The organism is Spongiactinospora rosea (genome assembly GCF_003315795.1).
GTDB classification, from domain to species: Bacteria; Actinomycetota; Actinomycetes; order Streptosporangiales; family Streptosporangiaceae; genus Spongiactinospora; species Spongiactinospora rosea.
On sequence record NZ_QMEY01000028.1, the window covers coordinates 57,254 to 111,104 of the forward strand.

The 53,851-nt window shown below is 72.1% G+C and carries 58 protein-coding genes, 1 tRNA gene and 2 riboswitches (1 of these 61 only partly in view); of the genes, 35 read left to right on the forward strand and 24 right to left on the reverse strand.

The genetic code is table 11. The annotated features are described in order from the left end of the window. The 3 genes from DP939_RS38455 to DP939_RS38465 all read left to right on the forward strand — a co-directional run. On the forward strand, positions 1-240 hold the 3' portion of the coding sequence (locus DP939_RS38455; RefSeq protein WP_113985769.1) for an acyl-CoA mutase large subunit family protein. The gene continues 1,434 nt to the left of window position 1, outside the view; the window shows 240 of its 1,674 coding nt (coding positions 1,435-1,674); its start codon lies off the left edge, out of view; the stop codon is at positions 238-240. Positions 241-425: 185 nt separating this feature from the next. Beyond that, on the forward strand, positions 426-1,331 hold the full coding sequence (locus DP939_RS38460) for a helix-turn-helix domain-containing protein (protein ID WP_113985770.1): 906 nt from the start codon (positions 426-428) through the stop codon (positions 1,329-1,331). Between the two features lie 55 nt (positions 1,332-1,386). Further along, the gene (locus tag DP939_RS38465; RefSeq protein WP_199565689.1) at positions 1,387-2,349 is read left to right on the forward strand and encodes a tetratricopeptide repeat protein; all 963 of its coding nucleotides are present in this window, start codon (positions 1,387-1,389) and stop codon (positions 2,347-2,349) included. 45 nt (positions 2,350-2,394) lie between these two features. Here DP939_RS38465 and DP939_RS38470 read toward each other — a convergent pair whose 3' ends face one another. After that, positions 2,395-2,877: a hypothetical protein gene (locus DP939_RS38470; RefSeq protein WP_113985771.1), complete on the reverse strand. Its 483-nt coding sequence runs from the start codon at positions 2,875-2,877 to the stop codon at positions 2,395-2,397. Between the two features lie 170 nt (positions 2,878-3,047). On the opposite strand from DP939_RS38470, the gene DP939_RS38475 reads away from it, so the two are divergent. From DP939_RS38475 to DP939_RS38495, 5 genes are all read left to right on the forward strand, one after another. Further along, a complete protein-coding gene (locus DP939_RS38475) occupies positions 3,048-3,920 on the forward strand; it encodes an LLM class flavin-dependent oxidoreductase (RefSeq protein ID WP_113985772.1) in 873 nt (290 codons plus the stop codon). Positions 3,921-4,013: 93 nt separating this feature from the next. Beyond that, entirely contained in the window at positions 4,014-4,643 is a 630-nt protein-coding gene (locus DP939_RS38480; RefSeq protein WP_113985773.1) for a cytidylate kinase-like family protein, read from the forward strand. A 114-nt stretch (positions 4,644-4,757) separates the two neighbouring features. Then, positions 4,758-6,167: an NAD-dependent malic enzyme gene (locus DP939_RS38485; protein ID WP_113985774.1), complete on the forward strand. Its 1,410-nt coding sequence runs from the start codon at positions 4,758-4,760 to the stop codon at positions 6,165-6,167. 79 nt (positions 6,168-6,246) lie between these two features. Then, positions 6,247-6,768: a hypothetical protein gene (locus tag DP939_RS46500; protein WP_158578930.1), complete on the forward strand. Its 522-nt coding sequence runs from the start codon at positions 6,247-6,249 to the stop codon at positions 6,766-6,768. 461 nt (positions 6,769-7,229) lie between these two features. Beyond that, the gene (locus tag DP939_RS38495; protein WP_111166349.1) at positions 7,230-7,808 is read left to right on the forward strand and encodes a YqgE/AlgH family protein; all 579 of its coding nucleotides are present in this window, start codon (positions 7,230-7,232) and stop codon (positions 7,806-7,808) included. A 7-nt stretch (positions 7,809-7,815) separates the two neighbouring features. Here DP939_RS38495 and DP939_RS38500 read toward each other — a convergent pair whose 3' ends face one another. Then, positions 7,816-8,454, reverse strand: coding sequence for a TetR/AcrR family transcriptional regulator (locus DP939_RS38500; RefSeq protein WP_113985776.1), 639 nt, complete (start codon positions 8,452-8,454; stop codon positions 7,816-7,818). A gap of 159 nt (positions 8,455-8,613) precedes the next feature. Between DP939_RS38500 and DP939_RS38505 the strand changes: the two genes are divergently transcribed. The 6 genes from DP939_RS38505 (at position 8,614) to DP939_RS38530 (ending at position 15,838) form a co-directional block, all read left to right on the forward strand. Further along, positions 8,614-10,200 (forward strand): DHA2 family efflux MFS transporter permease subunit, encoded by a 1,587-nt coding sequence (locus DP939_RS38505; RefSeq protein WP_113985777.1) that lies wholly within the window; start codon positions 8,614-8,616, stop codon positions 10,198-10,200. 34 nt (positions 10,201-10,234) lie between these two features. Next, positions 10,235-10,483, forward strand: a complete 249-nt coding sequence (locus DP939_RS38510) for a DUF3039 domain-containing protein (protein WP_225878742.1) — start codon at positions 10,235-10,237, stop codon at positions 10,481-10,483. A 229-nt stretch (positions 10,484-10,712) separates the two neighbouring features. Beyond that, entirely contained in the window at positions 10,713-11,651 is a 939-nt protein-coding gene (locus DP939_RS38515; RefSeq protein WP_225878743.1) for a zinc metalloprotease, read from the forward strand. Beyond that, positions 11,648-13,063 (forward strand): MFS transporter, encoded by a 1,416-nt coding sequence (locus DP939_RS38520; RefSeq protein ID WP_113985779.1) that lies wholly within the window; start codon positions 11,648-11,650, stop codon positions 13,061-13,063. The genes DP939_RS38515 and DP939_RS38520 overlap by 4 nt, the downstream gene beginning before the upstream one ends. Positions 13,064-13,164: 101 nt before the next feature. Continuing rightward, entirely contained in the window at positions 13,165-13,911 is a 747-nt protein-coding gene (locus tag DP939_RS38525; protein ID WP_147268305.1) for a hypothetical protein, read from the forward strand. A gap of 169 nt (positions 13,912-14,080) precedes the next feature. Then, positions 14,081-15,838 (forward strand): DEAD/DEAH box helicase, encoded by a 1,758-nt coding sequence (locus DP939_RS38530; RefSeq protein ID WP_113985781.1) that lies wholly within the window; start codon positions 14,081-14,083, stop codon positions 15,836-15,838. Between the two features lie 270 nt (positions 15,839-16,108). On the opposite strand, the gene DP939_RS38535 is transcribed toward DP939_RS38530, so the two are convergent. After that, entirely contained in the window at positions 16,109-16,681 is a 573-nt protein-coding gene (locus DP939_RS38535) for a nicotinamidase (RefSeq protein ID WP_113985782.1), read from the reverse strand. Between the two features lie 9 nt (positions 16,682-16,690). Continuing rightward, positions 16,691-18,037 carry a nicotinate phosphoribosyltransferase gene (locus DP939_RS38540; RefSeq protein ID WP_404828624.1) on the reverse strand — a complete coding sequence of 449 codons (1,347 nt, stop codon included), beginning with the start codon at positions 18,035-18,037 and terminating at the stop codon, positions 16,691-16,693. A 52-nt stretch (positions 18,038-18,089) separates the two neighbouring features. Between DP939_RS38540 and clpS the strand changes: the two genes are divergently transcribed. The 6 genes from clpS (at position 18,090) to DP939_RS38570 (ending at position 20,857) form a co-directional block, all read left to right on the forward strand. Then, positions 18,090-18,377 carry an ATP-dependent Clp protease adapter ClpS gene (gene clpS / locus DP939_RS38545; RefSeq protein WP_113985825.1) on the forward strand — a complete coding sequence of 96 codons (288 nt, stop codon included), beginning with the start codon at positions 18,090-18,092 and terminating at the stop codon, positions 18,375-18,377. Positions 18,378-18,387: 10 nt separating this feature from the next. After that, positions 18,388-18,912, forward strand: coding sequence for a DUF2017 domain-containing protein (locus tag DP939_RS38550; RefSeq protein WP_113985784.1), 525 nt, complete (start codon positions 18,388-18,390; stop codon positions 18,910-18,912). Between the two features lie 9 nt (positions 18,913-18,921). Continuing rightward, a complete protein-coding gene (locus tag DP939_RS38555; protein WP_113985785.1) occupies positions 18,922-19,329 on the forward strand; it encodes a Mov34/MPN/PAD-1 family protein in 408 nt (135 codons plus the stop codon). A gap of 10 nt (positions 19,330-19,339) precedes the next feature. After that, positions 19,340-19,513, forward strand: a complete 174-nt coding sequence (locus tag DP939_RS38560) for a hypothetical protein (protein ID WP_158578931.1) — start codon at positions 19,340-19,342, stop codon at positions 19,511-19,513. 117 nt (positions 19,514-19,630) lie between these two features. Beyond that, positions 19,631-19,903 (forward strand): MoaD/ThiS family protein, encoded by a 273-nt coding sequence (locus DP939_RS38565; protein ID WP_113985787.1) that lies wholly within the window; start codon positions 19,631-19,633, stop codon positions 19,901-19,903. A gap of 6 nt (positions 19,904-19,909) precedes the next feature. Continuing rightward, positions 19,910-20,857 (forward strand): PLP-dependent cysteine synthase family protein, encoded by a 948-nt coding sequence (locus DP939_RS38570; protein ID WP_113985788.1) that lies wholly within the window; start codon positions 19,910-19,912, stop codon positions 20,855-20,857. A gap of 130 nt (positions 20,858-20,987) precedes the next feature. Here DP939_RS38570 and DP939_RS38575 read toward each other — a convergent pair whose 3' ends face one another. From DP939_RS38575 to DP939_RS38585, 3 genes are all read right to left on the reverse strand, one after another. Then, positions 20,988-21,182: a ferredoxin gene (locus DP939_RS38575; RefSeq protein WP_113985789.1), complete on the reverse strand. Its 195-nt coding sequence runs from the start codon at positions 21,180-21,182 to the stop codon at positions 20,988-20,990. Between the two features lie 11 nt (positions 21,183-21,193). Then, positions 21,194-22,399, reverse strand: coding sequence for a cytochrome P450 (locus tag DP939_RS38580; RefSeq protein ID WP_113985790.1), 1,206 nt, complete (start codon positions 22,397-22,399; stop codon positions 21,194-21,196). A gap of 61 nt (positions 22,400-22,460) precedes the next feature. After that, positions 22,461-23,426 (reverse strand): ketopantoate reductase family protein, encoded by a 966-nt coding sequence (locus DP939_RS38585; protein WP_113985791.1) that lies wholly within the window; start codon positions 23,424-23,426, stop codon positions 22,461-22,463. A gap of 90 nt (positions 23,427-23,516) precedes the next feature. Here DP939_RS38585 and DP939_RS38590 point away from each other — a divergent pair, with 90 nt between their 5' ends. Then, positions 23,517-24,086, forward strand: coding sequence for a TetR/AcrR family transcriptional regulator (locus DP939_RS38590; protein WP_113985792.1), 570 nt, complete (start codon positions 23,517-23,519; stop codon positions 24,084-24,086). A gap of 107 nt (positions 24,087-24,193) precedes the next feature. Here DP939_RS38590 and DP939_RS38595 read toward each other — a convergent pair whose 3' ends face one another. After that, the gene (locus DP939_RS38595; RefSeq protein WP_225878744.1) at positions 24,194-25,651 is read right to left on the reverse strand and encodes a DUF3352 domain-containing protein; all 1,458 of its coding nucleotides are present in this window, start codon (positions 25,649-25,651) and stop codon (positions 24,194-24,196) included. A gap of 42 nt (positions 25,652-25,693) precedes the next feature. Here DP939_RS38595 and DP939_RS48270 point away from each other — a divergent pair, with 42 nt between their 5' ends. From DP939_RS48270 to DP939_RS38635, 9 genes are all read left to right on the forward strand, one after another. Beyond that, on the forward strand, positions 25,694-25,966 hold the full coding sequence (locus tag DP939_RS48270) for a hypothetical protein (protein ID WP_225878745.1): 273 nt from the start codon (positions 25,694-25,696) through the stop codon (positions 25,964-25,966). A 240-nt stretch (positions 25,967-26,206) separates the two neighbouring features. Then, positions 26,207-27,055, forward strand: a complete 849-nt coding sequence (murI, locus tag DP939_RS38600) for a glutamate racemase (RefSeq protein ID WP_113985794.1) — start codon at positions 26,207-26,209, stop codon at positions 27,053-27,055. A 12-nt stretch (positions 27,056-27,067) separates the two neighbouring features. Further along, the gene (locus tag DP939_RS38605; protein ID WP_113985795.1) at positions 27,068-27,820 is read left to right on the forward strand and encodes an MBL fold metallo-hydrolase; all 753 of its coding nucleotides are present in this window, start codon (positions 27,068-27,070) and stop codon (positions 27,818-27,820) included. A gap of 5 nt (positions 27,821-27,825) precedes the next feature. After that, positions 27,826-28,545: a ribonuclease PH gene (gene rph / locus DP939_RS38610; RefSeq protein WP_113985796.1), complete on the forward strand. Its 720-nt coding sequence runs from the start codon at positions 27,826-27,828 to the stop codon at positions 28,543-28,545. Continuing rightward, a complete protein-coding gene (gene rdgB, locus DP939_RS38615; RefSeq protein ID WP_113985797.1) occupies positions 28,542-29,150 on the forward strand; it encodes an RdgB/HAM1 family non-canonical purine NTP pyrophosphatase in 609 nt (202 codons plus the stop codon). Before rph ends, rdgB begins: the two co-directional genes overlap by 4 nt. 36 nt (positions 29,151-29,186) lie before the next feature. Then, the gene (locus DP939_RS38620) at positions 29,187-30,758 is read left to right on the forward strand and encodes a molybdopterin-dependent oxidoreductase (protein ID WP_225878746.1); all 1,572 of its coding nucleotides are present in this window, start codon (positions 29,187-29,189) and stop codon (positions 30,756-30,758) included. 83 nt (positions 30,759-30,841) lie between these two features. Beyond that, on the forward strand, positions 30,842-31,183 hold the full coding sequence (locus tag DP939_RS38625; RefSeq protein ID WP_158578932.1) for a YbaB/EbfC family nucleoid-associated protein: 342 nt from the start codon (positions 30,842-30,844) through the stop codon (positions 31,181-31,183). 115 nt (positions 31,184-31,298) lie between these two features. After that, on the forward strand, positions 31,299-32,147 hold the full coding sequence (locus DP939_RS38630; RefSeq protein ID WP_225878747.1) for a toxin glutamine deamidase domain-containing protein: 849 nt from the start codon (positions 31,299-31,301) through the stop codon (positions 32,145-32,147). Next, positions 32,144-32,413, forward strand: a complete 270-nt coding sequence (locus DP939_RS38635; RefSeq protein WP_113985800.1) for a hypothetical protein — start codon at positions 32,144-32,146, stop codon at positions 32,411-32,413. Before DP939_RS38630 ends, DP939_RS38635 begins: the two co-directional genes overlap by 4 nt. A gap of 10 nt (positions 32,414-32,423) precedes the next feature. Here the strand turns inward: DP939_RS38635 and DP939_RS38640 are convergent, their stop codons facing one another. The 6 genes from DP939_RS38640 to bcp all read right to left on the reverse strand — a co-directional run bounded on the left by DP939_RS38640 (position 32,424) and on the right by bcp (position 38,873). Beyond that, positions 32,424-34,928, reverse strand: a complete 2,505-nt coding sequence (locus tag DP939_RS38640) for an ABC transporter permease (protein ID WP_113985801.1) — start codon at positions 34,926-34,928, stop codon at positions 32,424-32,426. Continuing rightward, a complete protein-coding gene (locus DP939_RS38645; protein WP_199565690.1) occupies positions 34,922-35,683 on the reverse strand; it encodes an ABC transporter ATP-binding protein in 762 nt (253 codons plus the stop codon). Before DP939_RS38645 ends, DP939_RS38640 begins: the two co-directional genes overlap by 7 nt. A 142-nt stretch (positions 35,684-35,825) precedes the next feature. Further along, complete coding sequence (locus DP939_RS38650) at positions 35,826-36,503, reverse strand: response regulator (RefSeq protein WP_113985803.1); 678 nt, start codon at positions 36,501-36,503, stop codon at positions 35,826-35,828. After that, the gene (locus DP939_RS38655; protein WP_225878748.1) at positions 36,500-37,702 is read right to left on the reverse strand and encodes a sensor histidine kinase; all 1,203 of its coding nucleotides are present in this window, start codon (positions 37,700-37,702) and stop codon (positions 36,500-36,502) included. Before DP939_RS38655 ends, DP939_RS38650 begins: the two co-directional genes overlap by 4 nt. 387 nt (positions 37,703-38,089) lie before the next feature. Further along, positions 38,090-38,163, reverse strand: a tRNA-Leu gene (locus DP939_RS38660). Between the two features lie 233 nt (positions 38,164-38,396). Further along, a complete protein-coding gene (bcp, locus tag DP939_RS38665; protein WP_113985804.1) occupies positions 38,397-38,873 on the reverse strand; it encodes a thioredoxin-dependent thiol peroxidase in 477 nt (158 codons plus the stop codon). Positions 38,874-39,024: 151 nt separating this feature from the next. Between bcp and DP939_RS38670 the strand changes: the two genes are divergently transcribed. Together DP939_RS38670 and DP939_RS46505 are read left to right on the forward strand one after the other, a co-directional pair. Further along, on the forward strand, positions 39,025-39,384 hold the full coding sequence (locus tag DP939_RS38670; protein ID WP_113985805.1) for a DUF3618 domain-containing protein: 360 nt from the start codon (positions 39,025-39,027) through the stop codon (positions 39,382-39,384). A gap of 610 nt (positions 39,385-39,994) precedes the next feature. After that, complete coding sequence (locus DP939_RS46505; protein WP_158578933.1) at positions 39,995-40,612, forward strand: DUF6286 domain-containing protein; 618 nt, start codon at positions 39,995-39,997, stop codon at positions 40,610-40,612. Positions 40,613-40,624: 12 nt separating this feature from the next. Here DP939_RS46505 and DP939_RS46510 read toward each other — a convergent pair whose 3' ends face one another. From DP939_RS46510 to DP939_RS38720, 10 genes are all read right to left on the reverse strand, one after another. Further along, positions 40,625-40,825 (reverse strand): hypothetical protein, encoded by a 201-nt coding sequence (locus DP939_RS46510; RefSeq protein ID WP_158578934.1) that lies wholly within the window; start codon positions 40,823-40,825, stop codon positions 40,625-40,627. A 28-nt stretch (positions 40,826-40,853) separates the two neighbouring features. Then, a complete protein-coding gene (locus tag DP939_RS38680) occupies positions 40,854-42,692 on the reverse strand; it encodes a hypothetical protein (protein WP_113985806.1) in 1,839 nt (612 codons plus the stop codon). Positions 42,693-42,966: 274 nt separating this feature from the next. Beyond that, a complete protein-coding gene (locus DP939_RS38685) occupies positions 42,967-44,343 on the reverse strand; it encodes an L-serine ammonia-lyase (RefSeq protein ID WP_113985807.1) in 1,377 nt (458 codons plus the stop codon). Positions 44,344-44,376: 33 nt separating this feature from the next. Then, the gene (gene gcvH, locus DP939_RS38690) at positions 44,377-44,766 is read right to left on the reverse strand and encodes a glycine cleavage system protein GcvH (RefSeq protein WP_113985808.1); all 390 of its coding nucleotides are present in this window, start codon (positions 44,764-44,766) and stop codon (positions 44,377-44,379) included. Next, complete coding sequence (gene gcvT / locus DP939_RS38695; RefSeq protein ID WP_113985809.1) at positions 44,763-45,854, reverse strand: glycine cleavage system aminomethyltransferase GcvT; 1,092 nt, start codon at positions 45,852-45,854, stop codon at positions 44,763-44,765. The genes gcvH and gcvT overlap by 4 nt, the downstream gene beginning before the upstream one ends. 34 nt (positions 45,855-45,888) lie before the next feature. Beyond that, positions 45,889-45,991: riboswitch (glycine riboswitch) on the reverse strand. A gap of 1 nt (position 45,992) precedes the next feature. Then, positions 45,993-46,090, reverse strand: a riboswitch (glycine riboswitch). Between the two features lie 37 nt (positions 46,091-46,127). Further along, positions 46,128-47,945, reverse strand: coding sequence for an endonuclease/exonuclease/phosphatase family protein (locus tag DP939_RS38700; RefSeq protein WP_147268306.1), 1,818 nt, complete (start codon positions 47,943-47,945; stop codon positions 46,128-46,130). Positions 47,946-48,079: 134 nt separating this feature from the next. Continuing rightward, positions 48,080-48,496 carry a YybH family protein gene (locus tag DP939_RS38705; RefSeq protein ID WP_113985811.1) on the reverse strand — a complete coding sequence of 139 codons (417 nt, stop codon included), beginning with the start codon at positions 48,494-48,496 and terminating at the stop codon, positions 48,080-48,082. Positions 48,497-48,554: 58 nt separating this feature from the next. After that, positions 48,555-48,947: a hydroxyphenylacetyl-CoA thioesterase PaaI gene (gene paaI, locus DP939_RS38710; protein WP_113985812.1), complete on the reverse strand. Its 393-nt coding sequence runs from the start codon at positions 48,945-48,947 to the stop codon at positions 48,555-48,557. Between the two features lie 52 nt (positions 48,948-48,999). Beyond that, entirely contained in the window at positions 49,000-49,659 is a 660-nt protein-coding gene (locus tag DP939_RS38715; RefSeq protein ID WP_113985813.1) for a response regulator, read from the reverse strand. Positions 49,660-49,663: 4 nt separating this feature from the next. Next, complete coding sequence (locus DP939_RS38720) at positions 49,664-50,659, reverse strand: HAMP domain-containing sensor histidine kinase (protein ID WP_199565692.1); 996 nt, start codon at positions 50,657-50,659, stop codon at positions 49,664-49,666. Between the two features lie 717 nt (positions 50,660-51,376). Between DP939_RS38720 and DP939_RS38725 the strand changes: the two genes are divergently transcribed. The 3 genes from DP939_RS38725 (at position 51,377) to DP939_RS38735 (ending at position 53,603) form a co-directional block, all read left to right on the forward strand. After that, a complete protein-coding gene (locus DP939_RS38725; RefSeq protein ID WP_113985814.1) occupies positions 51,377-51,649 on the forward strand; it encodes a hypothetical protein in 273 nt (90 codons plus the stop codon). Positions 51,650-51,693: 44 nt separating this feature from the next. Beyond that, complete coding sequence (locus tag DP939_RS38730; protein WP_113985815.1) at positions 51,694-52,149, forward strand: CBS domain-containing protein; 456 nt, start codon at positions 51,694-51,696, stop codon at positions 52,147-52,149. Between the two features lie 164 nt (positions 52,150-52,313). Continuing rightward, positions 52,314-53,603 carry an ArsB/NhaD family transporter gene (locus DP939_RS38735; protein ID WP_113985816.1) on the forward strand — a complete coding sequence of 430 codons (1,290 nt, stop codon included), beginning with the start codon at positions 52,314-52,316 and terminating at the stop codon, positions 53,601-53,603. The last annotated feature ends 248 nt before the right edge of the window (positions 53,604-53,851 follow it).

Genomic DNA, 53,851 nt, shown 5'->3' on the forward strand with positions numbered 1-53,851 from the left:
ATCCTGCGGGTCAGCCACGAGGTCGAGCGGGAACAGAACCGCGTGCTCGCCGAACGCCGCGCCGGGCGCGACCAGGCCGCGCTCGACACCGCCATGGCCGGCCTGGTCGCCGCGGCCCGCGGCGGCGGCAACATGATCCCCCCGATGCTCGACGCGGTCCGCGCGGAGGCCACCCTCGGCGAGATCTGCGACGCCCTCCGGGCGGAGTGGGGCACCTACACCGAACCTGCAAGGTTCTAGGTACTTCCAGACTTCAAGAAATGTTCGAGAGGTAATACGGTGAGCCCTTAACGTCATCAAAGGGGATTCAGGGCGGTAAGAACACCGGGGGAAGTGTGCCGCGAACACAGAACGGGGTGTGGAGCGAGCTACGCATCGATTCCACACCCCATGTGACTGTCGCCGTATCACCGCAGGTCACGGCGTTGGCGATTCTGGCCGACGCCATTTCGGGCCGGCGCAGGGGCCTGCCTGACCGCTGGCGCAAAATGGTTCAGGAGGCGGTCAGTCCGGAAGGCTGGGAGGCGGCGCTGCCGATCGGCGCGCCCGGCCACTCGGTCGCCCCGGACAGCATCGTCCCGCTCACGCCGCTCGGGGAGGTCCCCGTGGCGCGGCACGTCGCCTGGCTGCGCGACGCCACGCCCGGCGACCTTCAGGAGGACCTGGGGCGGACCTTCGGCGCGGAGCCCGTGCCCAGGCACTGGCGGCGCGCGGCCGATCAGCCGCGGCGCTGGCTGCACGGATACGCCAAGGCCGTGGACGAGGTGTGGTCGGTCGTCGAGCCGCTGTGGCGGCGGGCCAGGCCCGCCATCGATCGCGAGGTGGAACGGGTCGGCGCGGCGGTCGTGCGGGGCGCGCACGACGTACTGCTCGGTTCGCTCAGTGAGCGGATCGTCTACAGCGACGGCACACTGCGGGTCAGCGACCTCGAACCCGGCAGGTACGAGCTGGGCGGCCGGCGGCTGGTCCTCGTGCCGACCCTGGCGGGCCGCGACTCGGTCGTGGTCAACTACGAGCACCCCGAGCTGGTGTGGATCGGCTATCCGCTGCCCGGCGCCGAGACGGTGTGGCGGCAGGCCGGCAACGAGCGGTCGGCGGACGAGCTGTCCGCGGTGCTCGGCGAGATGCGGGCCGGGCTGCTGGCCGTACTGCACACGCCGACGACCATGAGCAGGCTCGCCGAGCAGGCCGGCACGGTGCCCAGCGCCATCACCTACCACTGCGAACGGCTCGCCTCCGCCGGGCTCATCGACCGCGAGCGCAAGGGGCGCGAGGTGTGGGTCTCGCGCACCCGCAGAGGCGATGATCTCCTGGAGCTGTTCGAGATCTGACCAGCCCCGCCCCGCCTCGTACGGGCATGCGCGGGCATGGGGCAGGATTGGATGTATGAGCCCAGCGGACTTCAATCGACCCGGATCGCTGTACGGCGCGGTGGATCTCGGTGCGCGCAAGCAGGCATTGGAAGCGCAGGCCCGTCGTCAGGCCGCGGCGCAGGACAACGCGGGCGGCGGCGCGCCGGGAGCGGGCGGCGCCGCCACTGTCATCGACATCACCGACGAGACCTTCTCCGCCGAGGTGATCGAGCGCTCAATGCGCGTTCCGGTCATCCTCGACCTTTGGGCGACCTGGTGCCAGCCCTGCAAGCAGCTCAGCCCCATCCTGGAGAAGCTGGCCGCCGAGGCGGCCGGCAAGTGGGTGCTGGCCAAGGTCGACGTCGACGCCAATCCCCAGATCAGTCAGGCCCTGCGGGTCCAGAGCATCCCCACGGTGCTCGCGATCTTCCAGGGGCAGGCGGTCACCGGCTTCCAGGGGGCCCTGCCCGAGCCGCAGGTGCGCCAGTTTCTCGACCAGCTCATGGAGGCCCTGGCCCCGCACCTGCCCCAGGGCGGCGAGCAGCCGCCACAGGAGGGCCAGGAGCAGCCGGGCCGCGGCCCGCAGGTCGCCCCCGAGCTGATCGCCGCCGAGGAGGCCATCGAGAAGGGCGACCTCGACGCGGCCAAGGCCGCCTACCAGCGGCTGCTGGCCCACTCGCCGAGCAACGAGGACGCCTCGATGGGCCTGGCCGGGGTCACCCTGATCCAGCGCTCTGAGGGCCTTGACCCGGCCGACGTGCAGCGGCGCGCCGCCGACCCCAAGGACATCGAGGCCCAGTGCCAGGCAGCCGACCTGGAGATGCTGTCGGGCGCGGTGGACGCCGCCTTCGACCGGCTCGTCCGCACGATCCGGCAGACCGCGGGCGACGAGCGCGACCAGGTCCGGCGGCATCTGCTGGGCCTGTTCGAGACCCTGCCCAACGGCGACCCGGCCCTGACCAAGGCCCGCCGGTCGCTCGCCAGCGCGCTGTTCTGACGCGGTGGGGGCCGGGCCCGTTCTGGTCCGGCCCGCCGGCACGGCTCAGCCGTGCCGGGCGCGGAAGTAGGCGTTCGCGGTCGGGGTGAACATCAGCGGCAGGGCCGTCAGCACGGCCATCAGGTGCAGGAACCTGATGGCCGCCAGGACGACCGAGAGCACGCTCGCGCCCGCCACCGCCTCGGCGACCGACCCTCCGGAAAGCAGCCAGCCGATCGGCTCGATGACCAGCGAGACGGTGCCGAACACCCCGAGTCCCACGGCCAGCGCCACGCGGGCCCACGGCTTGCCCCGGTACAACCGCAGCGCCACGAAGGTGGCCGCGCCGTAGACGAGGAGCCGCAGGCCGATCTGGGGGGCCAGGCCCGCGAGCGTGGCCGAGCCGTCGGCGAGCAGGGCGGCCATCGTGATGGCCGACTCCAGGACACCCGCGCCGACCGCCGCCAGCCACAGCGCGGCGGCGGTCGCGATGTTCCTGGGGAGGGCGGGGGCGGCCTGGGGCGAGGGGGTCGCGAGCATCGTGCGCATCGGGGGCACCTTCCGAGGTGTTGCCGGTTCCTACCGCGCCGAGTCTTCTCCTCCGGGCGGCCGGGCACATCGTGGCGCGCACCCCGGTCGCAGGTACGGCCAGCCGTACCCCCGGCGCGCCGTTCCGGGGAGTTTGTCCATGCCGCGACGGGCGCGATAGGAATGACCCCATGACTGCGCTCGGTGTCGTGTTCCGTCCCCAGCTCCCTCCCGAAAGGCTCCGCGACGTGGCTCGCGCGGCCGACGCGGCCGGGCTGGAGGAGCTGTGGCTGTGGGAGGACTGCTTCCTGGAGAGCGGGATCGCGGCCATGGCGGCGGCGCTGGCCTGGACGGAGCGGTTGCGGGTCGGCGTCGGCCTGCTGCCGGTGCCCTTCCGCAACGCCGCGCTGACCTCGATGGAGACCGCGACCCTGCACCGGCTGTTCCCCGGCCGGGCGAAGCTGGCGGTCGGTCACGGCGTACAGGACTGGATGGCGCAGGTCGGCGCGCGGGCCGAGTCGCCCATGACGCTGCTGACCGAGCACCTGTCGGCGATGCGGGCCCTGCTGCGCGGCGAACGGGTCACCACGCAGGGCCGCTACGTGCGGCTCGACGGCGTCGCCCTGGACTGGCCGCCGAAGGAGGGAGCCGCGGTCTACGTCGGCGCGACCGGCCCGCGCACGCTGCGCCTGGCGGGCGCTGCCGCGGACGGCACGATCCTCACCGCCGGCCGGACGCCCGACGAGGTACGGCGGGCCCGCGAGCTGATCGAGGAGGGCAGGACCGAGGCGGGCCGTACCGGCCCCCACGAGGTCGTGGCCTACTTCAACGCCGCGACCGGACCCGGCGCCGACGCGCGGATCGAGGCCGAGCTGGCGGCCTCCGGCGACGCGGGCAAGACCGAAGCGGGGGTGGCGGGCGACGCGGGGGCGGTCGCCGAGGCCGTACGACGGATCGCCGACGCCGGGGCCGACACCGTGATCCTCCAGCCCACCGCCGACGAGCCCGATGTGGAGGGCTTCGTGCGCTTCGTGGCCGGGGAGGTACGCCCCCTGGTCGCGTGATCGGGTGACGTGCGGCCCAACGGATGACCGCCTACCTGGAAACTTTTCTGGTTACACCCTATAACCGTGACCTGGAACGGGTAAGCAACGGGTGTGCGGGTCGTGACCATCTCCGCCACGTACGGCACCGCGGGCAACGTGATCGGTCCCGCCGTGGCCGAGATGCTCGGCGTGCCGTTCGTGGACCGCGCGATCCCCGGCACGGTCGCCGAGGAGCTGGGCTGCACGCTTGAGGAGGCGCTGGTCCACGACGACCGGGCCGAGCACGGCATCGGCAGGCTGTTGTCCGGCGCGATGCGGCTGCCGACGGTGACCTTCGGCGGCGTGGACACCTACCTGCCGGGCGCGATGCCCACCCCGCCCGAGGAGTTCGTCGCGCACACCGAGAAGGTGATCAGGACGACCGCCAGGGCGCGCGGCGGGGTGATCCTCGGCCGGGCGGGCGCCATCGTGCTCGCCGACCACCCGGGAGCGCTCCACGTACGGCTGGACGCCCCGCTGGAACGCCGGATCCGCCAGACGGCGGCCTTCTTCGACCTCGGCGACCGCGAGGCCCGCAGGATCGTCGAGGACAACGACCGTGCCCGCGCCGCCTACGTCCGCCACTTCTATCGCGCCGATCCCGGTCAGCCGACCCTGTACCACCTGGTCGTGGACAGCACCAGCATCCCGGTGCCGGCCTGCGTGGAGCTGATCGCCTCGGCCGCCGAGGCGATCGGCTGACCTTCGCGGCCCGCTCGTGGCCGGGTCTGCTCAGCGGCGAACCGGACGCGCGGCGCTCAGGGAAGGTGGCACCATGGAATCCTCAAATGAGGCCACTACAAAGGAGCGGATGACGTGGCCACCGTGCCCAGTGTTTCTTACTCGATCACCGTCCGGCTGGAGGTGCCCGCAGGCGGCAAGGCCGTCAGCCAGCTCACCCACGCCGTCGAGTCGGCCGGAGGCGTGGTCACCGCCCTCGACGTGACCACCGCCGGGCACGAGAAGCTGCGGATCGACGTCACCTGCGCAGCCCGCGACACCGACCACGCCCAGGCCATCGTCGACCAGCTCGACGCGGTGGAGGGCGTGGCCATCCACAAGGTCAGCGACCGCACCTTCCTGATGCACCTCGGCGGCAAGATCGAGATGGTCTCGAAGGTTCCGCTGCGCAACCGCGACGAGCTGTCCATGGCGTACACGCCGGGCGTCGCGCGGGTGTCGATGGCCATCGCCCGCAACCCCGAAGACGCCCGCCGCCTGACCATAAAGCGCAACACGGTGGCGGTGGTCACCGACGGCTCGGCCGTCCTCGGGCTGGGCAACATCGGCCCTGCCGCCGCGCTGCCGGTGATGGAGGGCAAGTCGGCGCTGTTCAAACGGTTCGCCGGGATCGACGCCTGGCCGATCTGCCTCGACACCCAGGACACCGACGAGATCGTGCGCGCGGTGCAGCTCATCGCGCCCGGCTTCGGCGGCATCAACCTTGAGGACATCTCCGCTCCGCGCTGCTTCGAGATCGAGGCCAGGCTGCGCGAGCTGCTGGACATCCCGGTCTTCCACGACGACCAGCACGGCACGGCCATCTGCGTGCTCGCCGCCCTCACCAACGCGCTGCGGGTGGTGGAGAAGGACCTCGGGCAGGTGCGCATCACGATGGCGGGCGCGGGCGCGGCCGGTACCGCGGTGCTGCGCCTGCTGCTCGCGGCCGGGGCGCGCAACGTGGTCGTGTGCGACTACCTCGGCGCGATCCACCACGGGCGCGACGACCTCGACGACTCCCTGCGCTGGATCGCCGACCACACCAACGCCGAGGGCTACTCGGGCGACCTGCGGGGGGCGGTGAAGGACGCCGACGTCTTCATCGGCGTCTCGGCCCCGGGCATCCTCACCGGCGACGACGTGGCCACGATGGCCGAGGGCGCGGTCGTCTTCGCGCTGGCCAACCCCGAGCCGGAGGTCTCCCCGGACGACGCCCGCGAGACCGCGGCGGTGGTGGCGACCGGGCGGTCCGACTACCCCAACCAGATCAACAACGTGCTGGCCTTCCCGGGCGTCTTCCGCGGCCTGCTGGACGCCCAGGCGGACGGCGTCAGCCAGGAGATGCTGCTCGCGGCGGCCCGCGCCCTGGCGGATGTGGTCACCGACGAAGAGCTCGGCCCCAACTACATCATTCCCAGCGTCTTTCACGCCGACGTCGCCACGGCGGTGGCCGCCGCGGTCCGCGAGTCCGCCGGAGGCCGCCCCCGCGGCAGCACCGAGGCGTAGCGAAGTCTGGGGGGATCAGGGCGACGGCCCGGGATAACGCCCGGGCCAGATCGCCCCAAGCCACCACAGAAGCCCCCCCATGACCAGCAGAGCCACCGCCAGCACCACCTGCCCGGCCACAGCCGCCCGCGGCTTCTCCGGCCCACCGGGAGCCTTCGTCCCCCCCGGCACCGGCTGCCTGGTCGGCTCAGCACGGACCCCGTTGTCCAGCGGAGCGCCCCCCAGAACGGCCTGCCCGGCCGTGGGCGCGCCGGATGTCCGAGGCCCGCTGTTCGTCCTGCCCGGCTCTGGGCGGCTCAGTGCGGCCACGGCCGGTATCGGCTGCCTGGTGTCGCCGGCCGGCGGGGTGATCGCCGGGACGGCTTGCCCGGCCATGGCCGCGCCGGGCTTCTGGGGTCCGCTGGGAGCCTTCGTCCCACCCGGCTCGGGGTGCCTTAGTACTACCGGCTGCCTGGTGTCCTTGGTCAGCGGGGTGATTGCCGAGGCGGCTCGCCCGACTGTGGCCGGGCCGGGCTTTTGGGGCCCGCTGTTCGTCCTGCCCGGCTCTGGGCGGCTCAGTGGGGCCATCGCCGGAGCCGGATGGCTGGGCTGTTTGGGGTGATCCGGGGCTTTTGTTCGGCGGGTGCCGTTGGCCGGGGGGATGTCGGGGGCGGGGCGCTTTGGTACGGCATGCCCCCCATCGGCCACGCGCCGTCGTCCGTTGAGCCCTGTGGCGAGCACGCTTCTCGGGTGTCGTGGTGCCGCGCCGTATCGGCACCGGCCGCAAGGCGGGGCGTCCGCCGGCGAAGCCGTCACATGGTGATCGGCCGGGACCTGGGCCCGTGCCGCGGCCGCCTGGCCCGCCCCCAGTACGCCCGCCACCCCCACCACCACGCCCAAGGCCAGGAACCGCCCCCCCGAGGTCGTGCGGGTGCGGGCAGGGAGTGATGACATCGCCGGCTCCCCCGAATGGTACGAATGATCGATATTCCCTGGAGTGCCCGCCTGGCTCCGAGGAGTAACTTCCTCGAATGTATCGGGGTGAGGCGCGAGATTTGTGCTTCACCCTCCATGATGGTGTGTATGGCGGAGGCGATCTACGTCGGCGGGCTGCTCGTGGCGACGCCACGGCTCGACGACCCCAACTTCCGGCGTAGTGTGGTGCTGGTCCTGGAGCATGATCAGGACAGCGGCACTCTCGGGGTGGTCCTCAACAGGCCAAGTGACATTTCGGTCACTCAGGTGCTGCCCACCTGGGACGCGCTGGTGAGCGGGCCGTCCGTGCTGTTCCAGGGCGGGCCCGTGCAGACCGACAGCGCGCTGGCGCTGGCGGCGGTGCCGAGCGGGGAGGAGCCGCTGGGGTGGCGGCGGCTGCAGGCGGGCATTCCCGCCGTGTCCAGGCTGGGCACGGTCGATCTGGACGCGCCCCCCGAGATCCTGGCCGGGGAGATCGCGCAGATGCGGATATTCGCGGGCTACGCCGGGTGGACCCCGGGCCAGTTGGAGTCGGAGATCGCCGAGGGCGCCTGGTACGTGGTGGACGCCGAGCAGGGCGACACCTTCTTCTCCGACCCCGAATCACTCTGGCGCGCCGTGCTGCGCCGCCAGCCGGGCGAGCTGGCGTTCGTGGCGACCTGCCCGGACGACCCCACCCTCAACTGACACCCCGTCAGGGACCGTCCGGGGTGTCCCAGCCCGGGCGGAAGGACCGTTCGGCGAGCGTCAGGGTCTCGTCCACCCGCGCCACGAGCGCGCCCAGGTCCTCGTGCGCGCCCGGGCACTCGAAGCCGACCCGCGCGGCGGCCGCGACGAAGGCCACCACCAGGCACGCCCGCTGATCCGGCGGCCCTTCAACGCCCTGCCTGCGGGCGACCAGCCCGGCCAGCCGCCCCTCCAGCCCGGCCGCCCGCCCGACCGCCGCGCTCAGCAGGGCGGGGGTCACGTCGAGCAGCCTGCGGGTCTTCATGTAGCGTTCTTTGTCCGCCTGGTCCGAGGCGATCAGGCCGCGGGTGACCGCGCGGAAGGTGTTGATCAGCGCGGTCCCCGGCGACTCCCCGGCCGGGCGCGACTCCAGCTCCTCCGTCACGGCGATCTCCAGATCGGCCATGTGGTAGAGGGCCAGGTCGTCCTTCCCGGCGAAGTAGCGGAAGAAGGTCCGGGGGGAGACCTCGACCGCCGCGGCGATCTGCTCGATCGTCGTGTGCTCGTACCCCTGCGCGAGGAAGAGGTCGAGTCCCGCGTCGATGAGGGCGTGGCGGGTCTTGAGCTTCTTCCGCTCGCGCAGGCCGATCTGACCCATGGTCGTCATCCCTTCGCCACCTTCATGACACAGTGTGCCATCCATCACTATGTGACACTTGCTGGTCTTTGTCGATTGTCAGTGACTGTCACTATGGTGAAAAATCCTTCAAAGTAAGGGGATAGCAGGGCATGGGGTGTCCTGCTGAGTTAAGGGGGACTTTTCGTGATGGCGCATGCGAAGACAGTGGGCAGCCCACTGTCCGGCTCGCCGACCGGAAGACGAGCGCAGGGACATCCCTGGCTCACGTTGATCGCCGTGTCGCTCGGCGTGATCATGGTGATGCTCGACGGCACCGTCGTCGCCATCGCCAACCCGGTGATCGCCACCGAGCTGGGCGCGTCGCTCGCCGAGATCCAGTGGGTGACCAGCGGCTACCTGCTCGCCCTCGCGGTCTTCCTGATCACCGCGGGCAAGCTCGGCGACCTGTTCGGGCACAAGCGGGTGTTCATGGCCGGCGTCGCGGGCTTCGCGCTGACCTCGCTCGCCATCGGCCTGTCCCAGGGCATCGGCTGGCTGATCGCCTTCCGCGTGCTGCAGGGGCTGTTCGGCGCGCTGCTCCAGCCCGCCGCCCTCGCCCTGCTGCGGGTCGCCTTCCCCGGTGAGCGGCTGAACATGGCGATCGGCATCTGGGGCGCGGCGATCGGCGTCTCCAGCGCGGCGGGGCCGATCGTCGGCGGCGTCCTGGTGGAGAAGGTCAACTGGCAGTCGGTGTTCTTCATCAACGTCCCGGTCGGCCTGGTGGCGCTGGTGGTCGGGCTGATCGTGATCAAGGAGAGCCGGGCCGGGGCGCTGTCGCGCATCGACTGGCCGGGCGTGCTCCTGCTGTCCGGCGCGATGTTCTCGCTGGTGTGGGCGATCATCAAGGCGCCGGAGTACGGCTGGGGCGACGTCAAGACCATCGCCTTCGGTGTGGCGACCCTCGTCCTGGGCGCGCTGTTCGCCTGGTGGCAGAGCAGGGCGCGCGAGCCGCTGCTGCCGCTGAGCCTGTTCAGGAACGCCTCGGTGTCCATCGGCACGGTGCTGATGATCCTGACCGCCTTCTCCATGTTCGGCGCGATGTTCTTCCTGACGTTCTTCTTCCAGGGCGTGCACGGGCTGACGCCGCTCGACGCCGGGCTGCGGATGCTGCCGATGAGCGCGGGCATGATCGTCGCCTCCCCGCTGGCCGGGTTCCTGATCGGCAGGCTGGGGCCGAAGATCCCGATCGCGGGCGGCATGCTGATCACGGCGGTCTCCATGTTCCTGCTCTCCCGCCTCGGCATCGACGCCGCGTTCGTGGACACCGCGATCCCGTTCGCGCTGCTGGCGTTCGGGCTGTCGCCGGTGATGGTCGGCGCGACCGAGATCATCGTGGGCAACGCCCCGGTGGAGCTGAGCGGGGTGGCCGGCGGCCTGCAGCAGTCGGCCATGCAGGTCGGCGGCTCGCTCGGCACGGCGGTGCTCGGCGCGATCGTCGTGGCCAAGGTCGCCGACGTGCTCCCCGGCCACTTCACCGCGCAGGGGCTGCCCGCCCCGACCGCCGGTCAGGTGGACCTGATGAAGGACGCCGTGGCGTACGGCCAGGCGCCGGTGCCCCCGGGCCTGCCCGACCAGGCGGTGCAGGCGATCACCACCGCGTCGCACCTGTCGTTCCTGGACGGCATGCACCTCGGTTACACGGTCAGCGCCGCGGTGGCCGTGCTGGCCGCCCTGCTTGTCGTCTTCGTCCGGGCGGGGCGTAAGATCGATGGGCCTTCCGTGCACGTCGGCTGAGTGGGGGGCCCTTCGTGCGCATAGACTCGTTGAGGTGAGCACGAAGATCCTTCCCGAGGGCGATGTCCGCCAGGAGCTCTCCCACGACGGAGACCACGAGCGATTCGCCCACTACGCCGACCGGAACAAGATCACCGAAAGCATGGTGACCGGGACCCCGATCCGTGCCCTGTGCGGCAAGGTGTGGGTGCCCAGCCGTGACCCGAAGAAATATCCGGTCTGCCCGGAGTGCAAGGAGATATACGAGGGCCTGCCCAAGGGCGAGCCCGAGAAGTCGGAGTGACGAGGCCGGGATCGCGCAGCGCCGCGGTCCCGGTCCGTCGTGAGCCGTGCCCCGGGCCCAGGGGCGGACGCGGGGGCGTCCGCCCGCATTTCGCCGATGACTCGGGCCCCTCGGGAGTGTTGCTCGCCTACTGTGCGCGGTCATGCCGTTACGGTCTGGATAGCGCCGCGGTGCGGCGGATCTGACCGGCACGTGCCAGGTCCGGCACGGGTGAGACTCGGGGGAGTGCATGGCCCGGCGTTCGTTCGCCGCGATAGCGGTATGCCTGTTCGCGTTCGGCACGTCAGGATCGGGTGTGGCCGGCCACGCGGAGAGGGGGCCGGGTGAGGTCCACGCCCACGGCGGCGACTGCCCGCCGTACGCGGCGCGCGTCCCGGGGCCGGTCGCCCGCGCCGGGGTGCGCGAGCTCTCGCCGCAGGAGGCCCGGCGGATGGTCGCCGACCTGGACGCGCGGGCCCGGCGGCTGCGGGTCGTCCCCACGGGGGCGATCAACGTGCCGCTGTGGGTGCATGTGATCGACGGCGGGCGGCGGATCGGCAGGGAGTCCGTACGCGACCAGATCGACGCGCTGAACGCCGCGTACGGCGGCCGGTTCGGCGGCGCGGACACCCGCGTGAGGTTCAAGCTCGCCGGGATGACCTCGACCGCCAATCCCGCCTGGTTCCGCGACCCGCTCGGCCACGAGCAGGAGATGAAGCAGGCCCTGCGCCGGGGCGGCCCGTCCGCCCTGAACCTCTACATCGCCGAGTTGAACGAGGTCGTCCTCGGCTATGGCACCTATCCCTACTGGTACCGCACCAACCCGGTGCTGGACGGCGTGGTGATCGACTGGCGCAGCATGCCGGGCGGCACGATGCGGACCTTCAACCGCGGTTTCACCGCCGTCCATGAGATCGGTCACTGGCTCGGCCTGCTGCACACGTTCGAGAACGGCTGCGCCGAGCCCGGCGACGGCGTGGCCGACACCCCGCCGGAGGCGTACGCCACCGAGGGCTGCCCGGACACCAAGGACACCTGCCCGCTGTCCGGCAAGGACCCGTTCCACAACTTCATGGACTATGCCCACGATCGGTGCATGTCGGAGTTCACTCAGGGGCAGGCTGTCCGGATTCGCACTGCGTGGGCGGCTTACCGCATGGTTGGGCGGAGTTCTACCCTTAGCGGGTGACAGTACCGACCACAGTTGACGCTCCATACTCCCCCCAAGGAATCTTCAGCCCCCAGTACCGCACGGCTACCTCCGGCATCCTGCTCACGATCACCCTGATCGCGTTCGAGGGCATGTCGATCGGGGCCGCGATGCCCGCGATCTCCACGGATCTGCAGGCCATCGACCTGTACGGGTGGAGCTTCTCGGCGTTCTTGATGGCCGGGCTGTTCGTGACCGTGATGGCGGGACAGTGGTCGGACCGGCGCGGGCCCGCGCTGCCGTTCCTGCTCGGCGTGGCCGTCTTCGTGGCCGGCATGATCATGGCGGGCGCGGCGGCGAACAAGGGCATGTTCATCGCGGCGCGCGCGGTGCAGGGCTTCGGCGGGGGAGCGGTGATCGTCGCGTGCTACGTGATGATCGCGCGCGTCTACCGTCCGGACGCCCGGCCGAAGATCTTCGCGGCGCTGTCCAGCGCGTGGGTGGTGCCCGCCCTGATCGGGCCGAGCGTCGGCGGCCTGGTGGCGGGGACGGTCGGCTGGCGCTGGGTGTTCTTCGGGATCGTGCCCCTGGTGATCCCCGCGCTGCTGATGCTGCTCCCGGCGCTGCGCGCCAAGAAGGACGAGCCCAAGGCCGCCGCCGACCCCGGGGACGCCGGGGGCGCCGCTCCGGTACGTCGGGGCGGCCCGGTGGTCATGACCCTCTCCGCGGCCGGCGCGGCCGTGGGGGCGGGCGTCCTGCTGTACGGCGTGGGCGACCTGCACCTGCACCTGCCCATCGGCCTGGCGGCGTGCGCCGTGGGGCTCGTGCTGCTCGGCCTGAGCCTGCCCAGGCTGCTGCCCACCGGGTCGCTGCGGCTGCGCCGTGGCCTGCCCACCACGGTGGTCATGCGCGGCCTGCTGTCCGGCCCGTTCTTCTGCGTGAACTCCTTCATCCCGCTGATGCTCCAGGAGGTGCGCGGCTTCTCCGACGCCGCGGCGGGGGTGGCGCTCACCACGGGGGCGCTGGGCTGGTCCGCGGGGGCGTACCTGCAAAGCCGCGGCTTCGTGCGGCGTGAGCGGCTGATCATGTTCGGCGCGGTCGCCGTCACGGCCGGGATCGCGCTGACCGCGCTCGCGGTGAGCCCGGCCGTGCCCGGATGGGTCGCGGTGCCCGCGTGGGTCGTCGCCGGGTTCGGCATGGGGATGGGCGTCAGCAGCGTCAACGTCACCACGATGGCCCAGTCCAGCGATGCGGAGCAGGGCGCCAACTCCGCGTCCCTGCAGGTGACGGACACGCTGGGGGCGTCCCTGGCGATCGGCTTCGGCGGCGCGCTGATCAACTTCGTCGGGCACGACGACATCGCGACCGGGTTCGTCACCGTCTCCGCGGTGATGGCGGTACTCGGGATATTCGCCGCGATCGTCGCGGGACGTGTCCGGGTCCGGACATAGGTCTCCGTTCGTCTCAGCCGTATCTGTGATCACTGATTTCCTGAGTCCGCGCGGCGATCGTGGTAGGACAAGGGAGCGGTGGCCGTGCGGGAGGAGGCGTCGTGGAAGAACGACCGGGGACCCGGCGGCCTTACGCCCGGCAGCAGCCATGGCCCCCGGCCCGGACGCCGGCCGAGATGCCCGCCGAAACGCCCGCTAGGACACCGGAACCGGCGGGGGAGGACTTACTCCCGCCGTCCGCCCGCTGGTACGGCACGCCCGCCGACCCGCATCCGCGCCGCCTGTCCCGCCGGCTCATCCGGTCCCTCACGATCGCCGGGAGCCTCGCCGTCGGCCTGTCGCTGATCGCCGGGGCGGTCGTGATCGTGCTGCGCGCGGTGTCGCCGGAGCCCGTCGTACAGGTCGTCTCCGACCCGCTCGCCGGGGTGCGCCTGCGGCTGCCCGAGGGGTGGGCGCAGCGGCCCGTCGCCCCGGTGACGGCGTTCACGTCGGCCGCCGCCGACGCGGCGGGCGGGGCGATGGTGATGGCCATGCCGGGGCCCCCGCTGGGCGGCGGATCGCCGCGCGAGGCGGCGCTGCGGGCGTCCGAGCTGTACGGCAGGCTGCTGCTGCACGGCGACACGGTCTCGGTGGCAGAGGACGCCGCCATCGCGGTGGGCGGGGCCACCGGGCACGCGCGGGCGGTGGTCGCGCAGTACAAGGACGTGGTCAACCGTCCCGCGTACCTGCGGGTGATCGTGCTGGACCGCGGCCCGCGGACCCTGCTCATGGTGGCCATCGCGCAGCCCGACGACGCCCGCGCCCGGGCCGCGATCGGCCAGGTGATCAAGGGCGCCACGGTGGGGTGATCGCGCCGCGCGGCCGTGTAGCACGTGGAGCCGAGCTTGGCCAGGATCCGGGGCGTACGGCACGTCTTGTCGGTGCCGGGGATTACCCTGGTGTCCTTGTGAGGGCCCGAACCGAAAGAGACGCCTGCGACGCGGGCGGCCTGACGAGACGCACGGCAAGGAGCGTGGTGTGAGCACCTCCGCCGCATCGCATCTTTCCCCTTCCTATCCCGACAGAGCCGCCTGGGGCACCGCGCCCAAGCTGCGCGCCTGGCAGCAGGAGGCGTTCGACCTCTACTTCGCCGCCGAGCGGCGCGACTTCCTCACCGTGGCCACCCCCGGGGCGGGCAAGACCACCTACGCGCTGCGCATCGCCAGCGAGCTGCTGTCGCGCGGCATCGTCCGCACGGTGACGATCGTCACACCCACCGAGCACCTGAAGCGCCAGTGGGCCGACGCGGCGGGCCGGGTGGGCATCGCCATCGACCCCGAGTTCAAGAACAGCCAGGGCACCACCTCGCGCGACTATCTCGGCGTCGCCGTCACCTACGCCCAGGTCGCCATGCACCCGGCGCTGCACAGGGCGCGCACCGAGGGCCGTCGGACACTGGTCATCTTCGACGAGATCCACCACGCGGGCGATGCCAAGTCCTGGGGCGACGCGGTCAGGGAGGCGTTCGAGCCCGCGGCCCGGCGGCTGGGGCTGACCGGCACGCCGTTCCGGTCCGACGACAACCCGATCCCGTTCGTCGGCTACGTCGAAGACGGCGACGGCGGGCTGCGCAGCGTCTCCGACTACTCCTACGGCTACGGCCCGGCGCTCGCCGACGGCGTGGTCCGGCCGGTGATCTTCCTGGCCTACGCGGGCGAGATGAAGTGGCGCACCCGGGCGGGCGACGAGATCACCGCTACGTTGGGCACGCCGCTCACCAAGGACCAGCTCTCCCAGGCGTGGCGAGCCGCGCTCGACCCCAAGGGCGACTGGATCCGGCAGGTCCTGCGGGCCGCCGACCGGCGGCTGACCGAGGTGCGCAGGGGCGTCCCCGACGCGGGCGGCCTGGTGATCGCCACCGACCACGAGACGGCCAGGGCCTACGCCCGGCACATCCGCACGATCACCGGGGAGGGCGCGACCGTCGTCCTGTCCGACGACCCCGACGCCTCCAAGAAGATCAAGGGCTTCGCCGCCTCGGAGGGGCGCTGGCTGGTCGCGGTCCGGATGGTCTCGGAAGGGGTGGACATCCCGCGCCTGTGCGTGGGCGTGTACGCCACGTCGGTCTCCACGCCGCTGTTCTTCGCCCAGGCGGTGGGGCGCTTCGTGCGCGCCCGCAAGCGCGGGGAGATGGCCTCGGTGTTCGTGCCCTCGGTGCCGACCCTGATGGGGCTGGCCGGGGAGATGGAGGCCGAGCGCGACCACATCCTGGGGCGTCGGCAGGCCGAGGACGGGCTGGATGACGACCTGCTCAAGGAGGCCAGGCAGAAGAAGGACAATCCCGACGTCCTGGGTGACGAGCTGCCGTTCGAGACGGTGGAGGCGTCGGCCACGTTCGACCGGGTGCTGTTCGACGGCGGCGAGTTCGGCACCGGGGGCGATGTCGGGTCCCCTGAGGAGGAAGACTTCATCGGGCTGCCCGGCCTGCTGGAGCCCGACCAGGTGGCGACCCTGCTGCGCAAGCGCCAGTCCGAGCAGCAGGCCGCGAAGCGCAAGCTGGCTGGTACGGCCGAGGCCGCGCCCGAGCGGTCGCCGCACGAGGAGCTGGGGACGCTCCGCAAGGAGCTCAACGGCCTGGTCGGCGCCTGGAACCACCGCACCGGCCAGCCCCACGGTGTGATCCACGCCGAGCTGCGCCGCGCCTGCGGCGGCCCACCCATCGCCCAGGCCACCGCCGACCAGATCCGCGACCGCATCGCCCAGATCCGCAAATGGGCCACCCAACGCTCCCGCTGACCCCACCCCCCGGCGTGCGCGGTGAGGCTCCAGCGGGCCCGGTCTAGGGCAGCCCGACGCCCGCGGTGGGCTTCAGCCGGGCTGTTTCAGGGCGCCCGGCGCTTACGCTGACCCGCTGCGTCGTGCCCACCGGATCGTGGGACCTGGCGTTGCGAGCGGGCGGCATTCGGGGCCGCCGGGTCCTCCCGCCTCGGCCGTACCGGCCACGAGGGTCGCTCGTGGTGGGCTCCGGCCGGGCCGATTCAGGGGCGCCCGGTACTCCTGCCGGGGTCAGGGGCGGGTGATGGGGGTGCCGCTGAGCTGGACGCCGGCGGAGGACAGTTCGGCGAGGGCGGCATCGGTGGTGACCCGGGCGACTCCGGCGGTGAGGTCGAGGAGCACGCGTACGGCCAGGCCGTTCTCCACCGCGTCGATGGCCGTGGCGCGTACGCAGTGGTCGGTGGCGATGCCGACGACCTCGACCGCGTGCACCCCCCTGGCGGTCAGCCACGCCGCCAGCGTGGTGCCGTCGGGGGCGGCGCCCTCGAAGCCGCTGTAGGCGGCCGAGTGCGCCCCCTTGCTGAAGACCTCATCCACCCCGGCGGTGTCGAAGGCGGGGTGGAACTCCGCCCCGTGGGTGCCCGCCACGCAGTGCGGCGGCCAGGAGTCGACGAAGTCGGGCTCGTCGGCGAAGTGCGGCCCCGGGTCGATGTGGTAGTCGCGGGTCGCCACGATGTGGTCGTAGTCGCGCGCGGTGACATGGCGGGAGATCGCCTCGGCCACCTCCGCGCCGCCGTTCACCGCGAGGCTGCCCCCCTCGCAGAAGTCGTTCTGGACGTCCACGATGATCAGAGCGGTGCTCATGACTCGATCCTACGGTGAGCCCCACGGCCCGGCGAAGACGGTCGGGATCGCGGCGTAGCCGCGGGACAGATGATGCGCCTCCGGCGGCAGTTCGGCCGCCGAGGCGGCGCGGCGGTCCCTGGCCGCGGCGACGCTCTCCCCGCCGACGACCTCGCCGTCCTTGACCAGCGGGGCCAGCAGCGGCCGGTGGGTGTCGCGCGGGTCGGTGTCGCCGCCGTTGACCGGGACCGTCACCGCGGCCTGCGCGGCGTGCGGCCCGTCCGGGACGATGATCTCGGCCAGCGCGCAGCCGTCCGGCCCGATCCTGCGGAACGCCGCCTTGACGCCGCCGCGGCTCGGCTTGCCGACCGACCGCTTGGCCACCGGCTGCAGCTCCCCGTCCGGGTCGGCCCTGGCCACCATCTTGTAGACCATCGCGGCGGTGGGCACGCCCGAGCCGGTCACCAGTGAGGTGCCCACGCCGTAACCGTCCACCGGGGCGGCGGCGAGCGCGGCGATCGAGTACTCGTCCAGGTCGCCGGTGACGATGATCCGGGTCTTGTCCGCGCCGAGGGAGTCGAGCTGCTGACGTACCGAGACCGCGGCCTGGGCCAGGTCGCCGGAGTCGATGCGGACCGCGCCCAGCTCCGGCCCGGCCAGCTCGACGGCCGTGCGCACGGCCTCGGCCACGTCGTAGGTGTCGATGAGCAGCGTGGTCGCCGGGCCGAGGGCGGCGATCTGCGCCTGGAACGCCTGCCGCTCCGAGTCGTGCAGCAGGGTGAAGGCGTGCGCGCTGGTGCCCCTGGTGGGCACGCCGTACAGGAACCCGGCCCGCAGGTTGGAGCTGGTCGCGAACCCGCCGATGTACGCGGCCCGGGCGGCGGCCACGGCGGCCCGCTCGTGGGTGCGGCGGGTGCCCATCTCGATGAGCGGGCGCTCGCCCGCGGCGTGGGACATCCGGGCGGCGGCGGAGGTGATGGCGCTGTCGTGGTTGAGGATGGACAAGATCATGGTCTCCAGGACTACGCTCTCCGCGAACGTCCCGTGGACCACCATGATCGGGGAGCCGGGGAAATAGGACTCGCCCTCGCGGTAGCCGTACACGTCGCCGGAGAACCGGTAGCCCGCCAGGAAGTCGATCGTGGCGGCGTCGACCACATCGTGCTCGGCCAGGAAGGCCAGCTCGTCATCGGTGAACCTGAAGCTCGAAAGCGCGTCGAGCAGCCGTCCGACGCCGGCCACCACGCCGTACCTGCGCCCGCCGGGCAGGTGCCTGGCGAACACCTCGAAGACCGTTCGGCGTCCGGCCGCCCCGCTGCGCAGCGCGGCCTGGACCATCGTCAGCTCGTAGTGATCGGTGAGCAACGCGGTGCTCATGGGGTCGTTCACGTGTCGAAGACTACGGGGGAGGTAGGGCAGACTGGTGAACGTGCCCGGCACCGCTCCGATCGAGACCGAGCGTCCGACGACGGACGTGCGGCCCGACGTACCCTGGCTCACGATCGTCTGGAACGACCCGGTCAATTTGATGTCATATGTGACCTACGTCTTCCAAAAGGTGTTCGGATACCCCAAGGAGAAGGCCGAGCAACTGATGCTCGACGTCCACCACAAGGGCAAGGCCGTCGTGTCCAGCGGCGCCCGCGAGGAGATGGAGCGCGACGCCCAGATCCTGCACTCCTACGGCCTGTGGGCGACCGTCCAGCAGGATTCGTGAGGGGAGCGCGGTGAGCACGGGATTCAGGCCGGGGGCCGAGGGCGGCGTCGTGGTCGAGTTCGACCCGGCCGAGGTGTCGATCCTGCGCTCGCTGGTCGGCATGATCTTGGGGATGGTCGAGCCGGGGGAGACCGGCAGCGACCCGCTGGAACGCGCTCTCGGCATCGGCGCCGCGAAGGTCCCCGACGACCCGGTGCTGGCCAGGCTCTTCCCGTCCGCCTACGCCGACGAGGAGCAGGCCGCCGAGTTCCGCCGCTACACCGAGGCGGCGCTGCGCGACGGCAAGCGCGCCGACGCGCGGGCCGTGCTCGACAGTGTGGCCTCCGGCCGCGCGGAGCTGTCCGCCGACCAGGCCCAGGCGTGGCTGCGCGCCCTCAACGACGTACGGCTGGCCCTCGGCACCCGCCTGGAGATCACCGAAGAGGTCCACGAGGAGCTGGCGGGCATGGCCGAGGACGACCCCCGCTACCCGGCCTACATGATGTACGACTGGCTGACCTACCTGCAGGACAGCCTCGTCCGCGCACTTTGGTAGCTTCCAGGCATGCTGACGATCTCGCAGGATCTTGTGGACCGGATCGTGGCCCACGCGCGGGCCGACCACCCCGATGAGGCGTGCGGCGTGATCGCCGGTCCGGTGGGCTCCGACCGGCCCGAGCGCTTCATCCCCATGGAGAACGCCGAACGCTCGCCCACCTTCTACCGCTTCGACTCCATGGAGCAGTTGCGGGTCTGGCGCGAGATGGACGACCGCGACGAGACGCCCGTGGTGATCTACCACTCGCACACGGCCACCGAGGCGTACCCCTCGCGTACCGACATCTCCTACGCCTCCGAGCCCGACGCCCACTATGTGCTGGTCTCGACCCGCGAGGAGGACAAGGTGGAGCTCCGGTCCTACCGGATTCTCGACGGGGTGGTCACAGAGGAAGAGATCGGCATCGTTCAGTAAGCTGGTGACCGTGCCGACCTTCGACTCACCGGTTCCGCGCGCCCCGCGCGGGGCGCTCAAGGCGGTCGCCGACAGCGCGCCGCACCTGCGCCGCGGCCGGGGCCTGCCCGGCGCGCCGCCGGTGCAGAGCTACCTGTTCGCGCACACGCCCTTGGTGGTCGTCTACGACTGTCCTGGCCGCTGATCCGGCCGACCGACCCCCGGCCCGCCCGGACCGTTCCGGAACACCCGCGTGCCCGTCCGTGTTCGATCGGATGGGCGCCCGACGACGACTTATTGATCATCAAGGAGATCGATCGCGATGGCCATCGAAGTTCGCATTCCGACCATCCTGCGCACCTATACCGACGGCGCCAAGGCCGTCGAGGGCAAGGGCGGCACGCTTGAGGAGCTGATCGGCGACCTGGAGGCGCGCCACCCCGGCATCAAGGACCGGCTGGTGGACGGCGCCGGCCTGCGCCGGTTCGTCAACGTCTACCTCAACGACGAGGACGTCCGCTTCCTCGGCGGCCTTTCGACCCCCGTCGCCGACGGCGACACCGTGACCGTGCTCCCCGCCGTGGCCGGTGGCTGAGCCGGCATGCGCTTCGATTCGCTGATCGACTCGGTCGGGCGCACTCCGCTGGTGGGGCTGCCCAGGCTGTCCCCCTCGGGCGACGTGCGGATCTGGGCCAAGCTCGAAGACCGCAACCCCACCGGTTCGATCAAGGACCGGCCGGCGCTGTGGATGGTCGAGCAGGCCGAGAAGGACGGACTGCTCACCCCGGGCTGCACGATCCTGGAGCCGACGTCCGGCAACACCGGCATCTCGCTGGCCATGTCGGCCCGGCTCAAGGGCTACAAGCTGATCTGCGTGATGCCGGAGAACACCTCCGAAGAGCGCAGGCAGCTGCTGCGGATGTGGGGCGCGGAGATCATCTCCTCGCCCGCCGCCGGGGGCTCCAACGAGGCCGTCCGGGTCGCCAAGGAACTGTCCGCGGAGCATCCCGACTGGGTGATGCTCTACCAGTACGGCAACCCGGCCAACTGGCGCTCGCACTACGAGTCGACCGGGCCGGAGATCCTTGAGGACCTTCCGTCGGTGACCCACTTCGTGGCGGGCCTCGGTACGACGGGCACGCTGATGGGGGTCGGCCGGTTCCTGCGCGAGCGGGTGCCGGGCGTCCAGATCGTCGCGGCCGAGCCGCGGTACGGCGAGCTGGTGTACGGGCTGCGCAACGTGGACGAGGGCTTCGTCCCCGAACTGTACGACCCGGACGTGCTCACCACCCGCTTCTCCGTCGGCTCCGCCGACGCGCTGCGCCGCACCCGCGAACTGCTGGCCACCGAGGGCATCTTCGCGGGCATCTCCACGGGGTGCGCGCTGCACGCGGCCCTCGGCGTCGCCGCCAAGGCCGTCAAGGCGGGCACCCGCGCCGACATCGTCTTCGTGGTCGCGGACGGCGGCTGGAAGTACCTCTCCACGGGGGCCTACGAGGGCACCCTCGACGAGGCCGAAGACCGCCTGGAAGGCCAGCTCTGGGCCTGACCGCTTGGGCTCCGGCCGGCATGCGCGGCACCGCGCACGCCGGCCGCAGCCGGGGCGGCGCCCCCGCCTCCACCGGTCGCGCCGGCGCCGAGGCACACCGTCACACGGCGGACGACCTAGGATGATCGACTCACTGTTCCAGGGAGAGGGCCTGGCTGGGGCAGACGCGGACCGCTTCGCGGGCCTTCCTGACCAGCTCGCCCTCCAGTGTTTCGCGCAGCACGATGACCGTGCCGTCGTCCTCGTTCTGGTCGAACAGCGCGGGCTCGGTGTACACGCACTGCCCGGCACCGACGCACCTGCGGGTGTCCGCGATGATTTTCATGGCCCTGCCCTCTACCAGGTCACCGGGAGCCGGTACAGGCCGTAGACGGTCGCGTCGTCCTTGAACGGCAGCTCGTCGACGTCCATGGCCAACTCCAGCGTGGGGACGCGGCCGAACAACGTGTCGAACACGATCTGCAGCTCCATCCGGGCCAGGTTCTGGCCCAGGCACTGGTGCGGCCCGAACCCGAACGCGACATGGTGGCGCACGCCGCGCTCGATGTCGAGCTCGTCCGGGTCCTCGAACGCCCGCGGGTCCCGGTTGGCCGAATAGCCGAGCGCCAGCACCCCTTCGCCGGCGCGGATCTGCTGCCCGCCGACCTCGATGTCCTCGACGCACAGCCGGGCCGTCGCCAGGTCGATGATCGTGAAGTACCGCAGCATCTCCTCGACCGCGTTGAGCGTTCTGCCCGGGTCCGCCTTGATCAACGCAACCTGCTCCGGGTCGCGCAGGAACGCCATGGTCGACAGCGAAATCATGTTCGCCGTCGTCTCGTGGCCGGCCACGAGCAGCAGGAAGCCCATGCCGGCCAGTGCCGTCCGCCGGTAGGTGCCGTCCGCGCGCAGCTTGACGATCTGCCGCCCGAGCAGGTCGTCCGGCGGGTTCTCCTCCTTCTCGGTGACGAGGTCGGTTATGTAGCCCCGGACGGCGCCGGTGGCCGCCTGCCGCTCCTCGGGCGGCGTTGACTGCTTGAACATCTTCGCCGTGTGCTCCTGGAAGAACTCATGGTCGGCGTAGGGCACGCCCAGCATCTCGCAGATCACCAGTGAGGGAACCGGCAGCGACAGCGCTTCCACCAGGTCACCGGGCTTCGGCCCGGCCAGCAGCGCGTTGACCTGCCCATCGACGATCTCCTGGATCCGCGGCCGCAGCGCCGCCAGCCGGCGCACCGTGAACTCGCCGAGTACGGCCTTGCGCGCCGGCCTGTGCTCGGGGGCGTCCATCTCGACCAGGAGGCGGTCCTCGTCCGGCCGCCGGGACGCCGCCTCGCCCTCGACCAACTGCGGGAAGTCCGGATGTTGCCGGTCGGCGCTGAACCGCCGGTCGTTCAGCACGGTTCGCACGTCTTCGTGGCGGCTGACCGCCCAGGCCCACCCGCCGCCGGGCAGGCGAACCCGCGAGACCGGCTCTTCTTCGCGGATCTCCTCGTACGCCGGCGGCGGCGTGAACGGGCACGTACGGGCAATGGGGAACTCATGCTTCTCGGTGGTGGTCATGACTTTTCCTTCCATAACGTCATGGACAGGCGGATCACCGGGATGGGCGACAGCAGTGAATTCAGGCTCGACTCGTCCCCTCGCGGGCGAAGTGCGGTTCCGCCGCTTCCAGCCGCGGTACCGAGATGCCCAGCCGCCGTGCTTCCGCCAGGGCGTCCCGGCAGACCTCACGCGGCTCCTCGGCCTCGGGGTCGGAGTGCGCCGCGAAATTCACGCGCACGGGCGTGAAATGAGCGGTCAGCCAGGCGAGTACGGAGGCCGACAGCCAGGTGGGCGCACGGAACATCAGCAGGCCGCCCCGGTGACGTCGCAGATCGACGCCGCGCGCCGCGAGGACCGGCAGAAGCTCGCGGCCGGCCAGCAGCCCCTCGCGCAGGTCGCCCGTCATCCCGGCCAGATCGGACAGCGAACCCAGCCGCAGGCCCTGCGAGAACAGGCCGGCATCCGACACGAAATGGATCCACAGCCAGCCGCGGAAGTCGGGCTGCTCCTTGAGCCGGAGCCCGGCCTCGCGAAACGCCTGGCGCACGGCCCGCTCCCGGTCGGTCGGGGGCCGGCCGAGGGTGCCGAAGACGACCGACGGTAGCAGCATCCCACGGAGCACGCCGTCCGCGCCGAAACCGCCACCGGCCTGGGGGAAGCCCCAGGCGATCCGGTCGATGGGGAGTGCGCCGACCGCGGCCGCCGGCTCGGTCCAGATGTTGCCGAAGACCAGTACCGTGGCCTGCCCGACCCGTGGGGTCAGGAAGGCCGCCGCCTCCGTGAGGCGGTGGTGCGGCACGCTGAGCACGATCAGGTCGAAGTCGTGGTCCGGCTCCAGCGCCTCGCGGTAGCGCACCGGCCACTTCTGAACGATGCGCTGCCCCCACACCCGGCGCCGCATATCGATCAGGTCGAGGTCCACCGCGTCTCCGTACGTCGCCGCGCGGCCCGGCCGGACGTAGAACTCGACGTCATGTCCGGCCTGTTGCAGGGCCCAGCCGTAGACGGTGGCGATCACGCCGCGGCCGAACATCAGGATTTTCACGCTGCACCTCGTCGGGTACGATCGAATTGGAGACTATCTCCACTTCCGAAAATATGGAGGTCATCTCCATTTGTCAACGTGAGGTAGCGCATGACCGCTGACAAGCCGCTGCGGGCCGACGCCCAGCGCAACCGCGATGTCCTGATCGCCAAGGCACGAGAGATCTTCGACGCCGGCGACTTCTTCGACCTGCGCTTCGATGACTTCGCCCGCCTGGCCGGAGTGGGCACCGGCACGCTGTACCGCCATTTCCCCACCCGGGAGGCGCTGGCCGGGGCGGTCTACCAGGGGGAGGTCGCCGCGCTGTGCGACCGCGCCCGCCGGCTACAGGCCACGCTGCCCGCGGAGGAGGCTCTGGCGGCCTTCCTGCGCGGCATGGTCGAGCACATAGCCGCCCACGAGGGCCTGGCCCGGACGCTGACCACGCTCATGGCCACCGGCAAGGGCGCCCTCGCCGAGAACGGCCGGGCGCTGGAGCAGGCCGTCACCGACCTGGTGGCCGCCGCCGTGCGGGACGGCGCCATCCGCGGCGACGTGGATGCCGGTGCCCTCATGATGGCGCTGCACGGCATCGGCGCGGCCCATGACCGCTCCAATTGGCGGACCGAGGCCGACGATCTCATCACCCTCGTGCTGGACGGGCTGCGCCGCCCGCGATGACGAGGTGTGACACGGCCCCCCATCAGAGCCTTGGCGGGCCGGGAGAAAAGGAGATCCCCCGGACCGGCCGGGGCCGGGCGGGGGATCTTCCCTTGGTCAGGTGCGGGTCAGTTGAACAGGACACGGAGGGAGAAGGTGGCCTCCTCCGCCGTGGACTTGCCGCTCAGGCCGACCGCGCGCAGGACCTTGGCGTTGGCCTGGTCCTCGCCCTGCAGGGTGGGCAGGTAGAGACGTTCGGCCTTGTCGAGGTCGACGTAGATGGCGAAGCCGGCCGCGCCCGCGTCCGGGACGGCGAGCTTGAAGCTCTCGCTGTCGCCGAGGGTGCCCGCCTGGGCGAGCTGCTGAGCGTACTCCTGGGTGGAGGCCAGGATCATCACGCCGTCGCCGGTGGCCTTGCCGAGTTGCGGCAGGTTCCCGCCCTGCGCGGAGAGCAGCTGCTCGATCTTGCTCACGATGCCCTGCGCCTTGGCCGTGTCGGTGACGATGCGGGCGCCGATCTTCGGCTGGCCGTTGTCGAGGCCGTTCTCGTCCACCGCCACGGTGAGGTTCTTGCCGAGCAGGGTGGCCACGTCGTCGGGCAGCGCCACGCCGCTCTGCTGGGCGGCGGTGAGCATCTGCTGGAAGGACGGGGTCGAGGCCAGCATGGACTGGTACTTCGGCCACTGCTTGGTGAACATGTCGCCGAGCCCGGAGATGGACACCGCGCCGAGCGTGGAAGCGGGCAGGTCGGCGACCCGGGCCGCCTCGCTCTCGGCGGGCATCAGGTCCTTGGCGCCGCGCAGCAGACCGGCCAGCTCGACGTACTGCGAGTCGAACCGCAGCGCGCCCGCCATCCGGGTGCCCGCGAGCTGCTTGAGCACCTCCTGCTCGCTCCCGTCCAACTGGCCGGCCAGCTTGCCGACCTGCTCGACGTTCATCCAGAAGGACAGGACGCCCTGCTCGCCCACCGCGCCGATGTCACCGGTGAAGTCGGCGTTGTCGGCCAGCGTGGGGGAGGAGACGGACTGGTCGACCGTCTGCTGGGACTCGGCCAGCAGCGCGTAGTCCTCGCGGAAGGCGATGCCGTACTTGTCGCCGGCCATCAGCTTCTCGATGCCGGCACGCGCGGCCTCCTGGTCGGTGACCTGCACGGCGATCACCGGCGTCGGCTCGTCCGAGCCCTGGGCCGGGGGCAGTGCGGCGACCCCGATGCGCGAGCCGAGCCAGGGCTCGACGTCCTTGGCGTAGTCCAGCTTGGCGAGGTCGGAGTCGTCCTTCTTCAGCGACTCGAACAGCGCCTTGCGCGGGTCCTCGCCGGTGAAGGTGTCCTTGGTGACGGTGAACTTCCTGGCGATGCCGAACAGCGCCAGCTTCTGGTTCGCCGCCGGGTCGAGGTCCAGGCGCAGGTAGCCGATGGCGGTCTGGGGCAGTACCTCGTGCGGCTGCGTGCCGCCGCCGCTCAGCAGGCTGGCGGCGTAGACCCCGCCGCCGCCGATCAGCGCCACCACCAGCGCGGCGACGGCGGCGATCAGCCAGGTCCTCTTGCCCTTGCCGCCGCCCCCCTTGCCACCCTGCGCGGGGCCCATCACCTCGGCGTTGCCCTGCCAGGACGGCTGCCCGTACTGCTGTTGCTGCTGCCCATAGGGCTGCTGCCCGCCGTACTGCGGCTGCTGCTGACCAAACGGTTGCTGCCCGTACTGCGGCTGCTGTTGCTGCTGCCCGTAAGGCTGCTGAGGATACGGCTGACCCTGCTGGCCTGGCTGACCTTGTTGTCCGTAGGGCTGTTGTCCATAGGGCTGCTGTTGCTGCTGCCCGTACCCCTGTTGCGGTGGATATGGGGGCTGTTGTCCTTGCTGGGGCCGGTACGCCACGGTTCGCTGGGGATCCTGCTCGTCAGGTGACGGCGGACCTGAGGGGTAGTTGGCAGACATACTCACTCACACGTCTGGATTCTGGGCGATACAGACGGTAGCCCACATCAGTAGCGATCCACTTGCAGTGAACTATCATTCCGATCGCCGCATCTAACCCTATTTAGGGTCACGATCGGCCCGGACCGGGCCGAAATGAGGCGAGGACCACACCCGTACTGCGCACTAATTCACTGAGGGATCAGCACCGCTGGCCTAACCTTGGGAAACGTGGCGGGCCAGAGCATTGGGATCTTCGACAGTGGTGTGGGCGGGCTGACGGTCGCGCGGGCGATCATCGATCAGCTTCCCCGGGAGTCCATCCTCTATGTGGCGGACACGGCCCGGCAGCCGTACGGGCCGCGGCCGATCGCGGAGGTGCGGGAGTTCGCCCTCCAGGTGATGGACCACCTTGTCGAGCACGACGTGAAAATGCTGGTCATCGCCTGCAACAGCGCCAGTTCCGCGATGCTCCGCGACGCACGGGAGCGCTACGAGGTGCCCGTGGTGGAGGTCATCCAGCCCGCCACCCGGCGCGCCGCGCGGGCCACCCGCAACGGCAGGGTCGGCGTGATCGGCACCCGGGCCACCATCGAGTCGATGGCCTACAACGACGCGTTCGCCGCCGCGCCGCACATCCGGCTGACCGGGGTGGCCGCTCCGCGGCTGGTGGAGTTCGTGGAGCGCGGCGAGACCATGAGCGACCGGCTGATCGAGGTGGTCCGGGGATACCTGCGGCCGATCCTCGCGGACGGCTGCGACACGCTGATCCTCGGCTGCACCCACTATCCGCTGCTGACCGGCGCCATCGCCTATGTGGCCGGCGACGCGGTGACGCTGGTGTCCAGCGCGGAGGAGACCGCCAAGGACGTCTACCGCACACTGCACGACCGTGGCCTCGCCGGCGACGCCGAAACCCCGCGTCACCGGTTCAAGACGACCGGCGACGCCCGGCTGTTCGGGCGGCTGGGCCAGAGGTTCCTCGGGCCGGAGATCACCTCAGTCGAGGCCGCGAGCATCGGCGGGGAGATCGCCGCCGGGGTCATTCCGCAACCGGAGCGACGCACCGCTCCTCGTTAGGAGACCGCCGCCATGAAGTTGACCATCATCGGCTGCTCGGGCAGCTTCCCTGGGCCGGACAGCCCGGCCTCCTGCTACCTGCTGGAGGCCGAGGGCTTCCGGCTGCTGCTCGACCTCGGCAACGGCGCGCTCGGCGCGCTGCAACGGCACATCGGCCTGTACGACGTGGACGCCATCTGCCTGTCCCACCTGCACGCCGACCACTGCCTGGACCTCTGCTCCTACCACGTCGTCCGCACCTACTCGCCGCGCGGCCCGCTGGCCCGCGTCCCGGTCCACGCCCCCGCCGACGCCCCGCGCCGGATGGCCGCCGCCTACGGCATGCCCGACGAGCCGGGGCTGGAGACCGCGTTCGACTTCGTGCCGCTGCGCCCGGGTGTACGCGAGATCGGCCCCTTCCAGGTGTCCACCGCGCTGATGAACCACCCCGTCGAGACCTACGGCTTCCGCGTCGCCCACGGCGGCCACGCGGTGGCCTACTCCGCCGACACCGGCGAGAGCGAGGGGCTGGTCGAACTGGCCGCCGGAGCCGACGTACTGCTCTGCGAGGCGTCGTTCCTGGACGAGCCGGGGGCGCCCGGCGGGCTGCACCTGAACGGCCGCCAGGCGGCCGAGCACGCCGCGCGTGCCGAGGTGGACACGCTGGTGCTCACCCACCTGGTGCCGTGGTTCGACCACGCGCGGATCGCCGAGGACGCCACGCGTGGCGGCTTCGACGGAAAGATCGACCTGGCGCGGAGCGGAGCCGCCTATCCCCTAGGGTGAGCGTTATGGCACGCGCAGACGGACGCACACCCGACCGGCTCCGACCGGTGAAGATCACGCGCAACTGGCTGGACAACGCCGAGGGCTCGGTGCTGGTCGAGTTCGGCGGCACACGGGTCCTGTGCGCCGCGACCGTCCAGGACAGTGTGCCGCGCTGGCGCAAGGGCAGCGGCCTGGGCGGCTGGGTCACCGCCGAGTACGCCATGCTGCCCCGTTCCACCAACACCCGCTCCGACCGCGAGTCGGTGCGCGGCCGGATCGGCGGCCGGACCCACGAGATCTCCCGCCTGATCGGCCGTTCCCTGCGGGCCTGCGTGGACACCAAGGCCCTGGGCGAGAACACCATCCTGCTGGACTGCGACGTCCTGCAGGCCGACGGCGGCACCCGCACCGCGGCGATCACCGGCGCGTACGTGGCGCTGGCCGACGCGATCCGCTGGATGCGCAAGCGCCGGATGACCCCCGGCGACCCGCTGATCCGCTCGGTGGCGGCGGTGTCGGTGGGCGTGGTGAACGACGTCCCGATGCTCGACCTCTGCTACACCGAGGACGTCGCGGCCGACACCGACATGAACGTCGTGGTGACCGGCACCGGCGACTTCGTCGAGGTGCAGAGCACGGCCGAGGGCACGCCGTTCGACCGCGGGCAGCTCGACCGGCTGCTGGACCTGGCGGTGGCCGGCTGCGCCGAGCTGAGCGAGTTGCAGCGGCAGGCCCTGGCGTGAGCCGCCTGGTCCTGGCCACCCGCAACCCCGGCAAGATCGCCGAGCTGCGCCGCATCCTGGCCGACGCGGGGCTTCCCGTGACGCTCGTCGGGCTGGACGACTTCCCCGAGATCGGCGAGATCGCCGAGACCGGCCTGACCTTCGCCGAGAACGCGCTGATCAAGGCGCACGCGGTGGCCCGCGGCTCGGGGCTGCCCGCCATCGCCGACGACTCCGGTCTGTGCGTGGACGCGCTGAACGGCATGCCCGGCGTGTTCTCCGCGCGCTGGTCCGGCCGGCACGGCGACGACGCCGCCAACCTCGACCTGCTGCTCGCCCAGATCGGCGACGTCCCGGAGGGACGGCGGGGCGGCCACTTCGCGTGCGCCGCGGCGCTGGCGCTGCCCTCGGGGCAGGAGCGGGTCGTGGAGGGCGCGCTGGAAGGTGTGATCATCGACGCGCCCCGGGGGAGCGGCGGGTTCGGGTACGACCCGATCTTCGTGCCCAAGGGCGAGACGCGCACCACCGCCGAGCTGTCGCCCGCGGAGAAGGACGCGATCAGCCACCGTGGCCGGGCCTTCAGGGCGCTCGCCCCGGTCGTCGGGGAGCTTGTAACCACCGCGTAAGGTTCTCCTCCCGGCACCGGGCGTAGCGTCGGTGTCGTGCGAAGCGATGAGAGGCGGGCCGCCGTGCCCGCATGGGCCGCGGCGCTGTGCGGCCTCACGGCGGGCGCGGTGGCGCTGGGCGTGGCCGCCGCGGCGGCGGGGCTGGTCGATCCGGCGGCGTTCCCGGTGGCCGCGGTGGGCAACACGCTGGTGGACATCTCACCCGGCCCGCTGAAGGACTGGGCCATCCGCACCTTCGGGAGCTACGACAAGGCCGTGGTCGTCGCGGGGGTGTCCGTCCTGCTCGCGCTGGGCGCGGCGGGCATCGGCCGGCTCACCCGGCGGCGCGGCCTGCCGTACGGCGTGGCGGGGCTCGCGGCCTTCGGCGCGCTCGGCCTGGCCGCGGTGCTCACCCGTCCGGGCGCCTCCGCCGTGCACGCCCTGCCCACGCTGCTCGGCGTACTCGCCGGGGGCCTGGCACTCGCGCTCCTGGACCGCCGCGCCGTGACCGCCGTGGCTGCCACGCCCGACACGCCCGATCGGGAGGGCGAACGGCGTGCGGAGTTCGACCGGCGGGCGCTGCTCGGCGGCGTGGCCGGGGGCGTCGTGCTGGCGGGCATCAGCGGCGTGGCAGGCGCGCTGGCCGGCGGGCTCAGGACGGTGGACGCCGCGCGGAGCACCCTCGCCCTGCCCCGCGCCGTACGCCCCGCCACCCCGCTGCCCAGGGGCGCCGACCTCCGCATCCCCGGGCTGTCGCCGTTCGTCACGCCGAACGCCGACTTCTACCGTGTGGACACCGCCTTCGTCGTGCCCAGGGTCGATCCGCGGGACTGGACGCTGCGCGTGCACGGCATGGTGGACCGCCCGGTCGAGATCTCCTTCACCGACCTGCTCCGGCGGCCCCTGGTCGAGGCCGACGTCACGCTCACCTGCGTCTCCAACGAGGTCGGCGGCCCCTATGTGGGCAACGCCCGCTGGCTCGGCGTGCGGATGGCCGACGTGCTGCGCGAGGCCCGCCCGCACGCGGGGGCCGACATGCTGCTCAGTACCTCGGCGGACGGCTGGACCTGCGGCACGCCGCTGGAGATCGTGCTGGACGGCAGGGACGCGCTGTTCGCGGTCGGCATGAACGGCGAGCCGCTGCCCACCGAGCACGGCTTCCCGGTGCGCCAGGTCGTCCCCGGCCTGTACGGGTACGTCTCGGCCACCAAGTGGGTGGTGGACGTCAAGGTGACCAGGTTCGACCGGGACACCGCCTACTGGACCTCGCGCGGCTGGGCCGCCGAGGGGCCGATCAAGACGCAGTCGCGGATCGACGTACCGGCCGCGGGCGCGTCGGTGCCGGCCGGCCGTACGACGATCGCGGGAGTGGCCTGGGCGCAGCACCGGGGCGTGGCGGGCGTGGAGGTCAGGGTGGACCGCGGCGAGTGGCGGGCGGCGCGGCTCGCCGTCACCCCCGGCCCGGACACCTGGCGGCAGTGGTCGATCGAGGCGGACCTGCCGGCGGGCGGACACGCCATCGCGGTCCGCGCCACCGACGGCGCCGGCCGCACCCAGCCGGCCGAGACGGCCCCGCCGGTCCCGGACGGCGCCTCCGGTTACCATGTGATTCAAATTACCGCTACCTGAACTCCATGTTAGGCCAGACCGAAAACTGGGAAATTGTGGAAAGTCCGCTTGGTGGAGATGTGGGAGGAAGGGAGGCCGCGCCGATGGGCTACGAGCCGGTATCGCCGGCGGAAGCGGACCTGACCCGGATGATGTCATCGCTCGACGAGCAGGCCGCGAGGTTCGGCCGGGTCGGCAGGGACCTGGCGGAGACCCGTGGCAACGGGGAGTCGGCGGATGGACTCGTGGGGGTGGAGGTGTCGTCCTCGGGCGCCGTGGTCGGCGTCCGGATCGAGCCGGGCGCGCTGGGGCTGGGCGCGGAGGCGCTGGCGCAGGCCGTACTGCGGGCCGCCAAACGCGCCGAGCACGATGTCGCCGAACGCGCCAACCAGGCGCTCGGGCCGCTGCTCAGCGGCCGGAACGGGGAGGCGTCGGCGGCGGGCTGAGCCCTATATGGGCTGACCGCCACACGCCACAGATCGGCCGAACATCCCACGCCGGGCCGGTTCACCGTCCTACCATCGGCCTTTGCGGGCCGGTCAGCGTGACGGAGGGGGAACGGTGTTCGGTGATCCGCGCACCCGGGGCAGGCACGCCTGGCGGCTGCCCCCGGGCGGCTACAACCCGGTCGTCACCGCCGACGGCCGGCGCTGGCGCGACTACGAGATGGCGGCCGAGACCTGGCGCGACCACGAACCGGCGGCCGAGGCCGACGTCCTCGACGGGGGTCCGTCCAGGACGGGGCCGCCGCCCGCCGCCGTGCCGCGCCACGGGCCCGACTGGTTCGACCGGGCCACCCGGCCCCCGCCGCTGCCCGCCGCCCGGCCGTACGGCGCGCCCGGCGGGCTGGCCAGGCCCGACCCGCCCGCCCAGCACGACCTGTGCGCGGCGGTGCCCACCGACGAGACGGGCAGGCCCCGGCGCTTTCCCGACCCGCGCGGCACCTGGATCCGCCTGATCAACGGCGACGGGCCCGTGGACGACCCGTTCCGCACCACCAACGCCGTCGACTGCGCCCTCGCCACGCTGTCCACCTGGCACGGCGAGCCCGAGGTGGCCGCGCCGCGCAGGCCGGAGTACGACCCGGCGGGCCGTCCGGTCCTCACCGGCGAGACCAGGGGCGTGGGGCGGGCCGAGTCCTGGCTCGGCCACCGCTTCGAGTACGTCGGCCAGGGCCGCCGCGCCTACGCCGCCATCGGGCGCAGGCTGCTGACCGGCGGCCACGGCGCGGCGGCGATGCTGATCACCCGCTGGACCAGCGGCGGCGCGCACGCCTGGAACGCCGTCAACTCGCGCGGCGAGGTGATCTGGATCGACGCCCAGCGCGGCCACATGGCGGTGGAGCCGCCCTACGCCGACGTGACCGGCGTCTTCTGCGTGGTGATCGACCGTGGGGGGCGGCGGCGGTGAACATCGACCTGGCCAGGGCCGTCGCCGAAGACTACTTCAACGGCGGCCACCCCCTGGACCGGCCGCGCGAGGTCGCCATGCACGCGTTCCGCGACGGCTATGTGGCCTGGGTCCGCGAGCCGGAGGCCGGTGATCCGAGCGTGCTGCCCGACAGCGCGGGCGGCGGCTGCATCGTCATCGACGGCGCGACCGGCGAGATCGCGATCCGGCCGCTGCTCAGCCCGGAGACCGTCGCCGAGCAGTGGCCGGGCCGCAGCCCGCGCTGAGGGCCGCCGCTCACGTCTCCGACAGCGCGGCGGTGATCCGGGCGCGCGCGGCGCGGCGGGCGGGCAGCACCCCCGCCAGCACCCCGGCCAGCCCGGACAGCGCCACGAAGGTCAGCACCTGCCCCACCGGAGGCGCGTAAATGGGATCGGCGAACATCGTCTGGATCGCCGCCCAGCCGAAGACCATCCCGAGGGCCACCCCGATCAGCGCCCCGATCAGGCCGAGCACCAGCGCCTCCACCGACAGCATGAGCCGCAACTGCGGGCGGGTCAGGCCGAGCGCGCGCAGCAGCGCCGACTCCCTGGTCCGCTCGTGGACCGACAGTGACAGCGTGTTGGCGATGCCGAGCAGCGAGATCAGGATCGCCAGCCCGAGCAGCCCGGTGACCACCATCAACTGGGTGTCCAGCGCCTCGTCGAACTGGCCGCGGATGTCGGTCGAGGCCGCCACCCGCACCGTCGGATACGGCTGCGCCGCCTCCTCAAGGACCTTCCTGGCGCGGTCGGGGTCGGCCCCGGGGGCGACGTCCACCATGATCTGCGCGTCGCCGGGCACGTCGAAGTACCGGGCGAACTCCGCGGGCGGTACGACCAGAATGGGGAGCGGGGTCGCGTTGGCGTCGAAGGTGCCCGCCACCCGGAGGGTCACCGGTTCGCCGGGTTCGCCGCCCTTGTCGGGGGTCAGCGTGATCGTGCCGCCCGGCCGCAGGCCGAGCCCCTCGGCGGCCAGCACCGACCCGGGGGCCAGGTCACGCGCCGAGCCGGACGACGCCGACACCGCGAGCGGCCCCTCATAGGCGCCGACCGTGCGCCTGGCCTCCCGGCCGCCGAGCGTGACGGCCGTCTCGGTCTGCCGGATGCGCACCAGCGAGGCCAGTTCAGGGCGGGCGCGCAGCCCGTCGCCGACCGCCGCGGGGATCTGGGAACTCTCCCGCTGGGTGGTGATCATGAAGTCCACGGGGAACTGCTCTTCCAGCTTGTGGTCGTAGTTCGCCCGGATGCTGCCGGTCAGCACCGCCATCATGGTCATCAGTGTCACGCCGATGGTCAGCGCGATCGTGGTGGTCGCCGACCGCCTGGGGTTGCGCCGGGAGTTGTCCACCGCGAGCCGGCCGGGGACGCCGAAGATCCGGCCCGGCAGCCACCCGGCGACCGCGCTCAGCGGCCGGACCAGCACCGGCCCGATCACCAGCACGCCGAGGAACGTCACCATGCCGCCGCCCATCACGGTGAACAGCGCCACCTCGCCGGGGTCCAGCACGGCCACCGCCACCGCCGTGATCGCGGCCCCGGCGGCGAGCAGCAGCCCGGCCGCGACCCGCCGTGCGGTACCGGCCCCCGGCCCGTCCACCCCGGCCTCCGGCTGCGCGCGCAGCGCCGCCACGGGCGGAACGCGCGTCGTGGTCCGGGCGGGCAGCACCGCCGCGCCGACCGTCACCAGCACGCCGACCGCGAGGCCCACCGCGATCGTGCGCGGGGCCAGCGCCACGGTGCCGGTGGGCAGCGGCACGTTCATGCGGTCGAGTACGGCCAGCGCCGCGCCGCCCATGCCCAGCCCGGTCAGCAGCCCGAGCGCCGAGCAGACCACCCCGACCAGCGCCGACTCCAGCAGCACCGACCCGAACACCTGCCTGCGGGTCGCGCCCACGCAGCGCAGCAGCGCCATCTCCCTGGTCCGCTGGGCCACCAGGATGGCGAACGTGTTGTAGATCACCAGCGCGGCGACCAGCATCGCGACCACGCCGAACAGCAGCAGCCCGAGCGCGATGAAGTCGGCGCTGGCCCCGTTGGCCGCGATCAGGCGCTCGGCGAGCGCCTTGCCGGTCAGCACCTCCGGGCCGGACCCGGCGGCGCCGGCCACTTTCGCGCGCAGCCGGTCGGCGTCCACTCCGGGGGCGGCCTTGACGTCGATCTCGGCGTAGCCCTTGACCCCGGTCATGGCCCGCGCGGTCGCCGTGTCGAAGCCGACCACCCCGTAGTAGGCGAGCTCTTGGTTCACCCCGACATCGAACAGCCCGGTGAGCCGGAACCGGCGCGGGGCGTCCTTCTGGTCCAGGACGGTGACGGTCTGCCCGACCGCGAACCCGCGCAGCCGGGCGGTGTTCTCGTCCAGCACCGCCTCGCCGGGGCCGCGCGGCGCGGTCCCCTTGGTGATGGAGACCCGGGCGTCGATCGACATGCCGCGGGTCGGGTAGTCGCCGACGGTCTTGCCGTCCTTGCCGACCAGCGCGGCGATGCCGCGGACCAGGCCCTCGGCGGAGGCGACGCCGTCCACCTCGCGGACCTCGGCGAGCGTACGGTCCGGCAGTACGCCGGGCTTGTCGCCCCGCGGCGGCAGGACCACCACGTCGACCGAGTCCGCCGCCGCGCCGAAGGCCCGGGAGATCCCGGCCTGGATGGTGTCGGTCAGCACGAACGTCCCCGCGATGAACCCCACGCCCAGCGTGATCGCCACCGCGGTCAGCATCAGCCGCAGCCGGTGCGCGCGCAGCCCGGCGAGCGTCGTCCTCAGCACGGCGCGGCCTCCAGGCCCACCAGCGTGTCCAGCACGGTCTGCGGCGTCGGCGCGGCCAGCTCGCGGACCAGCAGGCCGTCGCGCAGGAAGACCACGCGGTCGGCGTAGGAGGCGGCCACCGGGTCATGGGTGACCATCACGATCGTCTGTCCCAGCTCGCGCACCGACGTACGCAGGAACGACAGCACCTCCGCGCCGCTGCGGGAGTCCAGGTTGCCGGTCGGCTCGTCGGCGAAGATCACCTGCGGGCGGGCGGCCAGCGCCCTGGCCACCGCGACCCGCTGCTGCTGCCCGCCGGACAGTTCGGACGGGCGGTGCCCGAGCCGGTCGCGCAGCCCGACGGTGTCCACCACGCGGTCGAGCAGCGCCCGGTCCGGCTGCCGCCCGGCGATCTGGAGGGGCAGCAGGATGTTCTGCTCGGCGGTGAGCGTGGGCAGCAGGTTGAAGGACTGGAAGACGAACCCGATCCGCTCCCTGCGCAGCATCGTCAGCCGCTTGTCGTCCAGGCCGGTGATCTCGGTGCCGCCGATCCGCACCGAGCCCGACGAGACCGTGTCCAGCCCGGCCAGGCAGTGCATCAGGGTGGACTTGCCGGATCCGGACGGGCCCATGATCGCGGTGAACGCCTCGGCGCCGAAGGAGACGTCCACTCCGCGCAGCGCGTGCACGGCGGCGTCGCCCTTGCCGTACACCTTGGTCAGCCCGCTGGCGATCACGGCGGCGGCCGCCGTCGTACGGGCTTCGGTCCTGCTCACGACATCACTCCTCGGATTTGTGGAACCGAGGAACAACGCTATGAGCGGGAACGACGCCCTTCATGGGCCGTGCGGAGGGACCTTCGGTGCGCCGATCGGGCACCGTCCGGGCCCCCGGTGCGACATAAGGGGCAGTCCGGTATCAGTCTTTCGGCTGATCGCGCGCCGGTTCGGCGGGGACGACCAGACCCGACTCGTACGCGTAGACCACGACCTGCGCCCGGTCGCGCAGCCCCAGCTTGGCCAGCACCCGGCCCAGGTGGGTCTTCACGGTGGCCTCCGCCAGCGTCAGCCGGTCGGCGATCTCGGCGTTGGACAGGCCGCGCGCGACCAGCAGCAGCACCTCCCGCTCCCGCGCGGTCAGCCCGGCGGCGGCCGGCCGCTCGCTGATGTCGTCGGGCAACTGCGCCACGAACCGCTCCAGCAGCCGGCGGGTCGTGCTCGGGGCCACCACCGAGTCACCGGCGTACACCGACCTGATCGCGCTGAGCAGGTCCGCCGGGGGCACGTCCTTCAGCAGGAAACCCGACGCGCCCGCCTTCAGCGCGGCGAACGCGTACTCGTCGAGGTCGAAGGTCGTCAGGATCAGCACCCGCGGCCCGTCGGCCGCGCAGATCGCCCGGGTGGCCTCCACCCCGTCCATCACCGGCATCCGGACGTCCATCAGCACCACGTCGACCGGCGTGTGCCGGGCGGCCTCCACGGCGGCGGCGCCGTCACCGGCCTCGGCCACCACCTCGATGTCCGGCTGCGCGCCGAGCACCATCCGGAACCCGGCCCGCAGCAACTCCTGGTCGTCCACCAGCATCACCCGGATCATGCCGCGCCCGCCGTCGCGGTGTCGGCCACCGGCAGGGTGACGTGGACGTGGAAGCCGCCGCCGGGGCGGGGGCCCGCGGTGACCCGCCCGCCGTACATCGTCACGCGCTCGCGCATGCCCACCAGGCCGTGACCTCCCGCGTTGCCGCCGCCCGCGTGCGGCGCGCCCGCGCCCCTGCCGTCGTCGGACACGACGAGGGTGATCTCCGCGGGGCCGTACCGGATCTCCACGGTCGCGCCCGCGCCCGGGCCGCCGTGCTTGAGCGTGTTGGTCAGCGCCTCCTGCACGATGCGGTAGATCGCGAGCTGTTCACCCGCGGGCACCGCGCCCGGCTCGCCCGACATGTGCAGCTTCACCGGCAGTCCCGACGCCCGCACCTGGGTGATCAGCTCGTCGATCTGGCCCAGGCCCGGCTGCGGCGCGTACTCCTCCGGCGGCCCGCCGTCCTGGCGCAGCACGCCGACCAGCCGGCGCATCTCGGCCAGCGCCTGCCGCGCGGTGGCCGAGATCGTCTGCATGGCCCGCCGCGCCTGCTCGGGATCGCCGTCGAGGGTGTACGCCGCGCCGTCCGCCTGCACGACGATCACGCTCACGTTGTGCGCCACCACGTCGTGCAGCTCCCGCGCGATCCTGGCCCGCTCGGCCGCCGCCGCGATGATGGCCTGCTGGTCGCGCTCCCGCTCGGCCCGCTCCGCGCGTTCCTCCAGCCCCTCCAGGTAACGCCTGCGGGTGTTGGCGTAGATCCCGGCCAGCCAGATCGCCACCACGAACACCGACCCGCTGGCGAACGCCGTCACGCCCCGGTCGTCCCACCCGCCCATCGCCAGCCACACGCCCACCTCGGCGACCACGCCCGTGGCCACGGCCCAGCGCGGCGTGTGGCGCACGGCCACGGTGTACATCGCGATCAGCACCGAGGCGTTGGCGGGCATCGCCGCCAGGCCCACCGCCCACTGCCCGAAGCTGAGCGTGGCCACCACCGCGAACACGATCCGCGGCCACCTGCGCCGCCAGAACAGCGGGAGCAGCAACGCGATGGTCATGGGCAGGTAGCCGTCCGCCACGAACGTCTGCTCGGCGCCCGGCGTGAAGATGCGGACCGGCGCGGACATGTAGCAGAAGAACGCCAGGGGCGCGACCCAGATGAAGTCGTACACCATGGGGTGGCGCTCGCCCCAGGCACGCAGTCCGCCGAACACATCCCCACGATACGTAGCGTCCGAGACCGCGCGTTCCCCCTTGCGGCGGACCTTTGGGATACGACTCAGGTCGCATGTCACCGCCCCTTACACGGCCCTTATGGCCGGTCGGGCACAGTAGTCATCGGGAGCGCCCCTCGGGGCGGTAAAGGGAGTTCTGAATGGCGGAGCGCGCCGATGCCGGGTCGCGCGGCGGTGAGGACGCGCCGCGCGACCCACGGCGGTCATGATCTGCGACCCGCCCACGGGCCCGGCCCGTCAACCGCTTACCTGAGTGCGCTCGGCGTGCGACCTGGAGCCTGTCCGGCCGGATGTGGCGGAAAGGCGTCACGGGGACGGCCGACGTCGCCGGGAAGGGCCGGAAAGGCGCGTTTTCTCACTTCGTCGTGGGGCCGCCGGGATTCGAACCCGGACTGTACGACACCTAAAATCGCCGCCTCCTGCCGTTGGGCTACGGCCCCTTTCTCAGTTGTGGTTTCCCGGGAAATCCCAGTCGTTGACCGGCGATCCCTCCTCGATCTTACATGCCGCGCCCACGCGTGGCACACCGCCCGCAGTCAGAGGGTATAGACGCAGGTCAGGCTGCCCTATACCCACGGTGACGCGCCGTGCGGAGCGGCCGGGCCGACGACGGACGAGCGCCGCCGGCGGGCCGCCAATTCGGGGCTACGAAAACGCGCCGAATAGGGTGGGTTCAGGAAACACCGAGCTTCTTGGAAAGACTCGCCACATGTCCCGTCGCCTTCACGTTGTAGAGGGCGGTGGCCACCTTGCCGTCGGCGTCGATGACGAATGTGGACCGGATCACACCGACCATGGTCTTGCCGTACAGCTTCTTCTCGCCGTACGCGCCATAGGCTTTGTGGACCGCCAGCTCCGGGTCCGACAGCAGCGGGAAGGTCAGCGCGTCGCGCTCGGCGAACTGCGTGAGCTTGGCGGGCTTGTCCTTGGAGACGCCGAGCACCACGTAACCCGCGTCGGCCAGCGAACCGAGGTTGTCCCGGAAGTCGCATGCCTGCTTCGTGCACCCAGGGGTCATCGCGGCGGGGTAGAAGTAGAGGATCACCTTTTTTCCGCGCAGGGACGCGAGGGACACACTGGAGCCGTCGGCGGCGGGCAACGTGAACTCGGGTGCGGCGTCGCCCGGTGCGAGCCGGTTGTCGTCGGCCACGGGTCCTCCTTGGCGGGGCGCGTCACAGACGTGCCGGACGCGGGAAGTTGGATGGAATGAAGTCCAGGCCAACTTACCGGCACGCCCAGCGTGCCGGGTGGGGGTGCCACCTGAAAGACTGATCGCCGTCGACGGCGACGAGAGGAGAGCCATGGCGGACATCGACCCGGATGAGCTGGAGCGGACGATCGAGCGCACGCGCGCCGATCTCGCCCGCACGGTGGACGCCATCGCCGACCGGGTGAGCCCGCGCCGGGTGGCCGAACGCGGCGTGGCCAAGGTGCGCGCGAACGCCGAACACCTCCTCTCCACGGTCGGCTCGACGGTCGGCGACATGGTGGGCCTGGCCGGCCCGCCCCGCCCGGCGTTGGGCCCCGACGAGGGCGAGGGACCGGACGACCTGTGGGTCGATCGCGAGCGGGCACGTGAACTGGCCCCGGTCCTGATCGGCGTCGGCGCGGCCCTCGTGGTCGGTGCCGCCATCATGCTCTGGCGCCGCCGCCGCCACTGACTCTCCGGGCCGATCGTGAGCGGGCGCGTGAGCCACGCACGGTCTCATGATCGCCGCTGACTCTTGGGGCGATGGTAGTGGGCGCGTGAGCCGGCCCTGGCCCTGATCGGTTTGGGGTGGTCTTGGTGGCCGCTGCCACCGCTGACCCTCTGGGCCGATAGCGAGTCGGCCGCGGTCCTGGTGGTCGCTGCCGTCGCCGACTCTGTGTGTCGATCGTGAGTGGGCGGGTGAGTCGTGCGCGGTCCTCATGGTGGCCGCTGCCGCCGGTGACTCTCTGGGCGATAGTGAGTCGGCCGCGGTCCTGGTGGTCGCTGGCGTCGCCGACTCTGTGTGTCGATCGTGAGTGGGCGGGTGAGTCGTGCGCGGTCCTCGTGGTCGGCGCCGCCGCGCCCTCTGCCGTTCGCCGCTGGGCGCGGGCGGCGGCTTCGCCGTCCGCCGTCGAGGGCCGTGCCGGGTGTGGCCGGGGCCGGGTCTTCGCCGCCCACGATCGCCGGGCGGCTCGCTGGTGGAGGGGCGTGTGTAAATTCTGGTCCGGTCGTGTTCCCCGATCGCGCAAGCGGGTGGTTCGTCCCCGCCGTGACAGGGGCGGCGCGGTGTAGCTGTGTTCGCCGTGACGACTTCGCCGGAGCAGATCATCGACCGTGCGCCCCCCGAAGGCGACCAGGAGCGCCCCGAGGCCGCGCGGGCCGCGGCGCGGGCGTTGCGGCCGACCCGGGCCCCCGCGGGCATCGCCGTGGCCGCCGGGCTCGCGGCGGTGTCGCTGCTCGCCGCCGCCGAGGCGGTCGGGGCGGTGCTGGGCGCGCCGCCGGGCGTCGTGCCGTTCGACCGGATCGTGGCCGCGCTGAACGCCCGGACATGGTCTGATCTGTACGTGCTGGCCGGATCGGCGGCCATGGTCGTGCTCGGCGGCGCGCTGCTGGCCGCCGCGCTGCTGCCCGGCCGCACCCGCCTGGTGCCCGCGGAGACCCGCGACCCGCTGATCGTGGTCGGGTTCACCCGCGCCGGGCTGCGCCGCACCCTGCGGACCGTCGCCGAGGGCGTGACCGGGGTGGACCGGGCGCGGGTACGGGTCGGCCGCGGGCGGATCGAGATCGCCGTGGTCACCGGCGCGGAGCGGCCCGCGACGCTGCTGCGGCAGGTCGGCGAGGCCGTCGGCGACCGGCTGGCCGCGCTGGGCGCGTCCGGCGCGGGCGAGGTCGTCGTACGGATGCGCGGAACCGGTGGCTGACCGGATGCGCGCCTACCTCGGCAACCGGATCGGCCTGGCGCTGGCCGGCCTGCCCATGCTCGCCTGCGGCGGGTACGCGATCCTGCGCGGACGCGGCCTGCTGCCCGGCCACCCGCGCGCCGACCGGCTGCCCGCCGTGCCCTTCGCCGAGACGGTCGCGGCGGACGGACGGCTGCGCTGGCTGCTGGCCTTCGCGCTGATGGCCCTGGCCATGCTCACCCTGCGCTGGCTGGTACGCGCGCTAGGCCGTGGGCGGCTGGGACGACGGGCCGGGTCCGCGGTCGCGATGATCGGTGTGGGGCTTAAAGAAGTCGAAGGACTCCGCCGTATCCGGGTCAGGGTCGTCGGAGACGAGCGGCTGCGAATCGGCCTGGCCTGCGCGCCAGACACGGATGTCCGCCGTCTGGTCGCCGCCCTGGACGGCGGGGTGGTGCGCCGTGTGCGGCGGGCGGTTCGGGACGACGGGCTTCCCGCGCTGGTGCGCCTGCATGTCCGCCGCCGATAGCGGCGTACCCGCGCGCCTGGCCTCCGGACGGCGGCTCGGCAGCGGTGCCGGCACGGGCGCCGCCTCGATCTTGGGCAGCGGGGCGGTGATCTCCTCCGACGGCAACGGGGTGCGGGTCGGCAGGGTCCGGCCGAGCTGCCGGGACGCGGCCGTGACCTCCTCGATCTCATCCTCCGGCGGCGTGGCCTCCTCGTGCGCCTCCGGCTCACCGCGCCCCTGTCCGCCGCGCCTGGCGAAGGCCAGCCCGGCCGCCAGGCACGCGAACGGCACCGCGGGCACCACGTACCGGTGGTCGAAGGCCGCGATGAACGGCGGCAAGGCCAGCAGCGTCACCGCCACCGCGAACGGCGTCAGCACCACCCCGCCCAGCCGCCTGATCCGCACCAGCAGCCCGGCCAGCCCGGCCAGCAGGACCGCGCCCAGCAGCGGCCCGCGCAGGTACCCGTGCTCCTGGTAGGCCCGCAGCCACCCCGCGTACGGCTCGATCACCGCCGCGTCGCCCGGCCGCCCCTGGTAGGCGGTGGTGATCTCGGTCGCGCTCCGGCCCCGCGAGGCGGTCTTGCCGGGGTCGAACGGCGGGATCGAACGCGGGAAGACGTACGCGCTCTGCGGCCCCTTGACCGGATAGACCCGGCGCTCCCAGGCGAAGATCGACGCCACGTCCAGCGCCCCGGTGCGCAGGAAGTCGGCCGGCTGAGCCATGATCGTCCGGGTGGCGAACGACGCGGCCAGCGCGTTGCGGTCCAGCCCGTTCAGCGCCTTGCTGTTGTAGGGGGAGTCGCCGCTCCAGATGTACTGCGGCGGCGTGAGCCGTTGCCCCAGCGGCTCGCGCGGGCACAGCGCGGCCTCCGGCTGCGGCGGGCGGACCTTCGCGCAGTCGGCGAACGTCATCACCCGCGCCCACAGGAAGACGTTGCTTCGGGTGAGGGCGAGCTGGCCGTGTTCGGCGCGGAACCACAGGGCGTACCCGCCCAGGCCCAGCGCGGCGGTCAGCGCGGTGGCCAGCACCGCCTTCCATCCCGCCCGGGTGAGCAGCATGGCCACCACCACGACCGCGACCAGCGCGAGCCCGACCGTCCTGGTGACGGTGGCCGCGGCCAGCAGCAGCCCGGCGGTGAGGGCCATCCACAGCGGGGGCCGTGGCCGCCACATCACCAGGGTGACCGCGGCGAGGGTCAGGAAGGTGAACAGCAGGTCGGCCATGACCAGGTGTTCGAGCTGCACCTGGTGGACGTCCAGGAGCACCGGCGAAGCGACCAGCGCCCCGGCCCACCCGGGCAGCCCGGCCCGCCGCCTGACCAGCGCGTACACGCACACGGCCATGGCCAGGCCGAGCACATGCTGCACGGCGGTGACCAGGGTCACGCTGGAGAACGGCGAGAGCGCCCACAGGAACAGCGAGTAGCCCGCCGGGCGCGACTCCAGTGGCCGTGGGTCCAGCGCCGCGTTGAGGTACGCGAAAGAGTCGGCCCAAAACCACAGCGCGGGTTGGTACCCGAGCATCGCCACCGCGCGCAGCCCCGTCCCGGCGAGCAGGACGAGGAGGAACACCCAGTGGGCGCGGAGAAACGCCACTCCAGCCGCCTCCTGCTGGTCTGCCGCGCGGGATCGGAAAGGACCCCGCGCGGGGTCGCCGGCCGTACCGGCCCCGGTCAGGTCAGGCGCACCATCCTAGACAATGAACGTATTTCGCCCGGCCGATTCGCGTCAGATCGGACGATGATTCATCGACATCGGACGTGACCGGATGTCATGTCCGATGTCCGGCCGACTCGACCACGACGGTTCTGACCAGCGCAGACCAGCAGAAGATGGATTCATTCGGCGTAATGGGCACTCGCCGGAAATCTCAGCACTCGATCACATTGACGGCCAGCCCGCCACGGCTGGTCTCCTTGTACTTGTCGAGCATGTCGCGCCCGGTGTCCTTCATCGTCTTGATCGCCCGGTCCAGGTGGACGAAGTGCCGGCCGTCGCCGCGCAGCGCGATGCGCGCGGCGGTGATGGCCTTGATGGAGGCCACCGCGTTGCGCTCGATGCACGGGATCTGCACCAGGCCGCCGATCGGGTCACAGGTGAGCCCGAGGTTGTGCTCGATGCCGATCTCGGCCGCGTTCTCCACCTGCTCGGGGGTGCCGCCCAGGACCTCGGTCAGCCCGGCGGCGGCCATCGAGCAGGCCGAACCGACCTCGCCCTGACAGCCGACCTCCGCGCCGGAGATCGAGGCGTTCTCCTTGAACAGCACGCCGATCGCCCCCGCGGTGAGCAGGAAGCGGACCACGCCGTCGTCGTCGGCGTGCGGCACGAACCTGTCGTAGTAGGTGAGCACCGCGGGAATGATCCCGGCCGCGCCGTTGGTGGGGGCGGTGACCACGCGCCCGCCCGCGGCGTTCTCCTCGTTCACGGCCAGGGCGAACAGCGTCACCCAGTCCATGATCTGCATGGGGTCCTTCTCGCCGGTCTCCGACGACAGCCGTACGTGCAGCCGGTGCGCGCGCCGCTTGACCTTCAGCCCGCCGGGCAGCACGCCCTCGGTGGCACAGCCGCGCCGCACGCAGGCGGACATGACGTGCCAGAGGTCGAGCAGCCGTTCGCGGATCTCCAGCGGGCCGCGGCCGAAGGCCCGCTCGTTCTCCAGCATCAGGCCGGAGATCGACAGGCCGGTCTCGGTGCAGTGCGCGAGCAGTTCGGCGCCGGTCGAGAAGGGGTAGGGCAGCTCGGTGTCGTCGGGCTTGATCCGGTCGGCGCCCGTGGCGTTCTCGTCCACCACGAACCCGCCGCCCACCGAGTAGTAGACCTTCTCCCGCAGCGGCTCGCCGTCCTCGCCGAAGGCGGTGAACCGCATGCCGTTGGGGTGCTGCGGGAGGGAGATCTTGCGCTCGAAGACCAGGTGGTCGCCGACGACGAAGGGGATCTCCCGCTTGCCGTACAGCGGGACGGTGCCCGAGCCGCGCATCGCGGCCAGCCGGTCGTCGATGGAGTCGACGTCGACCAGCTCGGGCTTCTCACCGGCCAGGCCGAGCAGGACGGCCTTGTCGCTGCCGTGCCCCTTCCCGGTCAGGCCGAGCGAGCCGTACAGGATGGCGCGGACGCTCGCCACCCGCTCCAGCAGGCCGTCCTCGTACAAGCCGCGGGCGAACTTGTGCGCGGCGGCCATCGGCCCGCCCGTGTGCGAACTGGACGGACCGATACCGATCTTGAACAGGTCGAAGACGCTGATCGCCATCGAGGGGCCTTCCGTCTACCGATACCGCCTTGCTCAGGAGTCGCCGGAGGTGAGGGCGGTGTACTCGGCGGCGGTCAGCAGTTCGGAGGTCGCGCCGTCGGCACGGACCCGGAACAGCCAGCCGTCGCCGTAGGGGTCGCTGTTGACCAGCGAGGGGTCGTCGGAGACCGCGTCGTTGACCGCGACGATCTCACCGCCGACGGGGCTGTAGACGTCGTTCACCGACTTGGTGGACTCCACCTCGCCGATCGCCTCGCCCTCGGTCACGGTGGCCCCGACCTCGGGCAGCTGCACGTAGACCACGTCGCCGAGCTGCTGGGCGGCGAAGGCCGTCACGCCCACGGTGGCGAGGTCACCGTCGTCAAGGCCGGACACCCACTCGTGCTCCTTGGTGTACTGGAGCTCTTCGGGAATCTCGCTCACTTCTTCCTCCTGTAGAAAGGCAGATCAACAACATCGACGGGTTCGTGGGAGCCGCGGATGTCCACGGCGAGGGGGCCCTGCGCGCCGGTGTCGACGTAGGCCATCGCGATCGGCCGGCCCAGCGACTGCGAGGGCGCGCCGCTGGTCACCTCGCCGACGACCGTACCGTCCTCGCGCAGCACCACGGGGTGGCCGTGCCTGGGCACCCGGCGGCCGACCATGACCAGGCCGGTGAGGCGGCGGCTCGGCGGGGTGTCGCGGACGCGCTCCAGCGCGGCCCTGCCGACGAAGTCGCCCGGCTTGTCGAACTTCACCACGCGGCCGAGCCCGGCGTCGAAGGGCGTGAGCGCGTCGGACAGCTCGTTGCCGTACAGCGGCATCCCGGCCTCCAGGCGCAGCGTGTCGCGGGCCGACAGCCCGGCGGGGCGCAGCGCGTACGGCTCGCCCGCCTTGGTCAGCGCGTGCCACAGCGGCGTCGCGTCCTGGCCCGCCACGAACAGCTCGAAGCCGTCCTCGCCGGTGTAGCCGGTGCGCGCGATCAGCGCCTCGAACCCGGCGACCGTGCCCGGCAGCCCCGCGTAGTACTTCAGGCCGGGAAGGTCGGCGTCGGTGAGCGAGGCCAGGATCTCCTGGGCGCGCGGCCCCTGGATCGCGATCAGCGCGATGGAGTCGGAGCGGTCGTCGACCACCGCGTCGTACGGCCGCGCCCGCGCGGTCAGCTCCGCGGCGACCCTGGGGGCGTTGGAGGCGTTGGCCACGACCATGAAGGTCTCGGCGGCCAGGCGGTAGACGATCAGGTCGTCGAGGACCCCGCCGTTCTCCGCGCAGATCATGGTGTACCGCGCCCGGCCGGCGTCGAGGGTGCTGAGGTGGCCGACGAGGGCGTGGTCGAGCGCGTCGGCGGCCTGCGGCCCGGTCACATGGATCTCGCCCATGTGCGACAGGTCGAACAGCCCGGCGGCGCCGCGGACGGCGTTGTGCTCGGCGGCCTCGCTGCCGTAGCGCAGCGGCATGAGCCAGCCGGCGAAGTCGGTCAGCGTCGCGCCCAGGCTTTCGTGGACTTCGCGTAGCGGAGTGGGTCGGGACATGTACGCAGACCCCCAGACAGGTCGGATGTGGGCATCCTCCCCCTCTGTCACGGGTGCCTGAGAGCTTCGCCCGGTTCTTAACCGGACTTTCACCTTCGGCGAGGCCATCGGTCCGCCGGCCTGCTTTCCAGAGGTCGCCTGCCCCGGGCGGTCCTTTGCCTTGAGAGGTTCGCGGGGAGGGCTTGCTCCTTCAGGGGTCCTGGCCGGCTGCCAGGACGCTCTCCCGCCGGGATCGTCAGCGACGCGCGCCAGCCTATCAAGATGGGCCGAGGTTCAGGGAGCGGCGAGCGCGATGGTGGCCTCCAGCGGAGGGGGGCCGAGGACGGTCACGTCGTTGAGCACCCTGAAATCACGAAATATCAGGTCTTTTGTGGCCCAGATCCAGTCCCTCCGGCCGCGGTCGCCGCGCCAGGCGGCGAGCGCCCCGGCCGGTTCGGCGGCGGGGCTGAACCCGGCGCGGTCGAACATCGCGTTCTCGGCCCGGCGGGGGAGCGCCCGGCCGAGGTCACCGGCGACCACCGCGGGGCGCATGTCGTTCCAGGCGGTGAGCAGTGCGCCGATCCGGGGGCGGAGGGCGGGGGCGTCGCCCGTGGGGTGGCGCAACTGCGTGGTGATCAGATGGATGGGCCGCCCATCCCGGCGCGGCCTGGTGGGGTCGCCGGGAAGGGTCATCGTCCCGGTCGCGTACGGCGGGCCGCCACCCGTGCCCCGCCCGGTGAGCGGCACCCGCGTGAGGATCAGGTTGCCCGACTGCCTGCCCGCGCCGGGCGCCCAGACCCGCGAGGCGGGACGCAGCCGCCTGGTCAGCCACTCGGCGAGATCGACGCCCGCGGCGGCGGGCAGGCCCCTGGCCACCCCCTGGAGCATCACCACGTCGGGGTCGCGCTCCTCTATCAGCTTCGCGATGGCCTCGGGATCGACGGCGGGCACGCCGGTGACCCCGTGCTGGACGTTCCAGGACAGCAGCTTGAACTGCGCGCGGGCCGGGGTCTTGGCCGCCGGGGCGGGGGTGGTGACCAGCGCGATCACCGGGGCGAGCAGGGCGACCGCGCAGCCGCCCGCCAGGTGGAACTCGTGCGCCACCGCGCCCTGGGCCCGGGGGCGGCCGAGGTGGGCGGCGAGGGCCAGCATCGCCGTACCGGCCAGCGGCCAGACCAGGCCGGGCACGCCCAGCGGCGTCTCCTGGTGGGCCTGGTAGGGCAGTACGACCACGGCGAAGCCCAGGCCCGCCGCGAGCCCGGCCAGGCCGACCCCCTCGCGTCCGTCTCCGGCGAGGGCGCGGGCCAGCAGCAACGCCGCGCAGAGCTGGGCCGCCGCCAGCGCGGCCAGGACGACCGGGCCGGTGGCGAGCAGCGCGGCGGTGAGCGCGCAGGCCAGCGCGGGCCCGGCGGCCCAGAGGACCCTGCGCCGCCACAGCGCCGCCGCGTGACCGGCCTCCCCGGCCACCACGACGGCGAAGAGCGCGCCCATGATCAGCACGCCGGACGCGACGGGCAGCGGCACCCCCGCCTGGGAGGCGGCGAAGGCCGGGCTGCCCAGCATGAGCGTGGCCAGCCCGAGGAACGGCCCGACCACCCAGGCGCGCGGCCCGGCGGGGATCGCGCCGCGCGGGACCTTCCAGGCGAGCGCGAGCGCCGCCGCGCACAGCGCGCCGGTGACGACCCAGGGCAGCGGGCCGGGCTGCCAGATCACGTCCCAGCTGAAGAACAGCGAGCGCACCGCAACGTCCAGCGCGATCCCGGTGGGCAGGCCCGCGGCGGCGGCCCCGCCCTCGGCCCCGCCGACGGTCAGCACCAGCGCGATCATCCCGAGGACGACCGCGGCCAGCCCGAGCGCGTACGGCGGGGCCTCGACCGCCTGGAGCCCGAGGCGGGCCGCGACCAGCCCGGCCACCGAGACGATGACCGCCGAGTCGCCGAGCGCCCGGCCGAGCGGCCAGGCCAGCACGGGGGCGACCAGTACGGCCGCCACGACCCCCGCCCCGGCCGCCGCCGAGTCCGCGAGCGGCCCCAGGGCGCGCAGCAACTCCAGCAGCATCGCGGTCAACACCGCGATCACCGGGCCCGATGACCCCGGGGATCGGATACGCATAAACGGCACCTTAAGCCCCATAGGTCACTAAAGGCGACAAACAGCCACACTTCGCTCGTGCGATCGTTTCAGTCACCACACAGCGTGACCGAAGGGCTACCGGCTCGCAATGCCCTTGGCCGACATGATGCAACTCAACCGGCCCCGGACTCCGGCATGGCGGTGCCGAAGGGGTTGTCGATGACGTAGCACCAGCGGCCGTCGGGGCCCTGGCGGACCACGTCGGTGGAGGTGCCGCTCAGGTCCACGGCCGTGCCGTCGGGGGCGGTGCCGCGGATGGCCCAGTCCACGATCAGCAGGGCGATGTCGCCGCAGACGTAGACGTGGCGGAGAGCGGCCTCGATGGGCAGGCCCCAGCTCAGCAGATGCGCGGTGGCGGCGGCCCGCGCCGGGCCGGTCATCGGGACGCCGGGCGAGGGGACGACGACGCTCGCCTCTTCATAAACCTGGTCGACGGCCTGGGCGTCGCCCGCGTTGAAGGCCGTCACATAAGCCGCGAGATGGGCGTGGAGACCCGCGAAGGGCTCGGTCTCGGTGTCATGAGCATTCATGACAAAATGATCATAACACGAAAGGCCGCTTGACTTCTATTCGATCACGGTGGGGAGGTCACGCGCGGCCGGGTAGCAACCGGCTGCGGCCACGGAACTCCGCGACGATCTCATCACCGCGGCGGACCGTGACGTCGTAGACGCCGCTCTTGCCGTACCTGACGCGCTCCTCGGCGACGGCGACCAGCAGATCGCCCTCGTGGGCCGGGCGGACGAACGTGATGTCCGCGCCCGCCGCCACCGCGGCCTGCCCGTGGCTGTTGCAGGCCAGCGCGAACGCCGTGTCCGCCAGCAGAAAGACATAACCGCCGTGCGCGATGCCGTGGCCGTTGACCATCGCCGCGGTCACCCGCATCCCGGCCTCCGCGCGCCCGTCCGCCGCACCGCGCAACTCGATGCCGAGGGCTTTGGAGGCGTGGTCCGCCGCGAACATCTCGTGCGCCTGGTTCATGCCGGACGGCCTCCCGTACTGGTCGTTACCGGGTCAAGGCCACCAGTATCCATCAGGGTTCGATCAAGCCCGCCCGGATGGCGTAGCGGGTGAGGTCCAGGCGGTCGCGCATGCCGAGCTTCTGCAGGATGTTGGCCCGGTGCCGGTCCACCGTCTTGACGCTGATGACCAGCGTCTCAGCGATCTCCCTGGCCGAGTTGCCCTCGGCGATCAGCTTGACGATCTCCTCCTCGCGCGGGGTCAGCACGCTCTCCGGCAGCCGTTCGCCCTGCCTGGCCCTGCGCAGGTAGTCGCGCACCAGGGCGGTGATCGCCCCCGGGTAGAGGAACGGCTCGCCGCGCATCGCCGCCCGGCAGGCTTCGAGCAGGTCGCGGTCGGCGACCGACTTGAGCACGTACCCGGAGGCCCCGGCCTTGAGGGAGGCGAAGAAGTACTGCTCGTTGTCGTACATGGACAAGATCAGGATGCGCACCTGCGGGGCCCGCCGGGAGATCTCCCGGGCCGCCTGGATGCCGGTCATGCGCGGCATCGCGATGTCCAGGATGGCGAGGTCCACGTCGCCGCCGGTGGCCGCGTCCACGGCCTCGGCGCCGTTGGCGGCCTCGGCGACCACGGCGAGGTCGGGTTCGGCGTCCAGGATCAGGCGCAGGCCGCGGCGGACCAGCGCGTGGTCATCGGCCAGGAGGATGCGCGTCTTGGATGAGGTGTCCACCAGGTCAGCTCCGCTCCGCGGGATCGGTGACGGCCCGCGCGGGCACCACCAGACGCACGTCGGTGCCCCCGCCGGGCGGGGAGTCGAGGGTCAGGCGGGCCCCGATGAGCAGGGCGCGTTCGCGCATGCCGCGCACTCCCGCGCCGTCCTGTCGCGCGCCGCCCCGGCCGTCGTCGGTGACCCGGAGGGTCAGCCCGCCGTCCCGCGCCGAGCGCAGCGACAGCCACACGCGGGTGGCGTCCGCGTGCCGCGCCACGTTGGTCAGCCCCTCCTGGGCGATCCGGTAGAGGACGAGTTCCACCTCGCCGCTCATCCCGGGCGGTTCCGGATCGATGTCGCGGGTCACCTGGACGCCGCTGGCCTCGGCGAAGTCACCGGCCAGCGCGCTGAGCGCGCTGTGCAGGCCCAGATCCTCAAGGACGCCGGGGCGCAGCCGGCGGGCCACCTGGCGCACCTCGTCCAGGCTGCCGCGCACGGTCTCCTGTACGGCGAGCAGTTCCTGCCGCAACTCCTCCGGCGCGTGGCCCAGGGTGTGCTTCAGGCTCAGCAGCACCACGGTGAGGCTCTGGCCGATCTCGTCGTGCAACTCCCTGGCGATGCGCCGGCGTTCGCCCTCCTGGGCGGCCAGGGCGTGCGCGCTGCTGGCGCTGCGCTCGGCCTCCAGGCGGTCGAGCATCCCGTTGAAGGTCTCGATCAGGTGGGTGAGGTCGCCGTTGCCGCTGTCGGTGAGCCGGTCGCCGACGCGGAGTGGATCGACGCGTTCCATCAGGGTGGTGAGCGTGTCGAGCGGCGCGAGGCTGCGGCGCAGCAGCAGCGCGTTCGCGCCGAGGATCAGCGCCAGGCCGACGATCAGCACCGGTACCTCGGTCAGCAGCACCGGCGAGGACACGGTGGCGGGCGAGACGGCGAGCACGAGCGTCCCGGCCGCGAACACCAACCCGTTGATCACGAACACCCGCCGGAACAACGCCCGCGCCGGCCGCACCTCCCGCGCCCCCACCCCTGCCCGATCCCCTGCCCGATCCCCAGTTCGGTGGCCGGGCCGGTCGCCGGGATCCCCGGCATCGGCGCCGGTCCGATTCCCGGCCCGACGTTCGGTATCCGCGCTGGGCCGATCTTCGGTTCGGTGGCCGGCGTCCGCATCGGTTCGATCCCCGGGCCGGTCGCCGGGATCCGCGCCGGTTCGCCCGCGGGCACTCCCGTCGGCCCGCTCCCCGGCATCGGCACCAGGCCGGTCTCCGGGCCGGTGGCCGGGGTCGTCCTGGGGGGTGGGGCCGGGCTCGCGCCACGCGGGGTCCGGGCGGTGGTCGTCGTCGCGCACGTCGGTGGCACCCCCTCGGGGTGGCGGCCGGACGCCGTCGCGGCGGCCGGGGCTCGCGTGGTCGCTCATTCCCTCAGCCTCATCGCCGCGGCGTACGGTTGTCCATCCGGGCCGCCCCCCATCAATACGTCTATATCTACATATTTCACCCACCCCGGTATGGGTGTCGGCCCCAATGGCGGTCGCCCCCCAACGCCGCCAGACTGGCGTCACGGACACTTTACGCAGTTGGGAGGCGTGATGGCCGTGATCAACGCCGGGCCGTGGCCCGCCGCCCGCCGTACCGTGGGCAGGCGCCGGACCCCGGTACGAGATCACGGTCGCGGGCGGCCACGGCGCCCGTGAGGGCGCGGCGGTCGCGGCCGGCTCCCCGATCGGAACGGAGGCGAGCGCGACATGGACGTGACCCGCACGACCGTGCCGGGAACCGGCCTGATCCACCAGTTCGGCACGCGCGGCGGCCAGCGGCTCGCCGTGCTCGTGGACGGAGCCGGACGCCGCCACCTCCTCGTCTACGCGGCCGCCGACCCCGACGCGCCCGCGCAGACCATCGTCATGGAACGTGACGAGGCCGATCAGGTCGCCGAGGTCCTGCACTCACGGCCGATCGCCGATCGCCTGGCCCGGCTCGAACGCCGGTTCGCCGAGATGACCGGGGAGGCGCCGTGACCGTACCGCGGACTTCCCACTCCCGCTCCCGACCGGATGGTGCAATGCAAGCGCGCGACATCGCCGTGACCCTCCCGACGGTGACCACCCGCGACCCGGTCGCCGACGCCGTGCGCGTGATGGCGGTGGGCCGCCTCCCCGGGCTCATCGTCGTCGACACGGCCGGGCGGCCCTCGACGGTCCTGCCCGGCACGCAGGTGCTCAGGCTCGCGATCCCGTCGCCCTACCAGGAGGACCCGGCGCTGTGCCGGGCGATCGACGAGGCGCACGCGGACCTGTTCTGGCAGGAACTCGGCGACCGCACCGTGGGCGACTGCCTGCCCAGGCAGCGGCCCAAGCCGGTGACGATCCCACAGCACGCCACCCTCCTCGAAGTGGCCGCGCTGATGGCCAGGCAGCACAGCCCGCTCGTCGCCGTGGTGGACGCGGCGGGCCTGCTCATCGGGGCCATCACCCTGGAGCGGCTGCTCACCTGCCTGGCCATCAGCGGCAGCGGCTGACCCGCCGCACCCCCTGACCTTTCCACGGGTCCGCCGACGGGCCCGTGTCGTTTCCGCGTGCGCACGATCCGGAGGTCCCACATGCATCGCATCTCACCGCGAACGTCATCATCCGCCATCGTCCGGGCAGGAGCCGGCCGCAGCGGACCGCCAGGGCCGGGCCGTTGAGCGCGATCGCCTCCCTCGGAATCTTCCTGGTCGCCTTCTTCTACATCGCCACAGAGAAGGCCGACAAGGTCAAGGTCGTGCTCATCGCGGCCGGGGCGATGGCCGTACTCGGGCTCATCCCCGGCGCCAAGGTGTTCTTCTCCGAGCACGAGGGCATCGACTGGAACGTCATCTTCCTGCTGTTCGGCATGATGGTCATCGTCGGGGTGATCAAGCAGACCGGGCTCTTCGACTATCTCGCCATCTGGGCGGCCAAGCGCTCCAAGGGCAGGCCGTACCGGCTGATGGTGATGCTGATGGCCATCACCGCGGTGGCCTCGCCGTTCCTGGACAACGTGACCACGATCATGCTGGTCGCGCCGGTCACCGTGATGGTCTGCGACCGGCTGCGCATCTCGGCGCGGCCGTACCTGATCGCCGAGGTGCTGGCCTCCAACATCGGCGGCGCGGCGACGCTCATCGGCGACCCGCCCAACATCATCATCGGCAGCCGGGCCGGGCTCACCTTCAACGACTTCCTGGTCCACATGGCCCCCGCCGTGGTGATCATCTTCGCGGTGTTCGTGCTGTTCAGCCGGTTCCTGTTCGGCAAGTCCTTCCAGTACAACCCCGAGCGCGTGGCCGCCGTGATGGCCCTGCAGGAACGGCGGGCGATCACCGACCCGCGGCTGCTGGTCCGCTGCCTGGTGGTGCTCGGCGGGGTGATCGTCGGCTTCGGGCTGCACTCGGTGTTCCACGTCGAGCCGTCGATCGTCGCCCTGGTGGGCGCGGGGATCATGATCCTCGTCGCCCGCACCGAGGTCTCCGACGTGCTGCGCGAGGTCGAGTGGCCCACGCTGGTGTTCTTCATGGGCCTGTTCGTGATGGTGGCCGGGCTCGTCCACACCGGGGTGATCGAGACCATCGGGACCTGGGTCATCCAGACGATCGGCGGCGACCACCTGCTCGCGGCGACCGCGCTGCTGTTCGGCTCGACCGTGCTGGGGGCGTTCTTCGACAACATCCCCTACGTCGCCACGATGACCCCGATCGTGGAGGACCTGGTCGCGCAGGTCCCGGACGCGGGCGTCGGGCAGGCGCTGTGGTGGGCCTTCGCGTTCGGCGCGGACTTCGGCGGCAACGGCACCGCGGTGGCCGCCAGCGCGAACGTCGTCGCGATCGGCATCGCCGCCCGCACCGGGCACCGGATCAGCTTCTGGGAGTTCACCCGGTACGGCATCGTCGTCACCGCGCTCAGCGCGGTCCTGGCCTGGGTCTACATCTGGCTGCGCTACTTCGTTCTCTGAGCTTGCTCTTTATCCTCGGGATTGTTGTGCTGAGCGGTGAGTTGATCGTTTCGCGGACAGCAAGACGGCCTTGAGTGATCATGTGCGGTGTCGAGTCGCTACTGATCACTACAAGGCCGTGAGGGTGAGTCTGCTGAACGATGCCGCCGGTGTCGAGTCCTCCAGGGTGTTGTCCCGGTTCCGGAATGATGTCTACGCCTGCCTGACCAGGCGGGCCGATGCGTTGTTCGAGCTGGCTGATGCGTTGT

Excerpts from the sequence above, each read along its gene's own strand:
- DP939_RS38465 (WP_199565689.1), top strand. The coding sequence starts at position 1,387 with ATGAGCCCAGCGGACTTCAATCGACCCGGATCGCTGTACGGCGCGGTG.
- DP939_RS38470 (WP_113985771.1), bottom strand. The coding sequence starts at position 2,877 with ATGCGCACGATGCTCGCGACCCCCTCGCCCCAGGCCGCCCCCGCCCTC.
- DP939_RS38475 (WP_113985772.1), top strand. The coding sequence starts at position 3,048 with ATGACTGCGCTCGGTGTCGTGTTCCGTCCCCAGCTCCCTCCCGAAAGG.
- DP939_RS46500 (WP_158578930.1), top strand. The coding sequence starts at position 6,247 with ATGACCAGCAGAGCCACCGCCAGCACCACCTGCCCGGCCACAGCCGCC.
- DP939_RS38495 (WP_111166349.1), top strand. The coding sequence starts at position 7,230 with ATGGCGGAGGCGATCTACGTCGGCGGGCTGCTCGTGGCGACGCCACGG.
- DP939_RS38500 (WP_113985776.1), bottom strand. The coding sequence starts at position 8,454 with ATGACGACCATGGGTCAGATCGGCCTGCGCGAGCGGAAGAAGCTCAAG.
- DP939_RS38505 (WP_113985777.1), top strand. The coding sequence starts at position 8,614 with ATGGCGCATGCGAAGACAGTGGGCAGCCCACTGTCCGGCTCGCCGACC.
- DP939_RS38515 (WP_225878743.1), top strand. The coding sequence starts at position 10,713 with ATGGCCCGGCGTTCGTTCGCCGCGATAGCGGTATGCCTGTTCGCGTTC.
- DP939_RS38535 (WP_113985782.1), bottom strand. The coding sequence starts at position 16,681 with ATGAGCACCGCTCTGATCATCGTGGACGTCCAGAACGACTTCTGCGAG.
- DP939_RS38540 (WP_404828624.1), bottom strand. The coding sequence starts at position 18,037 with ATGAGCACCGCGTTGCTCACCGATCACTACGAGCTGACGATGGTCCAG.
- DP939_RS38555 (WP_113985785.1), top strand. The coding sequence starts at position 18,922 with ATGCTGACGATCTCGCAGGATCTTGTGGACCGGATCGTGGCCCACGCG.
- DP939_RS38565 (WP_113985787.1), top strand. The coding sequence starts at position 19,631 with ATGGCCATCGAAGTTCGCATTCCGACCATCCTGCGCACCTATACCGAC.
- DP939_RS38570 (WP_113985788.1), top strand. The coding sequence starts at position 19,910 with ATGCGCTTCGATTCGCTGATCGACTCGGTCGGGCGCACTCCGCTGGTG.
- DP939_RS38575 (WP_113985789.1), bottom strand. The coding sequence starts at position 21,182 with ATGAAAATCATCGCGGACACCCGCAGGTGCGTCGGTGCCGGGCAGTGC.
- DP939_RS38580 (WP_113985790.1), bottom strand. The coding sequence starts at position 22,399 with ATGACCACCACCGAGAAGCATGAGTTCCCCATTGCCCGTACGTGCCCG.
- DP939_RS38590 (WP_113985792.1), top strand. The coding sequence starts at position 23,517 with ATGACCGCTGACAAGCCGCTGCGGGCCGACGCCCAGCGCAACCGCGAT.
- DP939_RS38595 (WP_225878744.1), bottom strand. The coding sequence starts at position 25,651 with ATGGGCCCCGCGCAGGGTGGCAAGGGGGGCGGCGGCAAGGGCAAGAGG.
- DP939_RS38605 (WP_113985795.1), top strand. The coding sequence starts at position 27,068 with ATGAAGTTGACCATCATCGGCTGCTCGGGCAGCTTCCCTGGGCCGGAC.
- rph (WP_113985796.1), top strand. The coding sequence starts at position 27,826 with ATGGCACGCGCAGACGGACGCACACCCGACCGGCTCCGACCGGTGAAG.
- DP939_RS38625 (WP_158578932.1), top strand. The coding sequence starts at position 30,842 with ATGGGCTACGAGCCGGTATCGCCGGCGGAAGCGGACCTGACCCGGATG.
- DP939_RS38650 (WP_113985803.1), bottom strand. The coding sequence starts at position 36,503 with ATGATCCGGGTGATGCTGGTGGACGACCAGGAGTTGCTGCGGGCCGGG.
- DP939_RS38670 (WP_113985805.1), top strand. The coding sequence starts at position 39,025 with ATGGCGGACATCGACCCGGATGAGCTGGAGCGGACGATCGAGCGCACG.
- DP939_RS46510 (WP_158578934.1), bottom strand. The coding sequence starts at position 40,825 with ATGGCCAGGGCCATCAGCGCGAAGGCCAGCAGCCAGCGCAGCCGTCCG.
- DP939_RS38685 (WP_113985807.1), bottom strand. The coding sequence starts at position 44,343 with ATGGCGATCAGCGTCTTCGACCTGTTCAAGATCGGTATCGGTCCGTCC.
- gcvT (WP_113985809.1), bottom strand. The coding sequence starts at position 45,854 with ATGTCCCGACCCACTCCGCTACGCGAAGTCCACGAAAGCCTGGGCGCG.
- DP939_RS38700 (WP_147268306.1), bottom strand. The coding sequence starts at position 47,945 with ATGCGTATCCGATCCCCGGGGTCATCGGGCCCGGTGATCGCGGTGTTG.
- DP939_RS38705 (WP_113985811.1), bottom strand. The coding sequence starts at position 48,496 with ATGAATGCTCATGACACCGAGACCGAGCCCTTCGCGGGTCTCCACGCC.
- paaI (WP_113985812.1), bottom strand. The coding sequence starts at position 48,947 with ATGAACCAGGCGCACGAGATGTTCGCGGCGGACCACGCCTCCAAAGCC.
- DP939_RS38725 (WP_113985814.1), top strand. The coding sequence starts at position 51,377 with ATGGACGTGACCCGCACGACCGTGCCGGGAACCGGCCTGATCCACCAG.
- DP939_RS38730 (WP_113985815.1), top strand. The coding sequence starts at position 51,694 with ATGCAAGCGCGCGACATCGCCGTGACCCTCCCGACGGTGACCACCCGC.